The sequence below is a fragment of the Leptolyngbya sp. AN02str genome (genome assembly GCF_050565595.1).
Taxonomy (GTDB): Bacteria; Cyanobacteriota; Cyanobacteriia; order Elainellales; family Elainellaceae; genus Kaiparowitsia.
In genome coordinates this window covers 173,014-230,684 of record NZ_JBNXVR010000004.1, presented here as the reverse complement: position 1 = coordinate 230,684, position 57,671 = coordinate 173,014, and the positions used below count along the sequence as shown (strand labels likewise).

The following is a 57,671-nucleotide window of genomic DNA, read 5'->3' as shown; positions in this document are numbered from 1 at the left end:
TTCCCGAGAAACTTTGAATGCGCCACCGTAAGGAGACTTTACATCTTCGCCCACAAACAGCATTTTGGACTGCTGGCCCATCAATCCCTTGAACATCTCATTGAGGGCCTGAACGACTCGCCGTTTTGTGACCTTAAACTCAGTCCACTCAACCTGCTGGAGGTTTGGAACTAAAGGCTCAATGGTGCTGTGGGGAGATGCTTCTGCCTCTGCCACTGCTGCGTCCACAATTTGATTGATCTCATCCAGCAAAGCGGAAAATGCTGGCGTGGGCGCTTCCAACATTTGATTGAGCGGGTCGCATTGCTCAAAGGGCTCAACCTCAGAGCGGGGACGATTATCATCTCCTTTGGAGTGAGCCTTTAGTCTAAAGGTATCAATGCGCAAAAAGGCGGGCTTGGACTGACTCCTGACGTAGTCCACCACTTCTGCTGCTGTGCTGTATAAACCCTCCCAATTCCAGGTGTCCGCTGTGGCAGTGCGGATACCGAAGGCGGCAGCTCGAGCGCAAATGTCTCCTGCTAGGGTTTCCTGTTGGTTGGTGGATTGCGCATATCCGTTATTTTCAAGGATCACCAAAAGCGGCAGTTCCCACTTGGAGGCGATATTAAATGCTTCATAAATAGCTCCTTCTCCTAAGGTGCCATCCCCAATAAATGCAACCGAAATCTTGCCGTCCTGATTGAGCTTTCTCGCTAATGCTAAGCCAGCTGAAACAGGAACTATTCCGCCTTGAATGCCGTTGGAGTAGAAGCCGTCTTTACATAAATGTTGACTACCACCTCGTCCACCACAAACTCCACTTTGGTTCCCCATGATTTCTGCAATTAAACCTTGCACATCGTAGGTAAACGAGAGGAAATGCCCATGGCAGCGATGATTCGAAAAGATAGAGTCTCCAGGTTGAAAAAATTCGGTTAATACGGCACCAGAAAATTCTTCGCCAATACAAGTATGAACGGTGCCGAACAACTTGCCCTGGCTAAATAATTCTAAAAGCCTTTCTTCTACTTTGCGTGACAGCAAAGCCTTGCGGATGATCCGCTGCCTAACCTCAGTAGGAAGTATGGCGTCTTCGTTCAGCTTTAAGGATTCGGGACTATTCACTGTTGCCATTTCGTAGACCATACTCAAAGATTTCAGTTAGGGAAGGGGGAATGGACTGCTATCCGCAACTTGAATGATTGATGCTTGTAAAAATCGCCAAGTTGGTTTTTATTGGATGAATTTAGAGCTTGATGACAGATGCGATCGCCGAAATACCGCTGAGCATTAGCCCGATGCCAACCCATTGTGTTGTTGCCACTTTTTCACCTAGGAACGATGCTCCGACTAAAGTTGTTGACAAGATGGTTAACCCAATGATGATGGGATAAGCAACAGAAAGGTTGAACTTACCCAACACAGCGATGTAGAACAACGTGCTTAAGCCATACATACAAACTCCACCAAATAAATACAAATTCAGTGGACTTTGTCCAGAGCCAAGCTTGAGGAGAGCTTGAGCCAAGGTGTTCAACCCGACCGTGCTAAGGATGAGCAGAGCTGAGAGCAGATAAGACGGCATAGCATTAAGGATTTCGATAGTGGGCCGACGGTTGAAAGTTCCAGAGCGAGCGTTCCATCGGATAAGGAGTTTGAACATATTTGCCGAGCAGTGTTTCCCACCAACGGGGAGGATGGGGCAAAGAGGCCACTTGAATACAAGGGCATCCCACGATCCACGCACCCAGCACATCGGTATGACGGCTATCCCCAATCACCACAACCTGCTCAGGCTGAAGCTCCATATGCTGCAAGGCTTTGCGAAATGCAGTTGGGAAAGGCTTCTTAGCCGGATTGATCGCTGGTACTTCCAGATAGTTAGACCAATATTCAACCCGGTAGCGACGTTTTCCATTCGATAGAATAAACAGCTTGAGTCCCAAACTTTTGGCTCGTTTGATCCAATCCACAGCCTCCGGAGAAATATAGCGATCGTCTTCAGACACGATGGTGTTATCTAGGTCTAGAATGATGCCCCCAATGCGAGTTGTCATCAAATGATTCAGGTCTATTTCAGCAAGCGTATCAGCTTGATTTGCAAATGGCTGAGTGTTGGCTTTTTTGAGCGATCGCTCAACCAGATGAACTAGCCCAGAGAGCAAAGGGATTTTGCGGAAAATAGGAGTAATCTGATTTAGCATCGCTACGTAGAAAATAAACGAAGTTACCGGGTATATACGTAATTTGCTCGACAATTCAGCCAAGCTTCATACTCAAATCTTTGGACTTGAAAGTCTTGTAAAATTTTTGACCCTGATGAATTTACCTTCTCCCCGGTGTCATGCATATACGGTTTGGTAGTAAGCCTGGTATTCTTCGGATAGCAAAGGTTGCCACCAGTCTGGATTGGTGAGATACCACCGAACTGTGTGTCGTAGGCCTTCGGCTACGGTAACTGATGGTTTCCACCCAAGTTTCATTTGTAGTTTGGTCGAGTCAATTGCATAGCGGCGATCGTGGCCAGGGCGGTCTTTGACAAAGGTAATCAACTGTTTAGATGGGCGAACAGGTAGGTTTGGAGCCAGTTCATCCATCAGGCCACAAAGCATATGAACCAAATCGATGTTTTTCACTTCATTGTTGCCGCCGATATTGTAGGTCTCACCAGGAGCGCTATAGCGCAAAACGCAATCCAATGCGCTGCAATGATCTTCTACATACAGCCAATCGCGAATATTTTGACCATCGCCGTAAACGGGCAACGGTTTTCCCATCAAAATGTTGATGCACATCAAAGGAATTAACTTTTCAGGGAAATGGTAGGGGCCGTAATTGTTAGAACAGTTGGTCATGAGCGTTGGCATTCCATAGGTGTGAAAGTAGGCACGGACCAGGTGGTCGCTGCCTGCCTTGGATGCTGAGTAAGGGCTGTTGGGCGTGTAGGGAGTCGTTTCAGTGAAGGATGGATCGTTTGCCCCCAGGCTGCCGTAGACCTCGTCGGTTGATACATGGAGAAAGCGATCGCCTGTTGGCTTTCCTCGCTCCATCCAGTGATACCGGAAGCTTTCCAATAGGGTAAATGTGCCCACCACGTTGGTTAACACAAATGCATCTGGCCCCAGAATTGAGCGATCCACATGAGATTCGGCTGCAAAATGAGCTACCGTATCGATCGCCTCTTCAGCCAAGAGCTGGCTCACCAACATGCGATCGCAGATGTCACCTTGAACAAATCTAAAATTGGGATGGCTGTCTAGATCGGCCAAGCTCTTGAGGTTTCCAGCATAGGTGAGCGCATCTAACACCACAACGCGATCGCTCGGATAATGCTTGCACCAATGATGGACAAAATTAGAGCCAATAAATCCGGCTCCTCCTGTAATCAAAATATTGCGAGATCGCTCAGTCGAGGTCATCGTCCTTAATCCTTGTAAAACTTGAGCACTTAAGTCTTTCGTGGGAGTTCAACCCCAAAAAATAGTCGGAAAACTTTAGACGCTCCGCGACGGGCCAGTCTTGCTCAATTGGCTTTAAGTGAGTTCAATCTGGCTATCATCCCCAATCATGAATCGCAGGGCCTTGGGCCGCCTTGGTGCAGCTTTAATATGTGCTCGCTGCCCAATTAGGCTATCTACAATTCGTTGATGAACCCCCGTCACCGTTGCACCTTGCAGTAAAACACTGTGTTCCAAATCAGCGTTGATCAACGTTGCCCCATCAGCAATGCTGCTATAAGGCCCAATAAAGCAATTTTCGATGTGGCAGTTTTCACCAATCACCACAGGGCCACGAATGGTGGAGTTTATCACTCGCGTGTTCTGGCCAATTTGTACCCGACCAATGACTTGGCTTTGATTGTCGACATCGCCGTAGGTAGATGCTGTCAAGCAGGTATCTAGAATCACTCGGTTTGCTTCTAGTAAGTCGTCTTTCTTGCCAGTATCAAGCCACCAGCCCTGAATCTGTCGGGCTTCTACTTTTCGCTGCTGGTCGATTAAATATTGAATTGCATCGGTAATTTCCAATTCGCCCCGCGCAGAAGGCTGAATATTGGCGATCGCCTCATGCACAGTGCGATTGAACAGATAAACTCCAACCAATGCCAGATTTGACGGAGGCTTCTTGGGTTTTTCAACTAATTGCAACACTCGCCCCTTCTCATCGACTTTGGCAACTCCAAAAGCGGTAGGATTTGGCACGGAACACAATAGGGTCAAGGCATCAAGTTGCTGAGACTTAAACTCATTCAAAAAAATGCTCAGATCGCTCTGCACCAGGTTATCGCCCAAGTACATAATGAACGGTGAATCTTTGAGAAAGGGTTGAGCCACCTTCACCGCATGCGCCAAGCCTGCGGGTTCCTCCTGCAAAATATAGGAAATGTTTGCTCCAAATTGTTCGCCGTTGCCTGTTTTTGCCTGTACTTCTGGCCCTGTTTCGGGACTAATGATAATTCCAATATCGATGATGCCTGCCGCAACCAAATCTTCAATGCCATACCAGAGAATCGGTTTATTTGCGACTGGAACTAGCTGTTTCGCACCTGTGTAAGTTAGAGGACGCAGACGAGTTCCTTTTCCACCAGACAGAATAATTGCTTTCATAATGGTGTCAGAGATATTCCAATGGGAACATCGGCGCAATTGGATAGCAGCGAAGTCAATCTCAATTCAAATGTGACTCAATTCAGTTTTTAGCGATATGGATAAAATCCATATCGCTAAAAACGTCCGTTGATTAAATCACGCCCTGCTGATTTACTAGCAAAATCGTAAATGTGACAACTAGCCAGGTAAGGACATTCAGCAATAGCGGCTTATCTCCTAGGAGAATTTCCTCAGGCCGCTCAGTCTTACCACCCTGCTCAGCTCCCAAATTCCGTCGGGCAATTTCCTCAGGATCACTCAACAACTGGTAGCGAAACACGCCGTAAAGCACAAAGGGAAGGGTCAGCAGCATCCATGAGGTAGACGCTCCATCTACCAAAGGCCCAGAACTCCAGAGCGCATAGGTAAGTAGAGTGCCATTGGTAACAATGCTCTCCATGCGGTTCAACAAGGGTAAGGAGTATCGTTCTAATACTCGTCGCGATTTGCTGCCTTTAATTTCCGACAGGCGCAACTCTGCCTTTCTCTTTTCTACCCCCAAAAATAGGGCCAACATTGCGGTACACAGCAAGAACCAAGGCGATAACATGATGCCGGTTGCTGCTGCACCACCACAAGCTCGCAGAATGAACCCCGTGGCGATCGCAACAATATCCACGATAACCTTGTGCTTTAGAACCAGGTTGTAGGCAATTTGCAGCAAGGCATACGCCAGAATCGTCATCCCTAACAAGGGGGTATGGGACCAACCGATAAACAGTGAGCCGAACAGCAATAAAAACGCCATCGCGATCGCAACAGGGATACTGATCAAGCCTGCTGCGATCGGCCGCTTACACTTAACGGGGTGTCGGCGATCTGACTCAACATCAATAATGTCATTGATGAGATAGAAACTACTGGAAGTAAAGCAAAACAAAATAAACGCCAACAGGCTGCCAACCAAAGTTTCAGGTGCAAACTTGAAGGCAAATAGTGGTGCAGCAAACACAATTAAGTTCTTGGTCCACTGCCGAACCCGGACTGCGCGTAGAAACACCTTCAGTGTTTGCTTCTCGTTCCGTGGCAGCAGAGCCACAGAATGCAATCTTTTATTTTGTGATTTCAATGGATTCATGGCTTTATCCAGCTGTTTTACCGAAGCAATTCACTGAGTTGCGTTTGCAAATAATCATTCAACAGACTCTTCACCGTTTGTATTTCACCGTTTGTATTTCACCTATTTCCCGCATGGAACAGAGGTGATTGAATCAATTGCCAGTATGGTGAGACACAAGATGCCCGCTAGTGTGAGCATTCGGGTTCTGGTGGTGAACAATCCCTCTGTAAGCTCTAATAACTACGGATTCGGAACTTGACTAGATGACCTAAGCTTGGCTAGCAAAAACACCAATTTGGCCTAGAAAAATTACTCTGATACACACAAAATACAAGGTGGTTTAGGTAATAGCCTATTTTTATTTCTCGACTTTATTTTCTTAACATATATGCTTTATAGAGGCTTAACATGCTCAGCTTTGCTGGCTAAACGACAGTCCTCAATCCATGAATTCAGGAGGTATAGGGCTATTCCTTCGCTCAGTAAATCTAGTTCTCTTGGAGCGGAAACTGATTAGAGTATGTATTTCAATTTTCGTAGGGATGGATGGTGTAGAAGATTTGGTGAAAGGTTATGTGTTGTCATGCAGGATGAACTGACAAATTCATGTAGTTTATGTAGAACTACGGGTTTGTTTGTGTAGTTTATGTGTAGTTTATGCAGACTCACAAACTTAGCTAACACTCTGACAACGGACCTATGTTATATATCCCTTGACGGATAATAATCATGTGTCGGTTTAGGTATCGCTCAATTGCCCAATGGGCTAGTTCATCAGGTTTGCATCGTGCCGTGCGCTCAAAACAAAGGGTTGCTTGTACTGTCTGCCGTATTTTATGTGGCAAGCGACGAAACGCGACCCCTGACGCAATCAGGACTGCTTAGTCAATATTCGGGAACATCGGTTTTTGATGGCTCTCGATATTTAGTCTTCCAAAATTTGAATACGTTAAAGGAACCAAAATGGCAGAGAACAAGCGTGCGTTGATTACAGGCATTACAGGACAAGACGGGTCATATTTGAGCGAACTTTTATTGGAAAAGGGATACGAAGTACACGGAATTATTCGTCGAACTTCTACGTTCAATACAGATCGCATTGATCATATTTATGAAGATCCCCACAACGAGCAGGCATCACTGTTTCTGCACTATGGAGATCTGACAGATGGCACAACCTTGCGGCGCATTCTCGAAGAAGTTGAACCGCATGAAATCTATAACCTGGGTGCTCAATCTCATGTGCGCGTTAGCTTTGATGCACCAGAATACACTGTTGATACGGTCGGTACTGGCACACTGCGGCTGCTAGAGGCCATTCGCGACTATCGCCACCGGACTGAAATTGATGTTCGCTTTTACCAGGCGGGATCATCCGAAATGTATGGAAAGGTGCAAGAAGTTCCTCAGCGTGAGACGACTCCTTTTTATCCGCGCAGTCCTTATGCATGTGCCAAGGTATATGCTCATTGGCAAACTGTTAACTACCGCGAATCCTATGGTCTGTTTGCTTGCAATGGCATTTTGTTTAACCACGAGTCGCCACGGCGGGGTGAAACGTTTGTAACGCGAAAGATTACGCGGGCGATCGCGCGTATTGTTGCAGGGCAGCAGAAAAAGCTCTACATGGGCAACCTCGATGCCAAACGCGACTGGGGGTATGCTAAAGACTATGTCAAGGCAATGTGGCTGATGCTACAACAAGAAGAACCCGATGACTATGTCATTGCTACGGGTGAAACGCACTCAGTCGAAGAGTTTTTGGAACTTGCCTTTGGTCATGTAAACCTGCGGTGGCAAGATTATGTGGCGTTCGACGAGCGGTATTTGCGCCCTGCCGAAGTTGATTTGTTAATTGGAGATCCCTCCAAATCGAAAGAAAAGTTGGGTTGGGAACCTAGTGTATCTTTTGAGGAACTCGTAAAACTCATGGTTGAAGCCGATCTAAAAGCGCTGGGGTTAGTTCCGTTGAGAGGGCATGCTCAGCAGCCCGTGTTAGACCACGCGACGATTCGTAGCGTGATCGGTACGGTGGTTTCCTAAGGACAAAAATCATGAGCAAATCCTCCCTTTCTCTCACCAATCAGCGAATTTTGGTTACCGGCGGAGCTGGATTTTTAGGTAAGCAGGTTGTGCATCAGCTTGTTCAGGCGGGGGCGAACCCCGACAAGATTACCGTCGTACGATCGCACGACTGCGATCTGCGTCGGCTTGAACACTGCCAACGAGCAGTCGATCAACAAGATATTGTCATTCACTTAGCTGCTCATGTTGGTGGCATTGGTTTGAACCGCGAAAAGCCTGCCGAGTTGTTCTACGACAACTTGATGATGGGCACGCAGCTCATTCATAGTGCTTACGAAGCTGGTGTGCAAAAATTTGTTTGTGTTGGCACTATTTGCGCCTACCCTAAATTCACCCCAGTTCCCTTTAAAGAGGATGACATTTGGGATGGCTACCCCGAAGAAACAAACGCTCCCTATGGAATCGCCAAGAAAGCACTGCTGGTGCAACTGCAAGCGTATCGACAACAGTACGGGTTCAACGGTATTTACCTGCTGCCGGTGAACCTGTATGGTCCTGAGGATAACTTTGACCCGCGCAGTTCTCATGTGATTCCCGCATTGATTCGTAAGGTCCATGAGGCTCAACAACGGGGCGATCGCACAATTTCAGTCTGGGGAGATGGCTCACCCACCCGAGAATTTCTCTATTCTACCGATGCCGCTCGAGGCATTGTCATGGGAACCCAGTTCTACAGCGAACCCGATCCGGTGAACTTAGGAACCGGCTATGAAATTTCTATCAAAGATTTGATTGAGTCAATCTGCGAGTTGATGGAGTACGACGGTGAACTTGTATGGGAAACGGACAAACCGAACGGACAACCCCGTCGCTGCCTCGATACCCAGCGGGCCAAAGAAAAATTTGGCTTTGTTGCCGAAGTTAGCTTTCGTCAAGGACTCATGAATACCATCAACTGGTACCGCCAGCACAGCGCTGAGAACGAGCCCTGACACAACGCGCTTTTTGATGAGTAGGGGATCAAATTGAAACTCTAAGGAATCACCCTGCGGAGTAACATCAACTTTATAACTGGGCCTTCTGTGGTTCTTGGGAACAAGAACCACAGAAGGCCCAGTTTTGTGTATACATTTTTCGATCCCGCCTCTAAAGGACGTTTGCCATCCGCGGGTAATATAAGCTAAGTTAGAACCACTTTTTTTGCTTCATAAATGCCAGGAAGCAACCCCTACTCCTGGATTAGCTTTAGATTGAAGCGTATGGCAGGATAAGCTTGGTCGTCTGCGTCGGTCTTTACACACTATAGAGGTATCACATGATGCTGGGACAACACAAAATCACGCTGCGCCAAAACATTGTGACGTGGGTCGGTAGCCTGGGCCGTTCCTCCAGAACGGCTGCCAAGACGCATGATTACACCCACCATCAACCAGATCTTGACTATGTGATCGAGCCTATAGAGCATCCCAACCAATACCATATGACCGGACAGGGAAAAGGGGTAAAACTTGGCGATCGCATCATGCTGCAGCACCAAGGACAGACCCAAACTTACACCGTCAAAAAAATTGATTATTATACCGATCCATCCGGTATGTGGATTGCCTTATTGGAGGAAAACTACAGTTAATGAAAGCGTTTCTGAACTGTATTCCATAGCTCTTTCATCCGCTTTGGAGCGGTAAATATCGGCGCAGTCAACGGTGCCATGGCTGCTTCAATCCCATCCTGTTCGCCGTAGGACTGGTAATACGCATAGGAGGGGAATGAGGTCTGCTCCGATGCATTCACGAGTGAGCCTAGCATTGGAACCCTTGCCAAACGCAGTTCTTCCATTGTTTGTTCCAGCAGCGACTGCTTTAAGTGATTCAGGCGCACAACCAGCAGCAATCCATCCGTTTCAGCTGCAAACAAATACACATCTGCAAAGCCTAACAATGGTGGTGTATCGTAAATCACCAAATCAAACTCATCTTTCAGCGCTTGCATGAGCTCACGCATCGCGCGCGAGGCCAAAATCCGAGTTGGATCAGGCGGAGTCATTCCACTCGACAGTACAAATGCGTTCGGCTCCCATGGAAGTGGTTGAATTGCATCGCGCCAGTCTACGCTACCGGAAACGACATCTGTCAAGCCAACCTCATTCTTTAAACCCAATTGATGATGCAAACGGGAGCGCCGTAAATCCGTATCAACAACAAGTACCCGTTGCCCCATTGCCGCAGCCGTCAATGCCAAATGAGCAGAAACCGTAGTTTTGCCATTGCCAGGGGTCGCAGAGCAAATCGTCATCGAGCGCACTGGTTCATCAGGATTCAGCAACCGAATGTTTGCGTTGAGCGATCGAAACGCTTCTTGAAACGGGGTGTTGTGCCTTAATTGAGGGGATTCTCGTAAAAAGCTTAATTCCCCCTGTGCCGACTGGAATAACTGCACAGCGACATGCATGGAGTCAAAGTTATCCAGATCTCGGCTGACTGGAATCGCACCAAGCATTGGCAGTCTGGTGATACTTCTAACTTGTTTTGTCGTGGCAATTATGTTACTGATCCGGTCCAGAAGTAGAGCAGCCCCGACTCCAAGTAAGCTACCCAACACAACCCCTAGGATCAAACTCCGCTTCAAACTGGCTGCACTTGGAACGGGATCCCCTGGAGGAGTCAGCAGCTGCCACGGTACCTGCCGCTGTGCTGCATCAATTCGCAACCCCTCTCGTTTCGCCAAAAATTGATTGAGATTATTTGTTGCAATTTCTACTCCTCTTTGAAGGTCGTTATATCGACGGGTAATCGTGGATAGATTCTTGATTTGCTGGTTAACATCGGCGATCGCCTGAGCCAAAGCTTGACTTTTGCTCTCCAATTCACGGATGCCGCTAGCGACGGATCGTTCGACACGCAGCCCCTCCCGACGCAGTAGCGGTTCTAAATTTTGGCGCTGCTCTTGCAGCACTTGAATTTCAGGGCTGGAATCTAAGTACAGAGCTGACTCCTGCGCTAGCTGGCTATCAATAGCCAGCAGCTGATCCAATAATTTCTGGTAGCGTGGACTTTGGATCAAAGCAGACGAAGCCGCAAATTCTGCAGACTGACCCGTCAATTCTGCTTGAATTTGGCTGTATAGTGAGCGGGCTTGTTCAAGCTGCGCTTGTGTATCAAGCTGTTGCTGGGCTAGAGTGCCCGATTGCCCTGCCAAGATTTGGGCTGCAGACTGGGGATCAATTAAATTAAACTGCTGTCGAAACCGTTCTAGCTGCTCTTGCTCTCTAGCAACCCTTGCTTCTAGATCTGGAAGCTGCTCCTCAACAAACTTGATTCCCTGCCGAATATCCTTCTGCCGTTCCTCCAAGCTGTACTCCAAATATCTCGCTGACACAGATGCCAAAACATCTTCTACCAGTTGAGCATCTTCACTCGTAAATGAAACAGTCAGAATCGTCTCGCCATTCGGGGCAATCTTCAAATTCGCAACAATTGCTTCGTAGCTGATGTCTGGATGGCGCGCCTTCAACTCCTCCACAACGGGGTAGAGTAAATTTGGACTTTGCAAAACTCGAATTTTAGTTGCGTCTAGGGTTTCAGCCGGTGCTGCGCCTTGCTGTCGATTGCTAAGCGTTTGAGGTAGAGAAGAAAGCAACTCCGATTCGGCCGTTACAGATTTAGTTAGAATTTCAAATCCAGATGTATAAACAGGTTTATCGGTCAAGGCTCGTAGCTGGGCTAGGGAAGCAACCACGATCGTTACCCCTGCTACCAAAAAAGCCTTACGGCGGACAGCAGCGACTAGCTGCCCAAGTGCCAATCCACCCTCTTCATCAGATGTTGAAGGCAAAGCAGCTTGAGGACCTACGATAGAGGATTGATGTGCCTTCATAATGGCTTTTCTTCAATCGAGTTGCTGCTATTCTATCTAAGGGAATAGAAATAAAGGGTAAATGTCCGATAAAGAATTTAATAGCAATACCGCAATTTGATGAATTCAATTGCGATTTATTGGATGACAGGGTGTTTCATTGAACTCCCTATACCGATCATAGGAGTTCAATGAAGCCTGGTTTAGAGCAAGAATGATTGTGAAAATTACCAGCAGCGACTCACCCAAGACATTTGATAACGCTTAAAAAAGACGGAAGAGATTTAACGGTAATGAGAACAGCGTAAAGAATCGAGCAATCGGATTTGTGACTGCTTCGAGAGCATCTGTTGTACTCGCAAACCCAGATCGCCGCACAATAATCACATCATTGTTGCGCAAAGCGGGATTACTGCCTTCATTGATGCCCTGAGCAAAGTCAATCGGCAATTCTTGTCGAGCAACGCTTCCGTTGCCATTTAAGCGAATCAATTCAACCTCGCGACGGGCTGCGCGATTGGTAAACCCACCTGCAGATAGCAGGGCCTGGTTCAAAGGCGTATTTGGAGGAACTTCAACCACGCCGGGACGAACTACCTCTCCAACCACATTCACCCGAATCGTATTCGGGGAGAAACTGGCTGAGGCGATTTGGTTTGCCTCGGTTGGATCTAGTGCAGTTGCCAGTGGAACAACTACCGTGTCCCCCTCCTGCAAAATGACATCCTGGTTCAAGTCTCCTGCCTTCAACAATTCCCACAGGCTAACTGTAAGGACTTGCTCCGTTCCAGCGCGAGTGGTTCGACGAATCTGGACCTGGCGGATATCGGCATCTGGCATGATTCCTCCAGCAACTTGAATCGCACGAGTCACCGTAGGAGCGAGCCCTCCTCCCTGATCTAACCCACCAGGTACTCCAGCTTGCGCTGTGCGTGCATTGCCTGAAACCGTATATGTGCCAGGTCGAAAGACTTGTCCGACGATCGCAATATTAATTGGGGCACCTGCAGGGGCAAAGCTGGTGGATGCGATTTGTGCTGCTTCTGCTAGGTTGATTGTTTCGGCAGGTGGAACAACCACCGTATCTCCATCGCGTAAACTAAAGTTGTGTTGCAGGTCTCCTGTGCGTAAAAACTGCCACAGATCGACAGCAATGATAGTTTCTACACCAGGGCGTTGCGGTCGCCTGACTTGAATACGGCGCAGATCGGCAGATTGCCTTACCCCTCCTGCCGTTTCCAGCAGCTGGGTAATACTGGGAAACTGAGCCCCATCTCGATTTACGGTGTAAGCACCAGGACGATTTACCTCGCCGACTACTCCAATTTCGATGGGTCTCGGTGTGATTAAGCTTACAGTCACAAGCGGACGACGGAGGATTTGCGCATAACGCCCTGAGATCGCATCTGCAGCTTGGGCTAATGTCATACCCTCAACATCTACACTGCCAACAACCGGTAGGTTGAGGCTACCATCCACCATCACTGAGTTTTCGCCACTGTACTGAGGCATGCGAAACACCTCAATTCGAACGCGATCGCCCGCGCCTAGGGTGTAAGCAGCATCCACAGGTGTTGACGAGTCACGCTGCTGAAGCTGAGTCCCTCCCTCAGCAGCGCCAACTCGTTCTGCCCCTACTGACAGATCCGCCAGCAATCCAACAAAGATTGCTAGCAATACCATTCGTTTCATAATTGCATCAGTACCTGACAAGTGCCAACCAACCTTAACTCCTGTGATCAAGCATTGCTGCGCAGAGAATAATTTTTATCCAACAGCGTGGTACTTTTCGCGCTGAGGAGTTGCTTTAGCGCCAGCCAGATGAATACAGGAATTGTAGTGCCATACCGACCTGCTAAACGCTTGGGTTCCTGTAGCAATCGATATAACCATTCGAACCCAGATAGCCGAACAAATCGAGGAGCCCGCCGATGAATGCCAGCATAGAGCGGAAAAACAGCACCCAGTCCCAACATCACCATGTGTACCTTGTCTTTATGTTCCGCCATCCACTTTTCTTGCTTTGGACATCCCAAGGAAAGAAACAAAAGACCAGCACCACTCTGATTCAATTTTTCAATGATTGCTGCATCTTCTTCTGGGGTCAACGGACGAAATGGGAGAGGTTCCATCCCAGCGACCTTGAGATCTGGAAATTCTCGCTTGAGTCGTGCTTGCATCTTCTCTAAAATTGAAGCCTGGGACCCTAGGAAAAACACACTTTCCCCAGCAGCCGAAGCTTGCTTACACAAAGACAGCATGACATCCAAGCCTGCAACTCGATCTTGATTATGCACTCCTTGCAATTTCAACATCCAAACTAGAGGCATCCCATCTGGCGTTAACAAATCGGCCTGCAATAAAATATCCGAGAACTGCTTATTTTGATAAGCTTCAACCAACATGTGAACATTGGCGATGCACACCACTTTACTGACCTTTTCCTTTGCCCACTGCATCATTAGTGAGATTTGCTCCTGAAATGTCAATGCAGCAACAGGATAGCCAATCACACTCTGAACAGGAAGATTCTCCTCCAACACAAGCATTTCACAATCCTCAATTTCTTTCACTTAGCAGTTTTTAAGACCGTTCAAATCGCGCACATCAACTAGCAGCCCTTCTCCAGCTCGCGAAGAGCAATCTGGCTCAACATATGCAGTTCACAGAAGCAAGGAGCAAGAACTCAAACGAATAAACCTAAAACGTACCGCCGATAACTTTTATCGTTTGTAGTACCAATTAGCCCAAACAGAGAACCTGAGCTGTCACTGTTCTATGTAGCAGGTGAACCGCATCATGGTCAGTTCAGCCGGATCGCTGTAGTTTTTCTCCAATTGGCACAATAAACCCAAAATATAGAGAAATCACCAGAAAAGGCTATATTCTCCTCCCAAAATTCACAGTGCTGTCATATGCGCTTCATACGGGATTAACACATGATACGGGATCACTGAGATAAGTATCGCTATCGGACTTCAATACATACGGTATGAATAATTACTAGGCTGATATTTCTAATTGAGTGTGCCAGTTATAGCTATTTGGCCCTCCAGCCGATGAAAGAGAAGGAATGTAGGCTAGGAATCTCCCTTACGCTTAAGGGACACGGAAACATGAAAACTTTATACTATGTGCTATTTATTGCAATATGGGTTGAGATACGTACGCAGCAGGTGACTGCTGTCCCCTTGTAGTATTTGCGACACTGTCATGGTCGGAGCGATCGCCATTTCTCGTAGATGGAATCACGCCTGCCTGAGCAAAGAGAAGTATGAAAACTAGGTTTATCCTTTTGTAAAAGTTTTCTATAGCAAGGACTCAATTTGTTGTGTTTCTCCCTTATCCGTCTTAATAATTAGCGTTAATTACTCAATTTTGGATGAGGCTTGTATGAACTTCCTCATTGGGCTCGCTGCCCTCTGGGTATTTTGGCTCTTACTGCCAAAGCGATCGCAAAACCGCTTACGCTTGTTGTTCCTTGCCATCATCATTACAGTTATTTGGTTTTCTCCTTTAGGGCTCTCGTTCATCACGTGGGGGCTCACAACTTGGCTACCTCCAGATTCTGGCGAACCCGTAGATGCGATCGTCATTCTTGGACGTGGTGCCCACTTGCGCGACCTGCGCGTTGCTGAGACTCGCCAGCTCTGGGATGCCAACCGAGCCCCTACCATTTTTATCAGCGGCATGCTAGATGCCCGGTTTATGGTCAAAATGTTAGAAGAAACTGGAGTGCCATCTCAGTCTCTCAGCGGCGAAGAATGTTCCCAATCAACAGCGGAAAATGCCCTCTTTTCTGCCACGATCCTCTACCCTAAGGGTGTCCGTAAGCTCCTCTTAGTAACAGATACTCCCCACATGCTGCGCGCACTCCTCTCGTTTCGCCGCTTTGGGTTTCAAGCAATTCCTTATCCAATACCACTTTCCAGTTCTAAATCTTCCATCGAACGCACTCTTATCTTGCTACGAGAATATGCTGGACTCATAATGTATGCGATTTCCGGCCAGTTTGCTCCAGTTTCAACTCAAGCCTCACAGTTCCCCCCGCAGCCAGTCACCACCAAAATTGACGACTGGAATTGCTACGTCAGCCGTTCCTAGTTGCTACTTCTAAGCCTGTTTTCCGTCTTCCGCTCGTCCTTTTTTACTAACGGTTTCATGCTTATGATGAGTCGTTACCGCATTAACAAAGAGCTGGGGCATAACCATTCTGGCGGGCGTGTCACGTTTCTCGCTACCGATACCGTCACGGATCAACCTGTGGTGATTAAGCAATTCCAGTTTGCTCGCTCTGCGAACTCCTGGGTTGATTTTGATGCTCATCAGCGTGAACTTCAGCTTCTGCAAACCCTTGAACATTCCGGCATTCCTCGTTATTTGACCTCCTTTGAAACCGAAGATGGGTTTTGCTTAGTTCAAGAGTATAAAGATGCCCTCCCGCTTTCATCCTCTCGGACATTCAGTGCAGAGGAGATACGCAATGTTGCCGTATCAGCTCTGCATATTCTCAATTACCTTCAAAATCGCATTCCTCCAGTCATTCACCGGGATGTCAAACCCGATAATATTTTGCTTGACGCAAATGGCAACGTCTTTCTTGTTGACTTTGGCTTTGCTCATGTTGGAGAAGGCTCGGTTGGCGTCAGCAGTGTAGTAAAAGGTACGCTCGGCTTTATGCCGCCAGAGCAACTTTTCCATCGTCAGTTGACTGAAGCGTCTGATTTATACGGCCTGGGGATGACTCTTATCTGTCTCCTCACAGGTACTCCGGCTGACCAAATTGGAGACTTGGTCGATATCAGCTACCGCGTTAGCTTCAAACACTTGGTTCCTAAGCTAAGCATACACTGGGTTCGCTGGCTTGAGAAAATGGTCGAACCCAGGCTTTCGGAACGCTTTCCTAATGCGGCGTCGGCTCTAACGGCTATGCCATCTGCGCCGCTATGCCCGCCTCAAGCGACCCTATCTCAATCTAAGCTCTCATTTCAGGCTACGCTTCCGGCACAATCTCTTTCGAAGGCTATTACCATTTCCAATTCGATCCCCAATACAAACCTCCAGGGACGTTGGGAACTGCTTCCCCATCCCCACGATCCCAGTCCCGATGTCTACCAATGGATTTCTGTTTTCCCTGCCACGTTTGAATCCAATCTGATTTCTTGCCAAATTGCTGTGAATACTCACTACTTAATTCCAGGCAAGACTTATTTTCGGACTCTTAAACTCCATACCAATTCACTTTCACCTTCTCTCTCGCTTGAGGTTTCGGTTGAAACGGCTCCCCAAAAGCATGGTTCTATCCCTGTCCCCAACCTTGCACTCTCGCTTCTGTGGGGGTTTTTAGTCTGTCTTGCCTGGTTTGTTGCCGCAATAACCATCATGCTAAATCAGTTGGCTGGCGCTGTTGGCTCTGCCACACTCGGCATCTCAATTGGCTGTGCGGTTGGGCTAGAAGTAACGTCTTGGGTGTTGCGCAGTGCTGGTTGGCGCCTTGGTGCGATCGCGAGTACTCTGCTTGCAGCTATATTTGCGCTCTCAATTGTGATTCTTTCTCTAACCGGCTTCATTCATGGAGGACCTCTTGTTCCGCTTGCTGCCGCTATTGGTGTGATTTTTGGTGCGATCGCAGCTGCTGCAATTGGCCTAGCGCTCCAACTGCTTCCTCTCTCTCCTTCCAAACTTCCAGCGATTCCCTTAACACTCTTTACTGTCGTTTTTGCTGCTTCCTTCGGCCTGTCTCTTGCAACTCAGTTTCAATTCCATCTCATCTCTGGCATCTTGTCTCTGTCTGTGCTCCCATTAATTGGAATTTCTGTTCGCTCAATATTGCTCTCTGCAAACTCTTACATCTCATTCCAGAAACAGCACAGGCACCTAATTCAGCCTTAAATTGATTGCAACGTAATCAATGCTCTGTTTCGTTTGAACCGAAGTAGCTTTGCACTGAGGTCTTTCCCACAGATTCAAGTGCAGAATATTAACGCCGCTAGCTCTGAATATAATCCTGCGATTGCTTTTCCCTAAGCGTTTGCTGTAACTCGTAAAAGCTTATACAGCCTGCCTGATAATTAGTTCACAGTATACAAAACTGCATTGTTTTATCGTATCCACACGTTGGCATCAGATTTTGTTGATCGAATCTCTGTAATAGATAGCTACTAAAAAGCTTGCGTTACATTCGCATAAACAAAAGACGCAATACAAAATGAATATCCGAGCTTAACCACCTATTGATAGTTAATTTAGAACTAGACGAATTGATAAAGATATTTCCTAAAAATTATCCCATGTATTAATCGCGACATTTATCGCTTTGGCCAGCGAAACTTATTAATGCTAAGGTTCTCGTCTCTTCTTGTGTATGAAATAGCTTCACGGCAATTTCATTGAATAAAGAAAATTACGTGAATATGCGTAAGTATCTGTGTAAATTAAATTGCCTCTCCTTGTATTCTATTTCTTAAGCACTTTTACGTTGCTATGTTATCTGCACGCTGGTTTAGCTCCGAGTGTCTGGAAGTGCAAATCTTTGGACTTTGTGATTTATGGTTGACATCAATGCCGCCCTACGTAACAGCCCCACCGATTTAGGCTTTGTTTCATCAAGTTCGGTTAGCACTCACACAATTCATCGTTCCGCCACCAGTAAAACAAAACGATTCATTGATTTAATTGGGGCCTTAATTGGACTCATGATCGTTTTGGTGTTATGGATTCCGATTGCGATCGCCATTTCATTAGATGACGCAGGTCCCATTTTGTACAAACAATTAAGATGTGGGCTCAACGGCAAAACTTTTTACATTTGGAAGTTTCGCTCCATGGTTGTTGAAGCTGAGCAACTTAAGAACTTAGTCAAAAATGAAGCACAGGGGTTTATTTTTAAAAATCGAAACGATCCGCGAGTAACTCGCGTTGGTCGCTTCTTGAGACAAACCAGTCTGGATGAATTGCCTCAATTTTGGAATGTATTACGAGGTGAGATGAGTTTGGTTGGTACTCGGCCTCCCACCCCTGAAGAGGTCAGCAATTACGAACCTCATCACTTCCAAAGGCTGTATGTTATTCCCGGCATGACTGGAGAATGGCAAGTCAACGGCAGATCCCATATCAGCAGTTTTGAAGACATTGTAAAGATGGATCTGGCGTATCAGGAAAAGTGGTCGATACGATACGACATCAAGCTCATTCTTCAAACTCTAATAACTGTCTTTAAAAGAAAAGGAGCCTATTAAGAGCGATTCATATAAGTGAAGGAGCATGGTGAAGATCACCGCTGAAGAGATAAGCCATCGGTTTTGCCTCAAGTGCTGACTTATCTGGAGCTGAATAAATTGACTTTACTTTCACAAATTAGTCGCAAGGTGTAATGTCGGCAATCCTATTTTTTTGCTGATGTTGCCGATAACAGCTGTCTATCAGAACCCCACTGTTTCCTGTTTGTGATTGTCGGTCTCATCGATTTTGAATCCCTCTCACTCAATCGACTCAAGAGGGATAAATACGGCAAGACTTACCTGATCTTGAGCTTTTAATTCTTTCATTAAAGGTTTGCTAAAGCTTTTAGTCTCAGCGGTCATATTTCGCTTGAAGACGTGCATGATAATTGAACAGAAGCGAATGCAATCAAAATGAGCTTAAGTATTTACAACTTATCAGGTTTGATCATCCTCACTGTGTTCAGTATCTGGATATTTAGGAAACTGTCTACGTGGACTTTTCTAGATAGGTGTTTAGCCTCTACATTGCCGCTGTTATTTTTAGTTTCAGTCAACGTAGTTCTCATAAACATTCTGCAATGTCCTTTTGATGAATGGTGCCACAATCGTCTTGCGCCAACGTTCGCACTTGCTCATGGATATCGCTTCTTTAATGACCTAAACAGTGGGCCTGTCCTCACCTGGATGTATGGGCCAATGACTGCGATCGCTTATCTTCCTGCGACCCTTTTGCATTCTCCAACTAGTGCGATCGCATTATCTATTTTTCTCAGTGCTCTTTTCTTTTTTGTCCCAGTTCTGCTGCTTTCTAGAGTTTGTTCCAGTGGCAACAACCCCATGGGCTCTAAAGAAATCGTCTACTCCCTGCTTATCTTTTTTGGTTCTATTTTTCTGATAGCAACCCAGTTTGACAATTTAGCTGCCGCGGCTTTCATGATTCATGCAGATGCCCCTTCTCTGGGTCTTGCAGGTGGGGCTTGTACAATTCTTTATTTCAGAAGAACGAGTAGTAATTGGGGGTGGTTACTTCTATCAGCGAGTTTAGCAATTTTATCAATTTGGACTAAACAAAACTTGCTCCCCCTGCCTTTTGCTCTGTTGACTTATGTTCTTATCGCAGATGGGTACAAGGCATTCAAACGCTACCTAGTTTGCTACTTCCTGGTGACAGTTATCATATCCATCGGGTTTATTCTTGCTTTTGATTCTCAGTATCTTTACTTCACGATGTTGAAATGGCCTGCCAGTTGGCCCTGGTCCTTAGACTCATATGGTCGCATACCTGGAAAATATGAGAGTTGGCCTGAAAGAACTGCTGTCCTTGGTTCTGCTGCTTATGAACTCCTGAAGTATTCACTGCCCTTATTGATAGTGATTTTGTATCAATTTGGCTGCCAGTTCAAGCAAATCAAGTTTGTTGGATTAAGCAAATATTTGCATGATAATCGGTGGTTTATCTTCGTAATCGCTAGCGTTTATATGTTTCCGATTGCCATTTTGAGTCGAGTCAAACTGGGTGGTGGAACGTACTCGTTAGCTGTATCGCTATATTTTCTCCTATGTGCTGTTGTTGCGATCGCTTCCTCTGTTGCAACATCAACAGCAAACATGCGACCTCAACCGAAAAAAACGAAAGCAATCAAGCTGTTGGTCTTGCTAGCAATTGCCGTATTGACGCTCAAGAACTTAAGGACAGAAGATAGCCTAACAGGTGTCCCAAATTTAACAGAGTTTTTTGTCAACCCTGTTGAGCAAGCGTATCAATATAACAAAGAACATCCTGGCAAAGTTTATTTTCCCGATTTCCCTTTAGTAGCAATCATGGCAGAAGGAAAACTTTACCATTCTGCTTTAGGTTTATTTGATAGAAGGTTTTATGAGTCTGTTAATTACAATTTGCCCTCAGATGTAATAAAGATAGGTTTATTGGAAAGATTTGAAGTTGAAAACCAGCGCTTTAGACAACATATCCCATCTGAACTCGAATTTATTGCTTTTCCAAATGAGCGAAAAATGAATAGATTAACGATGAATTATCTGCCCGAGTTTTCTAAGAAAGTAGAACTTGATAGTTTATCTGGATGGGTTGTTTATGCAAAATGATATCTACTTCCTATAAATATTGTTTCTGCGATATGAGCTTCAACTATCCCATAGTAGGAAGATAAAGTATGACCACTCTGCAAAATAGTTTTATCAAAACTAGTAAGAAACAGCAAAGACTTCTTGTAGGTATTCTATGCTTATTTTTTGTCATGCTCAGTTTAGCCAGCTTGCTTCTTCCACTTAAAGAATCTCTAACCTACGACGAAGATTATTATTATGCTAGCGGCGAAGCTATCCTTTCTGGGCAACCCTCTAAACGAGGAGAGACGGACATTGGGGAGCGTAACATTATGCCATCTAATGCCTTGAATCCTCTCATCAGTAGATCTATTACAGCTTTTAAGCCTGGACCGATGAAAAGATCAAGAGCGATCTTTATAGGGAAACTAGCAACTATATTGATATCTGTACTTTTAGCAATTTATGTATTTATTTGGTCTCGCCAACTCTATGGAGTCGGTTCTGGCTTCTTAGCCTTAGCTTTATACATACTTGATCCCAATATCATAGCCCACTCTCGAATAGTTCACCAAGATATCTATGGAGCTTTTGGGATATTTGTTGCAACTTACTATTTCTGGCAACTCCTAAAGTTTGGGGGATATAAAAATACGGTATTAAGCATAGTTTCGTTTGGAATTGCTCAAATTTCGCGTTTTACATCAATCTACTTAATACCGATTTATCTGATTTTAGCAATTGGGTTCTATCACTCAGCAATTCTAAAAGCACTTAAGCTCGGAAATTTTAAGGTCGTCTGGCTGGGAATTAAGCGAGCTTGTATCTACATATGCCTACTTGTATTGACAACTGTCTTAATTATCAATTTAGGCTTCTCTTTTGACAAAACTTTTACAAAATTTGGAGATTACAAGTTTGAAAGCCAATCTCTGAGTTCACTGCAGGCCAAGTCAGCTGTCTTGAGAGCGATGCCTGTTCCAGTCCCTTATGCTTATCTTCGTGGGTTGGACATGGGTAAACAGAAGCAAGAACAAGCTTTTGGAAATACTCCTGCATACCTTATGGGAAAACTGGGCTTAGAGGATGGAAAAAAAAGAGGATTTAAAGAGTATTTTATTGTTGCTTTTCTGTACAAAGTGCCCATTGCAACGCAAATTATTCTACTTATGGCGGTTGTTAGTTTGTTTCGGTTCAGAAGGCAAATTTGCTTCTGGCAGAATGAAGCTTTTCTAATAGTCCCTTCTCTATTCTGTGTGACCACTTTAAGTTTCAGCAATGCTCAGATTGGCATTCGATACATCCTCATGATTTTTCCGTTCCTCTTTGTTCTCTCGAGTCGAGCGGCATTATCTTGGGATATCTTGAAGGCTCGATACCGCCTTTTTGTAATTGGCCTTGTTGCTTACTTATTGGTTTCTAATTTGTCTTATTTTCCGCACTACTTATCGTATTTTAATGAATTATTAGTAGACCGGAGGATGGGTTACACCATCTTAGGCGACTCCAATATAGATTGGGGCCAAAACCAAGCCTATCTACAAAAGTATCTTGAAAAGAATACTAGTGCATTCTATTTGAGATATGAGTATGTAAATGGCGCAATAGTAAACGGGGTAATTCGAGGTGAAGAGAGACTAAAAATTACAAACGCTCAAGGCCAGGAAATTGCTGCGCAAGATCTTCAGTCAGGGTTGTTAATAGTGAGTGTGAATCAACTGCTGGGTATTACAATTAATCCTACTTATTTTGAATGGCTGCGGGAGCTTAAAAAACCAATAGACCACGTGGCTTACAGCTATTTAGTATTCGAAATGGAGCCTCAAGATATACATCACCTCTTGAAAACTAAGGATATCTAGAGTTTGGTGCACGAATGCAGATTGGTTTCCCTGCCTTAAGCAGATTTTTCTTTGACCTGTAAATGTTGATTGATTTGTTTCAATTTTTCGCCCCTAGTAGTTTTTCTGGGAGACAATCCGCAAATGAAAATTAGTAGATATTCGATATTCCCTTTTATTCAAGCAGAGATCTTTCCCAGAAGATGGTTTTTGTTTGTACTAGCTTTGGTGCTAGCACTAGGAGTTTTTTTCCGATTTGCAAATCTTGATGAAAAACCTGTTTGGGGAGATGAAGCTCATACCTTTTCTGTCGTTTCAGGCTATTCTTCGTTTTCGGTGAGTGAAGGTTACGCGATATCAGAGGTTCTGGATGAGCTCCCTACAAATAAAGTTGTTAGTGTAGGTGATTTTCTTAAATATCAGTATCCGAATTCCGAAAGGCATGTGGGTTATACGCTACAAAAACTCTACACGGATGTCCACCCACCGCTTTATTTTTTGACGGTTCGCTTTTGGGTTAAGACGTTTGGACATTCTGTCTCAGTACTCAGGAGTATTTCTGCCGTTTATAGCCTTCTTTCAGTGCTCTGTATTTACTGGCTCTGTTTGGAGTTATTCAAAAATCCGCTACCGGGTATTGTTGGATCAGTACTGCTTTTGACCTCTCCCATTCAAGTGATCTATGCCCAAGAGGCGAGGCCTTATAGCTTACTCACCCTGACTATATTATTCTCTGGAGCATCTTTACTGTGGGCGCTACGAACTCAACACAAGGCTGCGTGGTTTACCTATGCGTGCTCCGCAGTTTTAGGAATATATTCTCAGTATTTTTTTGTGCTTGTTTTGCTTGGTTATGCAGTTTATGTAGTTTTGATCGAAGGGTTGAAACTGACTGCTCGATCGCGCTCTTTTCTACTAGCTACGTTTGCAAGCTTGCTCACTTTTCTGCCGTGGGCAATCCTAGTTCTTCAGCATTTGTCCGATTTCAAAGGTTCATCCGCCTGGATGAACCAGCATACGCTGTCCCTGCTGGGGGCTGTGAGGCTATGGTCTGAAAACATTAGCTTTTCTTTTGTTGATCCGAGAACGAGCGAGTATTTAGGGCTTGGAAAGTATAGTTTCTATTTCTTGATTCCGCTGATTCTTGCTTTAGTTGCTTACTCTATCTATTGTTTGGTTATTAAGACACCTAAACAGGTGTATTTGTTTGTGTTTACTTTAATTGGATCAACGGCACTACCGTTGATCGCAATCGACGTCTTGGTCGGCGGAAATCGTCAGATTTGGCCTCGGTATATTATCCCTTGTCTGCTGGGGCTACAAATTTCTGTAGCTTACTTGCTTACTTCTAAGTCTCTATCTTCGTTTACATTAAAAGGTTGGCAGAGAAAAGTCTGGCCAGCTATAACAACGACGTTAATCACGTTAGGAATCATTTTCTGTTCGATCATGACGAGTGCAGACACGTGGTGGAATAAATACGCTGGCGAGCAGACAAATCTAGTTTCCGGTATTGTCCATCAAGCTCAGAACCCTCTGATTGTCATCAATCGACAACGCCCAGGGACTGTTTTTTTCTATAACCTGGATCCCACTGTGAAGCTGCTTTTTATCAAGGATGAGAGGCTGATAGCTTCTAACTTTGATACAGGTAGTGGAGATATTTTTTTGCTAAATCCGACTCAAAAGATGAAAGCAGAGTTAGAACAGCAGGAATATCGTCTGAGTATGCTAGCCGAATTTCCAGATCCGAGTCCGGTCCCAGCGGAGCCAACAGAATTCTGGCGGATTACTAGACCTCAGTAATTTGATGCTACGGAGACATAACGAGTTGAAAGACGCCTTAAGGAGCTAATCAGTATGAGAGAACACAAGCGACTGGGTGGTGTTGATTTGTTTCGAGGCTTAGCAATTTATGGTGTCATTGTGGTTCATGTTGATGAGGCGGTAAATGTTTTACCGCTGGCTTGGTCACGAATCCATACGTTTGCTCTGTTTGCAGTTCCATTTTTCCTGGCTACTGCGTTCTATCTAGCGATTAGCAAACTTTATACTTCCCCAAAAAACTACTCTTTGAGTGTGAGGTTTTTTCGTCTCTTAATTCCCTATACAGTCTGGTCTGTTTTTTATTTAGCCTTTAAAGCCGCTAAATCTCTTGCAGCGGGTGAGCCTAGCCAGGTGTTGTCCTTACTGAAGGATCCGCTTTCGTTAATTTTCTTGGGTGGGGCAGCTTACCATTTGTATTTTCTGCCGTTGCTCGCAGCAGGAACATTGCTGGTTAAACTGGCTGAAGTCTTAATTGCTAAAAAAACCTCTTTACGAGGTTTACTTTTGATTACGCTTACTAGCATTTTGCTTTATCAGATTGTCTTAGTAACTGGCAATGGCCTAGATTCCTCCAATCATACTGCCTTTAATTCGCTCTGGTCTGCCCTGTCTCTAGAAGGTAATTCTAATCCTCTCTTACGATGTATTTCAGTTATTTTTGTATGGATTGTGCAGTGCTTTCCTTATGTGATGATTGCGATGCTTCTATCCTACCCACCAATCCACCAACGTGGATTAAAGATGTTTAACAGGTCTCCCTTGTTGTGGGTAAGTGTCTTTATCATCGTCAATGCCTATGGCTCTCTTGTATTGCCAGTAGCGCTTTATGAGCTTGCTCGTGGCTATACTGCTTTAATCGCAGCGATCGCCACTTCAAACTGGATCAAGGAAGATACTTTCCTGCGAAAGATAGGGTATTACTCCTTTGGAATTTATCTAATCCATTTATGTTTAATTAAAATCTTTCAATCAGTTGCCGTTCGTCTAACTCCAAATTATGTGAACGACGTTAGTTCGATTACTCTCCTGCTGGTATCGGTCCTCGTTCTTCTGATGAGCTGGGGAATTACGGCATTACTGATGAAACAAAAAACGCTGTCTAAGATCTTATTTGGTTTTTGATTCAAGGTTTCTCAATTTCAACGGTTTCACTTTACATCGCAACAAGAATTTAGAAAGCAAAATGAACAGCTTACACTCTCTGCGGAAACAGATTCATCAACATCGCATAGATCTTTTGATGATTCTGATTCTCGCTACTGCGATCGCGCTCTCCACTTATTTAGAAACCTATCAAATCCCAGATCCGATCTTCACAGATTTCTATGCTCAAGATGTTTGGTTTGGTAGCGATATCCCAACGGTGTTTGGCAATGTCACGAGCTTTAAGAGTGATTTCGGCCGGAATAACAAGCATCCGTTGTTCCCGCTCTTTGTGTTTCCCCTTGTTTATATTCCTAGCCAGCTGCTGAATCTTGAACCGATCACCGCAGTTCGACTCCTAATTGTCGTTACCTCCATGGTTTGGATTGGCCTCCTCTATCTTCTGTTCCGACTCATGGGTTGTCGTCGTTTGGATGCTGCGTTATTGAGCGTTCTAGGTGCAGCCAGCGCTGCTTCCATGTTCTGGCTTACCGTCTTTGAATCATTTCCCCTAGGTTCCGTCACCATCATCCTTGGCCTGATTTTTGCCGTTCTTGCGCAGTACCGTAAATTCCCTTTCATTTGGTATGTTGCACTTAATGTAGTAACTGTCAGCATTACGATTACCAATGCCATGGTGGGAATCTTTACCACCATGGTTAACCAAAGCTGGAAGCGAATTATTCAAATTGGTATTGTATCGTTGCTTGTCTCTACGGGCTTGTGGATGGCACAGCGCATTGTCTTTACCAATTCGGGATTTCCATTTCAGCCTGGTACGTTCATTGGCGAAAAGAAGTTCATGTCTGCACCAGAGCATAGCAGCGTTCTGGCATCCATGAGTTCCTTTTTCTATCAGACCATGATTATGCCAGCCGTTGAGTTTGCCAGCTCTTCACCTCGACCGGATTGGATTAAGCTGGATGTCGATACCTTGGCTCTAGCTTCGGGGAGTCGGCTCGGAGCGATCGCCGCTCTGGCATGGACAGGATTGCTTCTGCTAGGACTTTGGGGGTTCTTTTCTACTAAAAAGCATCCCAAATTGCGCATTGTGCTGGGTTTAACCTTGGCCGCCCAAATGGCAATGCACAGCATTTATGGGGCGGAAGAAACATTTATCTACTCGCTACACTTTGCTCCCCTACTCCTAACTTTGGCCTCGTTCAGCTTATTCACCCGCTGTCGCCTAGTCAGTCTTGGCTTAATCGTAATACTCATTGTGAGTGCAGGAGTGACGAATCGGGCTCAATTTAACCATGTGACAGCAATGCTGCTGAATTACGGAACCTCACGTCAGCAGGTTGAGGCTCAAATGAAACTTCGCCCCTCTGATCCCTGGATGCGAAATGAGGGGCATGTTGTCCTAGCCGCAACAGGAAGCCTTGAAGAGAACAAAGCCTTTCATGAACCAGGCGGAAGTTTTAGTCCTCAACCAGGAAGCTTTGGGATATCGATTTGGGTGGTTAACTCGCAGGGAAATTTACAAGCGACTAGTGACAATATTCCATTGAGTGAGATTCAGCAGCAGTTCATTGACAATGTCGAGGTTCAAATTCCTGGCATTGATACAAAAACTCCTTACTATCATTCATCTTGGCTTGCAACCCAGTCAGGTGGATGGCAATTAAACCTAGAACAAACCTCGACGGCTGATACAAAACTGGCAGTTGTCATCCGAAGTGTGGGGCCTGCGGGTGGAGCGATTAGTGCATTGCAGTGGAATGGTCAACAACTGTTGATCAACAATCGCTGGGTTGTCAAAAACATACCAGCCCAAACGACGGTTTACTTGGGCAGTGAGCGATCGCCGAACTGGACTCGCTCAACATCAACCGCAACAGAATGGCAGGATGAATATGGATGGGGCTTTGCCCGTTTAGAGGTGAATGGTACTGGGCCTTGGCAATTAGACATTGAAGACTTGAACCCAGAACCAGGAATAGAGTTAGCGATCGCCAACTCTGGAACAGAGCCCGTGCTTCAGTTGCCTGATTCTAAGTTTGTCAATAGCTTCAAAGCTCAATTGGCCCACCTTAAAATGGGCATAGTCGGCAGTCAAACCCGTCCTGGCGATCCACTTGACTATCCCTTACCTCGCTTCCGCGATGGAGCTTATCAGCTTGTTGCATTGGCTCGCGCAGGGCAGCTTGAGCTCGCCAAGCAACTGTTACCTTACTTTGCCACAACCGATTTTCTGAACGGAATACAGCCTGCGGTAGACATTCCTGCCTATGGAATTTGGGCGTTGACCACGGTCGCCGAGGCGGTCAATCAGGCGGAGTACGACCAAACCTTATGGCCGGACATTCGTCGCAAAGCAGAATTGATTGTTGAACTGATAACGAGCAACCGTCCTGGTTATCCTATGGTTAGCTCATCTCAAATGCCCTTCTCAGAGCATCCCGATTTTGCCAGAGTCGAGCTGACGGCAGGTAGAATGAATGCCACGCCTGGATTAATTGCCCTCGATCCAGCCGCGAACTTTATGAGTTACCGTGCATTGATGGATGCGGCCAAAGTTGCTGAGCGAATGCAGCAATCCCAACTTACAACACGGTGGCGATCGCAAGCCAGTCAACTTCAAACAGCATGGCAAGAAAACTTTGATCTGCAGTTTGCAGAAATAGATGCAACCTATGCCACAGGTTTATGGCCCAGCGGCTTAGCCTTCTCTCAGCAACAGCTCTTCAAGCAAGGTCTAGAAGATCGTTGGCAGGCTAAATATCAGGGTACGGATGTGCCAAGCGTTGTACCAGACAATCCCCTCTTAACCCTGGCTGAAGCTCATCAATGGCTATACTTGGGCGACTTAAGCCGCGTTTGGGCAACAATGCAGCAATTTTGGAATCACCAAACATCTCCAGGTTTATACACCTGGTGGAATCCCCAAGAAGCCAATATTCCTAGCAGTCTCTCTCGATGGCAGCGAATTCGGGGTTGGGTAAATACGTCTCAGTTGACTCCACACCATTGGACTACGGCAGAAATGCTGCTGTTACAGCTAGACATGTTAGCTTACTTGAATCCAAGCGTCAGCACTCCAACGGTTGTGATCGGAGCGGGAATTCCGCAGGACTGGACTCAACAACCCCTCAGCGCAAAAGGTTTACGTGTTGGAGGTAACGTGGTGGATTGGGAATGGGATGGTCAACAGATGAATGTTCAACTTCAGGGGCAGCCGATGAATGTTCAATTAGGAGACTCATTCCCATCCAATACTGCGGTAAATGTAGCGTTGGCTAGCCCGAGCTAGGGCCAGTTGAGCCCTTGTGTTGTTTCAAAATGATTCGGTGCCAATCGTCTAAAGCGTTGCTCACGTCGTTGGTTTTTGTCGTTAGATGAGCTTTGGAATTCATGTAACTGAAGAAAAGCTGGAATACGAAGCCTTGAATAACATCTGAACAACATCAACAAAGCATTTGGTGCTCTCCTATGAAAGACAATTCAACTGAAAATGGGCTTTGCTCCGTTTTACAACACCATGATCTACAACTTAGCGATCGCCCCCCAGTTACAAAGTTGCCGATCAATGAAATTGAAGGCTTTCACTTTTTGCGCAGCATTTTTTCAATTCTCATTGTGGCGATTAAAACAAACTTAATGTTAATCGCAGAAATACTTGTTTCTAGTTCTTTTGCCCTCATTTTGACAGCTAATGTTGCTTATCTTGCAGTTCCGGTCTTTTTCCAAATATCCTTGTTTCTGTTTTATCTCAAGAGTGAAAGTAAAGGACTTTTATACTTTGTTCAAAAACGACTGCCAAAACTCACGTTACTCTATCTTTTTTGGGTAGGGCTAAAAGTTCTATTCGATATCTTGATCAAAGGAGAGTTTGAAACGTTGAGAGAGGCTGCACTATCAGCCAGAACATTAATAGAATTTATTGTGAGTGGTGGGCAATCAATCTTTTTCTTTCTCTTTTCGCTGCTCATACTGAACCTTATGGCGGCCTTCCTAATGACCCACTTCAAGAAGGTGAAGCAACCGCAAGGCAAAACCTTGATTGCCTATGGGTTCCTGTTTGCTTCTTGCAGTTTTGTTTTCTTATGCAAAATTGCTGAGACAATAGCAACCCATGTTACCGATGATCCGATGAAAACACCCACAGTTCTTGCCAACGTTGCATTTTGGGACTTTAACCCACTGAATTTTTTGCCCTACCTGTTCACAGCTTTGATTACATTTCAAGAACTTAAACAGGGAACGATGCGGGTTTGGTCAACAAGACTTAAACTGAAATCCTGTATCTTGTTTACTTTATTTTTAGGGTTTACCCTGATAGAGTGGCAGCTGTTTGACAAACAGCTCCATTATGCTCGATTATCCCTAATCTTTGGTTCTTGGTTGCTGCTTGATCTTGCCATCATGTCACGTCTTAAAGTACCCGCAGTTATCAAATTTTTCTCAGCGTTTTCTCTAGGAATTTACGGATATCATATTTTTGTCGCAGAATCTTTGACGTTGAGCAGTTCGAATATTTTGGCAGGTGTCTTGAACACCTATCCAGGCTTAGAAGTTCTATTTGTGTTTCTAGCATCTTTGCTAGGGGCAATAGCGCTCACCATAGTTTCTAAAAGAGTGAAGTATTTGAAGAATTTTGTTTGAAGAAGATGATGAAAAGGAGGCATTGGAATGCGTGTTCGGTTTTTTAGAGTCACAGTCTGTACATTCTTCTTGCTTGGAACAACGTTTGCAACAGTAGCTCAAGCTAGTGGAAGCGAAGGAGGAGGAAATGCTCAATCTCCTGTACAGGTACTTGTACAGATTTTTGCGGCTGGAGTCATCTTGAGGCTCCTTCAATACTTTGACCTACCTTAAAGCATTCCAAATCTATGGCTTGCCATCCTAAACGTTGCTGAACTGATTCTGCTGCCCTTTGCGTAGCGCACCGTTCGGTAACGATCAGCTATCTACTTGTTGCACTGACTAAGCTGGTTTCCTCGGCCAAACTATGCAAATAGCTAAAGCTATGCTTATCCGGCTGACTCTTCTATCTAGTCTTCTCCTTGATTTTTTGGTCTTGCCATCCTAGCCCAATCATACTCGCAACAAAGAGGGTGTAGCCAGGTTCTTCGAGCTGGGAAAAGACGAGCCCAAATGAAAACACAGTCAACATCAAGTATTTAGACAAATCACTGATACAAACATAGCGCCACACTAAAAAGGCCATGTAGAAATACGCCCCCAACCCTAAAAACCCTAAATCGCCCCAAATACCCGCCCAGCCAAAGAGAGGGGAAAAAAGGCTAGATTGATCCCCCAACCAACTGCTTGCAACAGCCATCCACACTTCGCCGCTGACAGGATGCATGGTTGCCCCTAAAGGCCCTAATAAGTTCCAGTAAGACGCTAACATCCAACCGCCGAGTCGTCCGACCGTGTGGCCGGGGCCAAGCCCCAAAAGCCAATTTAGCGATGAGGTGTAGTGTTGAGGCACAAGCCGGAATGCTGCAAACTTGAGCCGTGTTGCTTCACCATCTGGTCCGTAAATTTCTGGTCGAATCCAAGTTGTAAAAGGCCGAAGAGCTGGAATATTATAAATAGCCCAATAGAAAATGATGAGAAATATTGCTCCTAGCATCAAGTAGAGAATTGTTTTCTTGATGTCTTTGATATTGATCAAATACAGTAAAACATACCCCAGAATGAACGAAAGCAGAACTTGCTTGGTATCCGATATGACGATGTGGTTAAAACAGGCAAACAGGATTAAAAGACGAAACCAGAGGGGTTTGTTTTTGGCGGTTATCAAATAATAAACTGCAAATGTAGTTGAAACTGAACCTCCTAGAACATGTCCAGCTCCTTGCCCAATAAAAATACCTTTAACGTTATCTTCCAAGCCAAACAGCTTATCCATATTGAAAACATATTTCTGCACATAGGCAAAAATAAGGTTGATCAAAGCTGCTCGCAAAATCCAACTTCGAAAGGTTTGGTAGGTGTCTGTTGATAAGGGAAGAGCAACAATTGTCAAAATTAGAATAAAAGGTTCTGCCAACAGCAAGTAATCCAAAATAGCATTGGGAACCCCTGCATTATTGAGAAAAGCACTAGCAAAGACGACAACTAGGAAAAGATATAAACCCGTCAAGAGGCTTTTGGAGATCGCAATTTGCTGTGGATCTTTGCTGCGTGCATTCCAGAGTACGGAGCCACAGGCGAATGGAACGACAACAAAGTGAAGGAAGTTGATGGGAGAGGGTATTTTAAGAGCTGTGAGAATTCTGGGAAACAGGGCAGTACCAAGCCCTATTAAAGTTAGGGTGGAGTTGGAGATATATCCTTCTTTCTTTGATTTGGGTTCTAATACGGTACTCATGCAAAACGCTACGCTGAATTAAGGAGATTATGGCTTTGTTTAATTTGTTCTAATGGCTGACATATAGTGAGATGCTTCTTCCTCTTCCTGAATAGTTGAGTTGGGCACTATTTGTCTGCTCGCGTGTCACACGTTCATAAATTCTCGCATAAAGGGGGTGTAGAGCGGGGTGCCGTAATTAACCTCTACAATCCGAATGGACACGAACGAGCCATTGTTGACGCACGCAGGCTCGTTCTGCCTCCCGCTGGTGGTTTTCATGGTTGGGGAAGCAATCTCCCTAACATCCTTGTCTTTCTGCTACTGCGTGTATCAATCAGCGTAGTGCTTCGCTCGTTTGACCATGCTTGTATTTGAGTAGCCACAGCAAAAAATAGAAGCAAAGGCTCATTTATATCATTGTTTTTTCTTCCTTAATAGGTTGCCAACTCTACAGACTAATCTTTACTATTTCTTGATGAAATGGAGAGCGATCGCTGTTTGTGCAATAGAGTAAATTGGCTTTACCAAAACTATGAAAGTAAATCGGGTTGGTGTGTGGTTCCGCCGTTATGCAGCGAAGTTGTTGAGGCTGGTTTGGCCGTATCGTCGTTTGAATCAAGAGTTAAATCAACTTCAGCTTATCCTCAGCGATTGGGCCCAACTCAGGGTCTATCAGGCGTGCAACGCAGTATTACCCCCACCTGCTGTGCATGAAGACCGAGTTGTTTTCTTTGGAGATTCGATTACTCAATTTTGGCCGCTTGGTGGTAGCTTTCCCGGAAAGCCTTATCTCAATCGGGGGATCTCTGGACAGACGACAGGCCAAATGTTGATCCGATTTTGGCCTGATGTGGTTGCGCTTCGCCCCAAAGTGGTGCTGCTATTGGCTGGAACAAATGATATTGCGGGTAATACTGGCCCGATGACGCTAGACATGATTAAACACAATCTGACAGCGATCGCCCAACTGGCCCAAGTCAACCGCATTCAAGTGATTATGGCTTCTGTTTTGCCGATCCACGATTATGGGTCGGTGCCGCAATCACAGCAACGTCCACCTATCCAGATCGAAGCATTGAATGACTGGTTGAAACAATACTGTGATCAGCAGGGACATGTTTATGTTGATTATTACAGTCATATGGTTGATCATTACAGGATGCTTCGGGCAGATCTGGCGGATGATGGCATTCATCCGAATGGAAAAGGTTATAGCGTGATGGCTCCCTTAGCAGAGATAGCCATTCAACAATCGCTTCAGAACCTCACTCAGATCTGGCCCGAAGACGAGTACGAGCGGTGACTTGGCTTCTATCCGCCCACTGCTCTATTCATCTCATACTGCTAGACGGATGGCTTGCTGTATTGACTTTATCAGCTTGGCGATCGCTACACCTATGGACTACTGTATAGCGATTATGCATGCCGACTGCTGCCAGGGTTATTGGCTACGGGCTAAGTCATAGATCTCGATTAACTTGTGATAGTTTGCCTGAGCTGTATATTTCGCTTCGAACTCTGCGCGGGCTTCGTGTCCCATAGCCGTTAGCTGCTCAGGATGATTCAATGCCCAATCAACTTGGCGTGCTAGGTCTGCTGAGTCACCGGGGTGAAAGTGGAATCCTGTACGCCCATGATCAACAATTTCTGCGATCGCCCCCAATTTAGAGGCAATGACTGGCGTTCCCTTCGCAAATGCCTCTACCGCAACTCGGCCAAACGTTTCGTACCATTTAGAAGGGAAGATCAGAACTTTTGCTTTACCGATCAGGTCATACACTTCATTCAACGGTTTACGGCCTAACCACTCAATTGAAGAGGATGAGTGTTGAGAGGCTTGAATCACCTGATCTTCCAAGGGGCCTTCACCAACAATCTTGAGGGAAATTCGTTTACCCAACTGTTGCCAAGCTTGGATTAAAGTATCAATTCCCTTCTCTACCGATAATCGACCCACAAATATCGCAAAATCCTCTTTCTCTACTTCCTGACCAGGATCGGGATCAACGAAGTTAGGTTTTACAACAATCTTATCTTGAGGAATTCCACCTTCAATGAACTTTTTGCAAGCAAAATGAGTTAACGCAACATAAACATCGACCATTTCGGTCCATGTGCGCATTGCCCGATGTACCGTTAGCATCGTGGCAACGACTCCACTGGCTGAAAAGCTCTCTTTGTAGCAGGAATTGATCACTCCAGGCCAAGGGATGGATTTCCCCATGCAGTCCTCACAAACTTGCCCATCTCTAAAAAATAATGCGTTGGGACATAGCAGACGGTAATTTCGTAGCGTTTGAACGACCGGAACTTTCTTTTTCTGGGCGGCGTAGTAAATCGATGGAGAAATGAGCGGGAAAAAGTTTTGTACATGAACAATATCATGAGCCTGCTCCGTTAGCTGATGCATCAAGACTTGATAAGCCTTAGTTGACCAAACTGTTCGAGCCGCCACATCTAGAGGATTCAGTTTGTCGATTTGATGGTTGCTTTCCTCGTATCGACTGACTTGATGCCCCATCTTTTTCAAAAGACGTACTTCCGCCTCGCAAGATGCATCCTCACCGCCACGAATTTTATAGCTGTTGTGGACACTTAAAATCTGCATTCTAGTCGCTCCCAGTTGCACTAAATATTCAACGGTGTACTTAAAACGCTTTGATAAAGTCCTTCCAAAATTCGCGTTTGCCTAAATAAATCAAAATGGGTTCGCATCCGCTCTTGGCCGTTTTGGCTAAAGCGTTGCCAAAGGTCTTCATTTTCTAATATGTGCAAAATATACGTTGCCAGATTTTGCCAATCTCTCTCAGCAGCCAAAAATCCCGTTTCGCCATGGATTACGGCTTCTGGAATGCCAGCATGGAGGGTGGCAATCACTGGGAGTCCCATGGACTGTGCTTCAACAATAACGGTGGGTAATCCTTCAGTGTCTCCATTGGAGGCGGTGATGCTTGGGGCTGCAAACAAGCACGCCCGATTCATCCATTCTTTAACAATTTCTGGCGGTTGCAACCCTAGAAACTTGTAGCGGTAGAGCTGCTTGGCTGCTAATTCTTCCAGCTCAGATCTTAAGACCCCATCACCAATGATAACCAATTCAACATCAGGATGGATTTTTTGAATATCGGCCATTGCACGAATTAAATATTCACATCCCTTCTTTTCGGTTAGACGGCCTACAAATAGGACAACTGGCTCACGTGAGATTGCGGGATCAGGCTGAAATAGCTGAGTGTTGACGCCGTAGTAATGGGCAATGACGCGGTCAGCAGGAAATCCTTGGCTTAACAGCTTTTGCTTAATAAACTCAGAAACTCCAATGAACAGATTGGCTTCTTGCTTCAAGCGGGCTCGGCGGCGAAAATAAACCCGATTGGTCAAGGATCTTTGATTTGAAGCCTCCTCTGTTAAGACAGCGTCTAAGCCATAGAAGGTGACAACCATCGGTAACTTGAGTCGTTTTACAACGGGCAGAGCCAGGGTTCCGCAAACCCCAAAGTGAGCATGAACCAGTGAGGGCTTTAGCTGCTCGATTTTACGGTATAGGGTTGGGGCAAACCCAGTGAGCTTAAAGGTCGCTTCTTGAGCTGCTCCGAGTTTTCCGCCATGGTTGAGCACAAAGCTGCGATCGCTCGGAAGGGATAGGCCCGGCACAAAGCGAGAACCCACATAGTAAGGTCGAAACTGCTGCAGGGATTCCCCTTGAGCACGAATGAATGTTTCTGAGGGAGGTAAGAGTAACCCACTAAAAAAGATGACGGAGGGGAGCATGTTAGTCGCAGGGCATGGTGAAGATACTGCTGTTCAGATCGTTGATGAAAACGGGTTGTTTAGTTGAATTCACAAATCTAACCAAGCACTTGTGTGGATTGAACTAAGTGATGAAATATTTTCTGTTTTGATTGACAGGAAAGTTGCTCAAAACGATAGTGCTAACTTGCTGATTAAATTTCCTAATGTTAATAAGACAAAAGTAGAGCACATGTACTTGATGCGTATACAAGGTGAATACCACAGAATATGTAGCCCTTGCAACCAGTCAAACGATTTGCTGATTGAGAAGTCCCTGACGTATTTGGCCTTTGGTAATGGCAGCTTGATATATCTCTGTAAGACGTTGGTAGTTGTCATCTGCGGTGTACTTTGCTTCAAATTCGGTTCTGGCGTTATGCCGCATTTGTGTGAGCTCCTGGGGATGGGCGATCGCCCACTCAACTTTTGCGGCCAAATCTTGAGCGTCGCTTGCCTTAAAGTGAAGCCCGGTTTTGTACGGGGTTACAAGTTCTGTGATGGCTCCAATGTCGGCTGCAATGACTGGTGTTCCACAGGCAAAGGCTTCAATTGCAACTCGGCCAAAGGTTTCATACCACTCTGAGGGAAATACCAAAAAGGAAGCATTGCCCATCAGTTCGTAGACTTCTAGCAAAGACTTACGCCCGAGCCATTCAATGTCGGGCACGCGCTCGGCGACATCACGAACGAGGTGGGCCATAGGGCCATCTCCTACAACTTTGAGCGGAATTGGGTGATTTAGGCGCTCCCACGCGTTTAGCAGGACCCCCAGCCCTTTTTCGACAGATAGCCGTCCAACAAAGAGGGCATATCCTCCTTTCCCTGCTCCAATGCCGGGATCAGGATGTAAAAAGTTGGTTTTAAACATGAACTTATTAGCAGGCAACCCCCCTTCAACAAATTTATCAAGAGCAAATTGGCTATAGGCAATAAATACCTCAATATTGTCCAGCCAGGTTCTTAAAAATGAGTGTAACGTTAGCATTGTGGCAACGCCGAGCGTTTCGGTGCGGCTGTTGCGATAGCAGTTGTGAATAATGCTAGATAGCGGGATCAGTTGTTGTACGCAGTCTTCGCAAACTTTCCCATCTCGGAAAAATAGGCCGTTCGGGCATAAAAGGCGGTAGTTATGCAGGGTTTGCACGACTGGAACACCCTCTGCTTTGGCTGCGTAGTAAGCTGATGGAGAGATAATCGGGAATGTGTTGTGAAAATGCGCAACGTCAGGCTTGAATTCTCGCATGACTTGCTTCAATTCCTGATAAATTTTGGAGTTCCAAAGTGTGTTACTGGCAAGGGTGAGCGGGTGGGTATCTCTGATTTGGTCGTTATGGATTGTATACCGATAGACGGTATGTCCACGGGACTCTAGCAGGTGATTTTCTGTTTGAAAGATCTGGTCTTCACCACCAAACTGTTGGTAGTAGTTGTGGATAGTTAACACTTTCATAAGCAGGTATGCTCCCTACATGAGTGCTGATGGATTAGCGTTTCATACAGGTGACTGATCTGTTTACCTTTGCTTTCCCAGTTGTACTGCTCCTGAACCCGTTGCCGACCAGCACGACCCATGTGCGATCGCAATTCTGGCTCTTGAGCGAGCTTCACCATGGCCTGGGCGATGCCTTGTATCGCTTGATTGGGAGTATCGGCAGCGACTTTAAAGCCTGTTTCGGGCGTAACTTGTACAGCAGGGCCTCCTAAATCTAAGCAAATCACGGGCCGCCCCAGTGCCATCGCCTCCAAACAAACAAAGCCTCCTGATTCGTGCAAACTGGGATGAACCAATGCAAGGCATGTGCCTAGTTTTTGGAGTAACTCCTTGCGAGGCATTTCTGGTAGAAACTTGACTTGAAGCGCAATTCCCAATTCTTCTGCAAGCCTTTGTAGCCTAGGTTGCTCTGGACCTTTTCCAATGATCCAGTATTCTGCATCTTGGGGTAAGCTTGCTTGAGCAAAGGCTTGCAATCCCAAATGATAGCCTTTCCAATGGAGCAGCCGACCAACGCTGATAAATCGAATGGGCGATCGCTCTGGTATCGGGAACGTTGCTAAATAGGCGACCTCTTCTGCTAAAAGGCCAACCTGAGAGAGCACCTCTACCCGCTGAGCACCCATGCTTCTCAGACGCTTAGCTGTATCTTCAGTCGTTGCCCAAGAGAGGATGCTGCGTCGAACTGTCATGCGGCTAAATGGATCGCGTTCTCCGATCTGCCGAGCCAGATTGCGCAGCAGCTCGTAAACTTTGCCTCTCAGGCTAAAGTCTTGCCAAAAGGCTTTTGGGGAAGACTCTCCGCCACCCACGGGCCCAAAGATGAATGGAATCGGTAAGAGCGAAAGAAAGCTAGGCGTCGAATATTTGACAAACGTGATGTGGTGAGCCAAGTCAAACTTTAAAGTGCGGTGTAGCTTTCGTGCCACAAAATAAGCCTGGATTTGCCACAGATAGTAATGGATTTGGAATGCACCTTGTCCCCATTTCCAGCCCCCTCCCCAAATGGGGAGTGTAAAGTAGACAAAGTGCAAATTGGGAGAAGGATTGCAGGCTAACTCTGCTTCGATCGCTTCTCGACCATCATCGGGACGCGTGAGTACCCAAACTTCGTGATACTTGGCCAATGCCCAAGCCGTGTTCCAACCTACCGCGAGTTCAGTTCCCCGTCCTGGCTCACACGCATAAGCTGACAGCAATACCTTCATAAATTATCAAAGTTGCTTTAAAAATGAGAGCCACTGTTGAGCGATGTTCTCGGAACTAAAGGCCTGACACCGTTGCTTTCCTGCTGCAATCAGGCGATCGCGTAGTTCAGAAGACCATAGAACTTTATCGATGGCATCAACTAGAGCACCAAAATCGTGATTTGGGACTAAAAGCCCATATTCACTGTTACCCAAAATTGTTTTTGGCCCACCTGCAATGGCATCAGTTGCAACAACTGGTAAACCACAGATCATGGCCTCAACCAGAACTAAACCAAACGCCTCTTCTTCAGAAGGTAGAACAAACACATCGGCCCGTGCCATACTGCTCCAAGGATTCTCTGAGGCACCCGGAAGGCTAACCTCTTCGTCTAATCCAAGGATATGAACTAGGCGCTCCAAGGTTTCTCGTTCTTGCCCCTCGCCGATAATAACCAATCGAACGTCATGCCGCTTTCGAAGTTCAGCAAAAGCATGCAACAGCAAAGGAAAGTTTTTTTGTTTTGCCAATCTAGCAACACTAAGGATGACAGGTTTCTCCTTGTGCTGTAGCCACGGGTGCATTGATTCCGCTTTTGACTGCTGAGCAATGCGTTCGTGATCAACCAGGTTGGGAATAACAGCAGTACGCGCTGGAGGAATGGATACCCCAACATCTTGAGTCAGCTCTTTCAGTAAAGGTTGGGTCGTTGTCACTAAACCCGTTGCCTTGGAGTAAAGATGCCGAGCCATCCACAGCTGCATCTGCATGATCAGGTCCCCTTTGTGCTCAACTTGGGCTTTGTAAACCAGCGTATTCTGTTGGCTAATCACGAGCTTTGTCGAATTTTGAGCGCTGAGTATCCAACCCAGAATTGCTGGAATATTGAGAAACGCAAGGGAAATGAGAAAGGTCGGCTTGACTGTTTTCAAGAAATTGGCAATTGGCAAAGGAGCTTGCCTAGCACGATGAACGCCTAAATGGACAAACTCCACTCCCTTCGGAAAACTAATATTTTCTTCAGGCTCTCCATTGAGATAAAGGACATAAATTTTAGAAATTCTCGCTTTATAAAAACCTTGAGCTAAGGCAGAAGCGATATTCGTAATTGCATCACTAGACAAGCCCCAAACAAAGAGAGCGATCGAGACTTCTGTCATAGCTCAAGTCCCACATAGGGATTCCACAAGCTCAGCCAAACTATTGGACGCCGCTGCGGGCGTGTAGCAACTCATTGTCTGCTTTGCTTTTTCACTCATGGCTTTGATCTGATCAGGATGTTGAATCAACGAGCTCATGAGTTGAGCTAACTGCTCAGGGTCCCGTGGGTCAAACACATATCCATTTTCCCCATCAGTAATGAGTTCAGATGAACCAGCCCATTTAGAGCAAAGAATCGGCTTACCAAACAATAGAGCTTCTAACACAACCATGCCCCAAGTGTCTTCTAGGGTTGGCAAAATTAAAGCATCTACGGACTGAAAGTAATCTCCAAGGTGACTATAGTCTAGTTTTCCTAGAAGCTTCACCTGCTCTTCTAAACCCTGATCTTGAATAAATACTTCCGCTTCTTGCCGTTGTTCTCCATCGCCAACCACCAGTAGCGTAAAGTCATGAATGCCCTGGTCACGCACCTTGTGACAGGCTTGCAGCAGCAATAGTAAGCCTTTTCGTTCAACTAAATGCCCAACAAATAGAAAAGTAGGTCGCTGAAATTGGGGGATGTCCACTTGAGCGATCGCATTGCCCAGTAATGCTCGAGCATCAGGCACTTCATAGGGCCGTGCCAACACCAAATCTTCCTTTGCGCCTAATACATCCACCAAGTACGATTTCCCCGCTTGGCTATTGGTCATGTAGGCATCAGCCAGACGAACCATAAATCGGCGTAGAGATAAGCGAAAGGGAGAATTTCGGTAATCTACCGTTGGTGAACTTCCCTCATAGGAGAGAATGACTCGCCAGCGGCAGAACGGCTTAAGCAGCAAAGCAAACAAGCTCCAAATCCGAAATGAATCGGCAAAGATGACATCAGGTCTGTATTGTAATAGCCGAGGAATAATTTTCAGCGAGAGGACGGTGAAGCCTCGATTATAGTTTGCTGTTTCGTGGCTTCTAGAAAGAAACTTGCTCTTTCCAACAACTTCAACTTTGAAGGTGTCTTCATAGCCTTTCGCAAAACCAGGGTATAACCCAGTGAAAACGATCGCCTGAGGAAATCGTTTGGCAAAATGACTCAAAACCGGATGCCAATAAAACCATGCTGTTGGCAACAACCAGGCAACTCGAAGGTTATTCATAGAGATACTCAAAATAACGAATGAGTCATTTCCTAAAAAATGATGCGTTACGGTATAAACCACCAATTAGCCGAAGCTTTGACGATAAATCTCTGCGAAAATCATAAGGTTTTGCCCGAAGTAACTCAAGGTAATGACTGAATCTTCGTCAAAACTTACAAAAGAGATTGAAAAGGGAGTAGGCTTTGCCCACTCCTTGTTTGTTCGTTGCTTGTAAGCTGATCAACTAAGCCAAAATTTGACGAACGGCTGCAATCACATCGTGAACGTCTTCATCTGTCAAACGAGCAGACAGAGGCAGGCTCACTGTTTGGCGCCCAATGTTCATGGCGTGTGGGTAATCTTCAGGTTGCCAGCCAAACGTCTGTTGATAGTAAGGATGCTCTGGAACACTAAGATAATGAACGCCAACTCCAATATTATGAGCCGTCATCGCATCTAAAAATTGGTCTCGACTCATCCCGGTTTTTTCGGCATCGATTAAAATTGTATAAAGATGATAGCCGTGACGAGTATTGGGTTCGGGGTCTGCCGGTAGCGTGATGGGCAAATCGGCAAAAGCTTCATTGTAGACATTCCAGACTTCTTCCCGTTTTTTCCAGTAGGGCTCAATGCGTCTGAGTTGGTGGATTCCGATGGATGCTTGAATATCCATCATGTTGTATTTGAACCCACATTCAACCACTTGGTAATGTCGATACCCCTCATCACCGAAGCGTTTCCAGGCATCTTTACTCATACCGTGCAGTGCGAGGATCTTGAGCCGACTAACATCCTGTTGTGAACGAGCCAACACCATGCCGCCTTCACCAGTCACAATATTCTTGGTGACATAGAAGCTAAAGCAACCAAAGTCGCCAAGAGTGCCTGCTTTTTGTCCTTTGTATTCTGTTTCAATTGCGTGAGCACAGTCTTCAATAACTTTGAGCTGGTAATCTGCCGCAATTTGCATGATTGCATCCATATCACAGGGATGCCCAGCCATATGCATCGGTACGATCGCCCGGGTGCGTGGCGTAATGCGTTTTGCAATCTCGTTAGGATCGATATTTTTTGTAATTGGGTCAACATCAACCAAAACTGGGGTACCGCCAGCATGAATGATCGCGTTGACTGTGGCACAAAAGGTGAGAGGTGTGGTGATAACTTCATCACCCGGCTGAATACCGGCTGCCATCAGGCTCAGATGTAGTGCAGCTGTGCAAGAATTCACTGCGATCGCATTTTGAACATTCTTGTAAGTAGCGAAATCTTGCTCAAAGCGTGCCACTTTCGGCCCTGTTCCTAACCAACCGCTTCTCATGGTGGAAACGACTTCTAGGATCTCTGCTTCTTCAATTGCAGGAGCACCAAAAACCAAGAACCGATCTTTTGAGCGAACGGGTGATAACAGACGAGTAGAGTTAATTTGAGTTGCAGACGCAGAGGGAGTCATAGCTATGTAAACTTCCGTAAATGTCTAGAAAAATAGATTGATGTACAAAATTTGTAGATAGAAGAAACAAACTATCGGACCAATAGTTTCTTCAGTTTTGCTACAGCCTTTTGTTTGAATTGCGATCGCCAATAAAACCCTTGGAGTTTGTGTCTTAACGTTTCTAGCGCAGCCTTGGTTTCTGGCTCCAGAGGAGGCAAGTCTAAAGCTCGCAAAGCAGCTTGGTAGTCCTCTAGACTTTTCCCACCCAGAACAATCGTATGGGTGGTGTCAAAGTCGAGTAGATAGCGTAATGCCAAAGCAACCATCGATGAGCCCTCTGGGATATACTTCTCCAGCACGGAATATTTTTCCGTTCTTAAAGTACTCATCCAGGAGCGGCGAATGTCTTCCTGCGCTAGAGATGGCTTAGTATGAAAGTACTTACCAGATAGCAACCCTCCTTGAAGCGCGCCGCGAACCAATCCTCCCAGGTTGTACTGTTTAATAATATTTAGGACTTCGGGTAAATAAGTGACAAGCGACTGCGAGAACATCACCACATCGACTGAACTGCTTTCTGCCAACTGCCTTAGAATGTTCTCGTCGTTGGTTGAAATGCCGTAAAACCGCAGCTTGCCTTGTTGCTTCAAGTTGTCTAAAACGGCTTTGCTCTCATCTATCAGAAGTTGGTTTGGAGGAGCATGAAACAGATAGATGTCAACATAATCAGTTTGTAGTCGCTTTAGGCTACCCTCCAAGCTGGTTTGAATCGTGTGAGGGCTAACATCAACAATTCGCTCCCCACGAACTCCCTGCCTCAAGCCAAACTTAGAACTAATAATCCATTTCTCTCGTCGGCCCTGTAGCGCTTGACCAGCGCGCCGCTCCCCTTCTCCGGCCCCGTAGATTTCAGCAGCATCAATGAAGTTGATACCCAAATCTTCGCAACCATGAATGAGTCGAATTACCTCATCCTGCCCAACATCTGGAAACCCATCATCTTTGCCATCTAGGGTTAAAGGGCCACTCAGTTGCCAAGCCCCAATACCGATAGCAGAAACTTCAAGGGCTGTTCGCCCTAGCGTTCGATATTCCATGCGACAACGCCCATTGTTAAATAAATTACTGGCTGATGTATGTCTGCTTCTTGAGAACTCGACGGAGCCACCGTTTAATCACTCCATCCATTCTCAAGTTGTACTTCAAGCGGTTCGTGAGTTTTTTCGAGCCCCGATAGGATTCAACAAACTCTGGGCAGGACTTACCATCTTTTGCAATGATGAAGTAAGGAGGCTCTAGGAATGGATCAAAGTGATCCAACGACATATACTCAAGAACATATGCCCAGCGTTGCTTTTGAGTAATATTAGGAGTCGTGCTGTGTAAACAGAAGGACGAAAAGATGATGACATCACCAGGCTTTGCTTCAATCGCAACGGGATTTTCTGGGATACCATCGTAGACCTGTTCGTTGCCTACTTTCTTGTGAGGCAGAATCATTTTATGGCTGCCCGGCTGAAGCCATAGCCCACCATTATCCTGATTCATTTCAGTAAGCGCAATCCAGAATTGGTAATGCCCATCTTTTAGCTTGTTGTAACCGTTATCTTGATGCCATGGGAATGTATCTGCACCAGGTCCTTTCGCAACAGCCTGATCATGACGCATCCAGATATCGGGTCCCGATAGTTCTTTCAGGACATTAACGATTTTCTGTTGTGCTGCAAATGCTTGCATCTCTTTGCTATAGCGGTAAACGTTGCTATAGAAAGTCATGGCTCCTTTCGTCAGACGATCTTTATTTGTAGGATGTGGACAAGTTTGAATGATGTCTAGAAGAGTTTGGGCTTCTTGTTCAGAAAAGAAGCTTCGCAGAATCACAAAACCATCTTGATCAAATTGGTCTTTCAAATTTGGGATCGTCATAGTACTTCAAAGCATTCAATAGTGCGTATAAAACGTCGGTACATCTACGTATTAACCCTAGAATACGAGTGATGGAATTTCCACGGATACTACTTTCCCTTCGCAGAGTCTTCACATTATTCTGCTCGCAGATAAATAGTTCCTGTTCTTAACTTTGCCTACAAGACACGGTGAAACATCGGGTCTTGCACTATCAGGAAAACCTGCCAGAATCTGTGATTATCCGTTGATAAAGTTTCTCTAGGTTTCGTGTTTGATGGGATAAGTCAAACTGCTGCTTAGCTCGCTCTTGACCATTGATACTAAAACGCTGCCAAAGCTCAGAATTATTTAACAGAGTCGAGATTTGATAACCAAGCTTTTGCCAGTCTCGTTCAACCGCTAACAATCCAGTTTCACCGTCAACAATGGCTTCGGGAATGCCTGCATGAATTGATGCAACAACGGGTAGCCCCATGGCTTGAGATTCAATCAAAACAGTTGGTAAGCCTTCAGAGTCACCGTTTGATGCAGTTACGCTGGGAACCACTAATAGCTTGGCTCGATACATCCAGTCCTTACACACTTCTGGAGGCTGAGTTCCTAAAAACTGATAATTCCGAAGTAGGCCGGCTGCCAAACCTTCTAGCGATTCTCTCAACGGCCCATCTCCAATGATGATGAGCTTCACATCAGGACCAGCTTCCTGCACTTGAGCCATCGCTTGAATTAGATATGCGCACCCTTTTTTTTCGACTAGCCGACCGATGAACAGAACGAGAGGCTCTCGAGGAATTTGGGGTTTTGGTTGGAGAGATTGAAGGTCAACTCCGATGTAATTTGAAACAACTTTGTCTTCTGGAAAGCCTTGTTCTAATAGTTTCTTTTTAATGAAATCGGATACTGCAACAAACAGTTTGCATTCCTGCTTGAGGGCAGATTGGCGATGAAGATAAACCCGCTGAGTTAACGATGTTCGCTGAAAGGTTGATTTCTCTAGCGTTGAATCTAAACCGTAAAAGGTTGTGATGAATGGCAATCCCAAGCGTTTTGCAATCGGCATGGCTAAGGTTCCATTCACGCCAAAATGTGCATGAATGAGTGCAGGATTTAAGCGTTGAATCTTTTGTTCAAGCTCTGGAGCAAATCCAGTTAACTTAAAGACAGCTTCTTTAACCGATCCGATGGTTCCACTACTGTTCACCACGAAGGAGCGATCCTCGGGTAAGGACAACCCTTTGACAGCCCGGGAGCCTACGTAATACGGAGTAAACTGCTGAAGCGACGCGCCTTGAGTACGAATGAATGTTTCTGAAGGGGGTAATAAAAGACCAGTGAAAAAGATGACTGGAGAAGACATGAGTACCTCTGCTCAATTACAGTTTTTACTGTTGCATGGCAACGGTTTTTTGATACACCTGGCTCAGCAACAGTGCTTTAGCTTCCCAACGGTAGACATTGTGAACATGGCGTTGAGCGGATTGTCCCATTTGCATTCGAAGGGCTGGGTCGGCTGCCAGTCGAGTCATTGCTTCTGCCATGTCTGCGATTGCCTGCTTGGGGGTGTGGGCTGGAACCTTAAAGCCTGTTTCTGAAGTGACTTGCACAGCGGGTCCTCCCAACTCCAAGCAAATTACGGGTCGCCCTAATGCCATCGCCTCTAAACATACAAAGCCTCCTGATTCGTGTAGGCTAGGATGAACTAATGCGGAGCAGGTGCCTAATTTTTGCATGAGCTCTTCACGTGGCATTTCATCTAAAAAATTGACCTGGTGTGCAAGACCCAAGTCTCCAACAAGCGATCGCAACCGTTCTTGCTCAGGCCCTTTGCCAATGAGCCAATATTCTGCTTCCGGTGGTAGATTGGCTTGGGCAAACGCTTCTAGTCCTAAATGAAACCCTTTCCAATGCAGTAGCCTTCCCACACTGATGAAACGAATTAGGGTTGGATCTGGTTGCTGAACAGTGTCTGGAGCGGAAATCTCATCTGCGAAAAAGCCGACCTGAGATAGAACTTCCACATGATGTGCACCCATGTGTATGAGACGTTTAGCTGTGTCGTCAGTGGTTGCCCAAGACACCATACTGCGTCGGGCCGTCATGCGGGTAAATGGATCGCGTTCTCCAATGTGTCTGCTTAGGTCTCGTAGGAACTCGTAAACCTTGCCCCGCTGATCAAACGCTTGCCAAAAGGCTTTAGGAGCAGATTCCCCTCCGCCGACTGGCCCCCAAATGAATGGAATTGGCAAGAGAGAGAGAAAACTGGGAGATGAGTACCTGACATAGGTGACGTGATGGGCAATGTCAAAATGAATCTTTTGGTGAAGTTGACGGGCAACAAAGTAAGCCTTGATCTGCCAAAGATAGTAGTGAAAATGTACCGCGTATAAGCCGCGTTTCCACCAGCGAACTCCAGGCAAATCGAAGTAAACAAAGCTGAGGCCAGGGATTGGACGTTCTGCTAGTTCTGCCTCAATGGTGGCGCGATTGTCATCTCGTGTCAGCACCCAGATATCGTGATGCTTGGCTAACTCTTTAACAATATTCCACCCAACTCCAGGTTCTGATCCCATTCCTGGTCGACAAGAGTAAGCTGAAATCAAAACCTTTAAGCGTGTCATGGTATCTGGCTCGTTGAATACTGACGGATGCCTGAATGTTGGAGTGCTAGAAGTAAGTAAACTTGCAGCGGTAAGGGTTTGGGGCCTGAGTTATGGTTGTGGATTCGTCTGATGTTTGGACAGCGCTTGCCGCGCTTTCAGGTTAAACCTAGGCTTTTTGGGCTTCTAGCACAATCTCTTGATAGCTACCACTGCGGATAATTCTGCCCTTCTCCATTTCGTAGATGCGATCGCAATGTTCGACTGTTGTTAGACGGTGAGCGATGATGATCATCGTTTTCCGACCACTCAGCTGTTGAATTGCCTGACTGATCAAGTTTTCAGTCTCGTTATCCAATGCGGAAGTCGCCTCATCTAAAACGAGAATTTCGCGTTCATGATACAAGGCTCGGGCAATGCCGATACGCTGCCTTTGGCCTCCTGAGAGGCGAACTCCATGCTCGCCAACGATGGTGTGGACGCCTTCTGGTAGTTGCCCAATCAGTTCAGAAAGTTGAGCAGACTCAATCGCTCGCTGAAGTCTCTGCTGATCGATGTGTTGATCTGGAACACCAAAGGCAATGTTGCGCTCGATTGTGTCGTCAATGAGAAAGATTGTTTGAGGGATATACCCCACTAAGTTTTGCCAAGAGCGTAAATCGCTATAAACGGACAACCCATCTACCTGAATGTCTCCAGATTCAGGAATTAACAACCCTAGCAAAACATCTACCAAAGTTGTTTTTCCCGCCCCTGATTTACCAATTAAGGCAATCGACTCGCCTTTGCGTAGGGTTAGCGAGATATTGCTGAGGGAAGGTGTGGACGAACTAGGGTAAGTATAGTTGATATGACTGAGAGCCAGCCGATTGTTGAACGGAAGTGTAATGTCGGTTATTCCTTCCTGGTAAATATTGGTTGCTTTTAAGGACTGTGGGCTGCGTTGGAATAGGCGGAGATAGCTGATTGCTTCAGGCGATTCAATTTCTTTCAAGTCATAATAGATTTTGTCTAGGGTTGACTTGAAATTTCTAAGTACGCCTAAATTCGACATAAATTGGCTGGCCGAGGGCAGCAGACGGATTGAGGCGATCGCAAAAATACCCAGTACGGAAATCAAATTCTGCGATCGCTGCTCGTAGAATAACGAGATTGAAACCAACCCAACCACGAACATAATGAGGAGCGATTCCAACACGATGCGGGGCAGGAGCTGAAAAACGTGGAAGTTGGTTGCCACTTTGGCAAAGTTGTTAACCTGGGTACTCAACTGTTTTTCGAAATAGCTTTCGCACCCAATGACTCGGGTTTCTTTCAATCCGCCAACGGCATGGTTGACGATACGCAGCATCTCCGTGTTGGCATCAACCCCGGCTTTACCCCAAGCAACAAGCTTGTGTCTAAAGTAGTGGAATGGAACGAAGGCAACCAAAAGTAGCCCAAGAATACTCACCGTTGTAAATAGATCTGTTCTCGCCAGAAGTAGGATGAGAACCAGTAGCACAAACATGTTTGCAACAGAATTTAAGAGCGGAATGGCAATTGAATAGGTAAACTGTTCGCTCTCCTTAATGATCGTTTGAATTAGATGGGCGGAGTTTGTTTTGAGATGAAACGTGTAAGGCAACGCTAAGTAGGTGCGCAGTAGTCTCAAGCGCAGTTTTACCTGCTGGGTAAAGCAGAACTTATAAACATAATTTTGAATTTGATAATAGAGGAATGACTTAAAGAAAAAAACAATAATAATAAAGAGACCCAATGCGGCAATGAATTGATTAGAGTTATCCAGGCCGCTATAGTCATACAGTCTGGACAGCAAAGCGTTTTTCTGAACCATGCCTGGATTGACGGCTAGTCCAATAAACGGGCCAACCAGGCCGATCCCCACCGCATCCAAAACAGAAATGACCAGAAACGAGATGAGCAGCAGAAAAAGCTCAATTTTTTTGGCGGAGATGACGTATAGAAATCGCGATACATAATTCATTTGTAAGGGTCGTTTGCGTCTCAGTTTCTTTAAAAACATATATTTCTGCTTCCATCACGGAGGTTGTATCAAATCAGCTGATGTCAGTTTAAGAGCTGCTGATATAACGACAAATATCGAGCTGCTTGAACGTTCAAAGCAAACTCTTGCAACGCTTTCTTTCTTGCTTGAGTCTGAAGCTTTTGGTACCGCTCTTGATCTTCTAGAACCCAAGCGATTCCCTTGGCCAAATCTTCTGTTTCAAATGGAGTGGCCAAGTAACCCGTTTGTTGGTGCTCCACGACATCTTTTAATCCAGTTGCATTGAACGCAACGACTGGGGTGCCGCATGAGATGGCTTCGGATGCCGTTTGGCCAAAAGCTTCCTGGACGGAAGGAACAATCATGACATCGGCTGCTGAATAGACTAGTGCAAGGGATAAATCATCATTCAACCGCCCCACGTAGTGAGTTTTGAACCCTAAATCAATTGGTTCTTCGGGCTGGGAAGCACCGAAAATGACAAGTTCAAGCTGATCTTGCCAACCTGATGTACTCAGTCTTTGCAAGGCGGGCTGTAAAAGATGAAATCCTTTGCGGCGATCGCTCGTTCCGTTCATCGCACCGAACAAGATTAGCGCCTTATCCTGGGGTAGGTTAAATGCTTCACGAGCGAAGTACCGATTATGGGGCCTATATTTTTCGGTATCTAACCCAAGCGGAATGACTTCAATCCGGCTACTTCGAAACAATGCGCTAGACCGGGCGCAGTCTGCAAGCCAGGACGTGGTTGCGACTAATGTTAGGTTCAAACCGTTCCACGCTTTGGCTTTACGCCGCCAAACCCAGCGAGACAAATCGGATGGGCGATCGCTCCCAAGCTGTGGGCAAGAACCGCATGATACCTTGTAGTTCTCACAGCATTCGTTGTAGTGGCACCCACCCGTAAATGGCCACATATCGTGTAGTGTCCATACCAATGGTTGGCAAAATCGTGTCAATGTCTCAATTTGCAGGTACCCGTTGCAGATCCAGTGCAAGTTGATGATATCAGCCGGGGATTGCTTGACCCGAGAAGCAAAACTATCTGGAAACCACTGGGGGGAAAACATGGCCCCTGAGCGCTTCGAATACAGTTTTAGGGGTAGACCCGATGCGGGGGGACCTAACCTAGTTCTTAATGACCGATCAGGAATGACCGTTTTATCGTTACTAAATTTTGCTCGAACCAGCATTTGGGAGTTGCAGTCGAGCGATCGCAATCCCTGATGCAAGCGATAAGCCGCTCGTGCTCCTCCATTGTCAATATCCGACTCGCACAGATGTAAAACATTCATGCCTGTCGCTTAGCCCCGTTTTGACAGTAATAAGCCCGTCCGCTCCATTTCCTTAAAGGAAGCCTGAAGGACTTCTGCACTCAGCGGTTTTTGCCTCAAGTACCAATCCAAATACTGTGCTAAGCCTGATTTCAAGGAAGTTGGAGACCACGTCCCCAACACACTTTCGTAGTGGCTCATATTGGCAATGGCATGGCGAACGTCGCCAACCCGAAAGCGACCAGAAACACGATAGTTTGCCGGTCTACCCACTAGTTCAGCGATCGTTTCAACGACCTCGATCAAGGTTGTTGCTCGTCCTGTACCAATGTTGATAGTGGATGATAGCAGAGAGTCATGCAGGGCACATTTCACGACTGCATCTGCAACATCGCCAACAAATACAAAGTCTCGGGTGACCAAACCATCTTCAAACAGTTCCAGTGGGTTACCCTGGGCGATCGCATTGGTGAAAATTCCGATAATACCGGTGTAAGGGTTGCCCAACTCTTGTTTGGGGCCATACACGTTTTGAAAGCGCAGAGTGACACAGTCAATGTTTTGGCTCTCGCAGTAGTTTTGCATCAACTGCTCTTGCCATAACTTGGTTAACCCATAAACCGATGTCGGTTTTGTCAAATGGCTTTCGTGCATTGGCAAAGACTTGAGCGGCTTACCCTCATCGCTGAGCACCTCCCAAATCCCCTGTTGCAAATCTTCAATACGACGCCCTCTGGAGTAGTAGATGTGTTGACCATCCGTATAGGCTCCATCACCATATACAGCGCGGCTGGACGATAGAATCACACGACGCGGCTTGTGCTCTAACCTTGAAATCAACTCCAGTAATGTTGCAGTACCATTGGCATTTTGCTGGACGTAGCGGCTGATCTCATACATCGATTGCCCGGTTCCAGTTTGGGATGCCAGGTGGATTACCACATCGGTTCCTTCGATTACCGCTTGGTACTCATCAATGGTTTGTACATCGGCCTTGATACATGTTGCGCGAGCTTTCAATTCGGGAGCGAAGTCGTCGGAGGTACGATGAACCTGCGCATCTAATGAATCAATTACAACAACATCCGCACCCATAGGAAGTTGTTGAACCAGCCATTTACCAATGAAACCAGCGCCACCTGTAATTAAAAACTTCATAGATGTGTCTTCCTAAGATACTTCCTGATTGGAATCAATAGTTTCTAACTGCAAAGCTGCTCATGCCCAACTCCGTGAGCTGGTTGTGTTTGATTCTAAGGAAAACTTTTCGTAGGAAATAGTAGGGAAAGAACATCGCAATTTTTGCTTGCTCAACCAAAAATGGAACGGCCTGTTCCTGATCTGCTGGATCTGCTGGTTGAATCGAAAAATTATCCAAAATTTTATCGTTTGGGACTCGAAAACCACGCCGATATACATTCATATAATTGGAGCCGTGGACAACCTCAATCCAGGCAGGCTTGCAGAAGATTTTTTTTGCTGACTTGCAAACTTCATATAGTTCTTTGTGAGGTCTACAAAGGCAGGTATTGAATGACTCTGGATTGTATTTCTCAACTAAGCTGATAAAGTGGTTGGCTAACTCAAAGTCAAAGTACAGCTTGCCGTTTGCAAGCTGATAACCAAAGAAAAAGTTAATCGTTTCGCTTTCCTGCTGGTTGAAGTTGTCCTGAATCATTTGGACATAATCTTTGTGAATCGCGTCGTCGTTGTCCAGCCAGGTTGTAATCAAGTATTGGCAACTTTCGGGAATGTGTTGTCGAACAACTTTTCGCACCTCATCTGGAAACTCCCCATAGGGCAAGGGACAATCCAGATAAACAGGAACAAAGTTGCTCCACTGCTGAGCGTAAACCGCAATCTTTTGCTTAAAAGCTTCAGGAGTATCAATATCAAAGAAAACCAACCACTTGAAGTTTTGATTTGACTGTTTGGAAACGGAGGGAAAACAGAATTGGTCAAATAAATCAAATCGCTTCTCTAACCAAGCTGGCTCACATCCAGGTTTCAGATCTGGAAAGCTTCTGACGTTGAACTTCGTTAAAAAAAAGTGTTGGAACTGCGTCACACTTCACCTCAATATTTATGCAGCTAGATTGATGCAGCTAAGGGCTCTATTCGAACAAACGCTTCTGTTTTGCAGAAGCTTTTAGCAAGTAACTAAGGCGAGTTGAGACACTCTAAATAATTGGATAAATTGAGCGTAAAATTCTCTACGAAACGAACTTATCATAGTTATCCTCTGCTTGTAGATTGAAGTCTCCGTACTTACCATAATCTTGATGTCCCCTTGATAATTGGTTTACAGAGCTTCAGGGTATTTCCTGATTTGCTCTATTCTCGGCTTGGGTGTTTTGCCTTACACTCGTTTGTGGCTGTCATTCAGCAAGAATGCAGCCGTTGCGTTACCCGCGTTTGCTCAATCGACATGCCAGAGCTGTCTGCGCTTGAGCGATCGCTCTTATCGATGAAATGGATGAGAATTTCTAAACCTTGGCGATCGCTCCTGTGGTCATTTTCTCCTGCATCATCCACTCAATAGAGCGGCGGCACCCTTGGTCAAATGAGACAATGGGTTGATAACCCAGGCGCTGTTCTGCCTTGGCAAGGGGCAGTTTGTATTGCGATTGCTGCAAGATGGCCATCATTTCAGTGACGATGGGTTCTGGATTTACGAGAGTGGTGGATAAAGTTGTGGATGAAGCATGACTCTGTTTTGGAATGAGGCGTTTCATGCTTTGCTTCAAATCGTTTGACAGGAAGGCTAACGATTTCTGCACAATTTCGGACTCTCGGATGGAACGGAGAAACTCTTGCTTTTTGCTGTGGGTAAATATCGGTGGAGGTACTTGAGGAATCGTGTGAGGGTCAACACCTAATGCACGGGCAAAAGGATGGTAAAAGTCAAACCAAGTGACCTGTTCGCGATCGCCAACGAAGAACGCTTCGCCATTTACCCCTTCGGCAAACATGGCCAACCGCATGGCGTGAATTAGGTTATCAACATAGACGGTATTGCAAATTCCGCGGCCATCATGGATGAAATAGGCTGTTCCCTGGAGGAATTGATCCGCCAATTCATTGATCCAGCGCGATCGCGGTCCAAACACAATTCCAGGTCTAAAGATCACAACTTCTACAGAACCTGCTTTTTGCAGCTTTAACAATTTGCGTTCGGCATCAATTTTGGCAATGTGGGTAGGAAACCCCGGCTGATGCTGAATTGGGGGTGTTGCTTCGGTTGTGCCTGGATCCGGAGCCGAGGTGTGAACGATCATTGAACTCAAATAGATAAGGCGACGAACACCTGCATTTTGAGCAGCTCGATAAGCCGGTTCAACACTGCCACGAATTAACCCGGCACTGCCAAGAATAGAGTGGATAACGACATCACAACCACTAAACGCCTGTTCTAATGCTGCCTGGTCAAATGCATTGGCAACATAACCCTGCAAACCCATCTGAGTAAAGTATGGAAGGCTGTCTGCCTGACGGACAATCGGGCAGACCGTCATACCGTCCTCGTGCAGCATCTCGACTGCTCGACGACCCACAAAACCACTGGCCCCTACCACTCCAACTTTGACCATTTTTGTGTTCGTTCCTCTATTTCAGGATGGTGAATGACATAGTCTTTTTCCATGCGGCGAACGCTGGGCGAGAGTCACGATTGGTCATGGGCTGACCTTGTCATGGCTTTATTGGATCAGCGTTTTGATATGGTCGGCTAGGCGAAGTGAGAGTGCAATGATAGTGAGCGTTGGGTTGGAATAACCTGATGTCGGAAAAACAGAGCTTCCAGCAATAAACAAGTTTGAGAGACCATGAACTTGGCAGTTAGCATCAACCACCCCTTGCTTTGGATCGTTGTGCATTCGGGTACTCCCTAAATGGTGGTGCATCGCAGGTTTCTCAAACTTTTGTTCTGCCCAAGTGCGGGCAAATTCCAGTTTGCCGATACCGGCTTTATCCAATTCTTCAGCCCAAATTTCCTGAATACGAATGGCATTGCGACTATCTATGTCGTTGATGCGCCAGTGAATTTCGGTTTTGGGCATGCCCATGCGATCGCGTTCAGCGCTCAATGTGATGCGATTGTTGGGGTCGGGTGCTTGTTCAATTTGGTAAAAGATCTCGAACAACGAGAATCTACGTTTTTCCAAAGGAAGATAAGACCAATCTCCTCGACGAAGGGAAGGAATACTGCGAATCGCTGACCAGAAACTTGCCGTGGCTACGTAGTCGGCACCCTGCAGCAGCATACTCAAACGCTTTGTCAGATCGGGTAGAGGTTTGCCGTTTCGCAGAGCCGTTAACAGATCCCGCAGAGCCAGTGTGGCTTCCCGTTGGTGAGGAAGTGGCCGAGGAAATAACTGTGCGCCGTTGTTCAACAAGCGCTCTTGCCGCATCACCGACTCCGACAATTTAAAGCGCGCCATGATGGGTACGCCTTTGCTGGAGTAGATATCGTATAAGTTGGTTTGCTCAAATATTTTGGGACTATAAGGAATCAAGCTACAGCTCAAGATGGGGCGATCCATGAAATATCGGCCCACAACGTCATGCTGATTGCCTAATCCCGCTGCCTGTTGCCGATTGGACGCTAGCAGGAGTCGAGCATTTTCTAGCCCGCCCGTTGCCAGGATAAAGATGTTTGCTTCTAGCCAAAACTGATTGCCCTGTAAGGTTGCAATGCGTACCCGAGTGACAGAGCAGCCGCTATCGTTCGTTTCAATTTCAACGACGTTGGCATACAGTAAGGTGGTGATGTTGGAAGTTTGCCGAATTGAAGCAGGATATTCGCTTGTAAATGGGTCTCGCAATCCATACTGGCTGATGCTGCTAGTGAGGCGATCGCTCTTAAATACGAGAGGCTGTGCCCGCTGATCCTGCCAGAAGTCAGTATCGTAAGCGTAGGGGCCAATCTGACAAACAGCTTGGGCGCGCTCATAGTAAGGGTCGAGATCGGAGCGGGTAAACGGCCAACCGCTGTACGGCAGCCAGTCGCGCTGCTCAAAGTCAATTGGCTCGAGTGGCAAACATCGCCAACCATACTGCCGATAACCGCTCTGCCCTTCCCAACAGTGAGCGGTTCCTCCCAATTGCCGTCGTCGCGTTTCTCGTACGGTGGGATAGGGATCACCAATTACATTAGCGTCAGTGAGAGATTGGGTATCCTCATCGTATTCAATACCGCCACTTTCAATGATGTGGACTTGAAAATTTTGCTCCGCAAATTCACGGGCGATTGTGAGCCCGGCTGGACCACCACCCACAATGCAAACTTGTGTCTTTAAAACCTGATCTGAAGGAAGCGATCGCGCGTCAAGCATCATGAGAATCTTGGCTACCAAACGACAACTCAAACCACAACTCAGAACCAGCTCACCAGGACGTTTCCTGACTGTGTTGCAAGTTCGTCATCAATACACGCTCTTTATCTAAAGCACCCAATTCAACCGATTAGCTTGATAGAAAATTGATGTTCATTGTTTTTACTAAGGCCAATCTTTGGACAGATGAAGTTGAATACTTTGCAACCCATCTGAAACAAAATAATCTTTGCCTATAGATATTTAGATGAACCGATATTAGTGAGTCTAACTAAACAAATTGGTACCACCGAATCAGCTTCATAATAAATTCACTGGCCAAATAATTTTGTGTAAATACTCGTGCCCATCGCGGCATGGTTCCTGCAGGCTTCAATGAAGCACCGTGAAGGTATATCCGCATGATTTTAAACAGTGGGGTGGGGCAGCAACACTAATTCCGGGTTCGGCAATATAGTCCCGTAACCCAAGTGTTTAGGTGCAATGTTCTGGTGGTGGTGTGTGGAGGGGGGGGGGAGGGCGATCGCCTCTGCCAGCTCTTTCTATCGAAGCGCCAACCTACAAACTCCACTATGATAAAACTCGGACTCGGTTGGCGGAGACGAACCCAATGAAGCTCTACAAATGGCAAGGCTACAATTGTGCATACGATTGCATCACACCTCCAACAGGTGAACCCAGTGGCCCCCCTTTGTTGCTCATTCATCCCATTGGCGTTGGCTTATCCCGTTGGTTTTGGGAGCGCTTTATTAAAGCTTGGTACGAATCGGGGCAGCGGAATGTGATTTATAACCCCGACCTCCTTGGATGTGGAGATAGTGATTTGCCGCGTATTGCGTACCAACCTGACGACTGGGGGCAGCAACTCCAAAAGCTGGTGACCGAAGTGATTCAAGAACCTGTGGTACTGGTGTCGCAGGGAGCGCTGTTTCCAGTGGCGCTATCCTGTGCGAGTTTATTTCCAGATCACGTAAAGGCGATCGCCCTTTCGGGGCCTCCCGCCTGGCGTTTGATGACCAACCCCACACAGCCGCCGCAGCAAAAAGTTGTGTGGAATTTGTTCGATACACCTCTGGGTTCGGCATTTTACCAATATGCTCGGCGACGCAAGTTTCTCGAATCCTTTTCGGAACGGCAGTTATTTGGCAATCCGGTACAAATTGATGAGAATTGGCTGGATCATCTTCAGAAAGATTCAGAAAAAGCGGCGACCCGACATGCGGTTTTTGCGTTTTTGGCCGGATTTTGGCGGCAGGATTATCAGCAAGCGATTGAGTCGCTGATGTGCCCTACGCTGACTGTATTTGGCGAAAAAGCGTCTAGCGTTACCAAAGGCTACAGCGAAAGTGCCGAACAACGCCTTGCCGAGTATCTGGAACACCTGCCTCACGGAGAAGGTTGCCTGATACCAGGGCGCAATGTACTGCCTTACGAATCGACTGAGGCGTTTGTCAATGCCACCCGTTCATTTGTGAATGCATTGTCGTGATAGGCAGCGAGCCCAGCGGTTTGGGCGATCGCCCAAACCGCAAAATCCTCCAATAACCAGGGTTTTTGTGGGCCTGTTCAGGTGCCGGGAAGATGAACGAGAACTTTTGAGAATAAGTCTGAGTATGGCAGACAATCAAGGGTTCTCAGAAGCTCAAATCGTGGCACTTACATAACTTCTCTACGGCATATCCAGAAATTTACTCGATAAATATCGGTCGTATTGCACCTTGCCATAATCTAGTTTGATAATCCGGTCGGCTTGATCAAAGTATTGGTCATCATGGCTAATAACAATGACAGCTTTACCTCGTCGCTTTAATTCCTGTAGGAGTTGTGTGTAAAAAACTTGCTTGAATGCCGGATCCTGATCGGAGGCCCATTCGTCAAATACGAAAATTGATCGGTCTTCTAGATAGGCTGTGAGAAGAGCTAACCGTTTCCGCTGCCCCTGAGAGAGCGCAATGGTAGAAAAGACCCCGTTCGTAATTTTGATCTTATGATCTAGATGAAGTTGTTCTAAATAGGTTTTTGCCTGCTGATCGAGATTCTCGAAGCCCAAAAGCCGATTGAATAGATAAAAGTCTGAAAACACAACAGAGAATTGCTGGCGGTACCAGTTTCGGTTGGCATCGGTAATGGGCTGCCCATCAAACTGAATGCTACCAGTTTCGGAAGTGTATAGTCCAGTTAACAGTTTCACGAGAGTCGATTTACCGCTGCCATTCCCCCCAATAATAAATACAATTTCTCCTGGATAAATTGTCAGATCAATCGGACCCAACATAAAGTGGCTGTCTTCTCTCTCTCCTCTATAAGCATGGGAGATTTGATGGAATTGAAGCGATCGCCAACTATACATTTCTCTCGCCTGGCCACTAGGCCCATTTGAAACTCGGGTGAC

Annotated in this window: 42 protein-coding genes (2 of these 42 only partly in view); 14 read left to right on the top strand and 28 right to left on the bottom strand. The window is 46.0% G+C overall.

Annotated elements, in window-relative coordinates; genetic code table 11:
- The 6 genes from ACQ4M4_RS04985 to ACQ4M4_RS04960 all read right to left on the bottom strand — a co-directional run.
- On the bottom strand, positions 1-1,116 hold the 5' portion of the coding sequence (locus ACQ4M4_RS04985) for a dehydrogenase E1 component subunit alpha/beta (RefSeq protein WP_430683365.1). The gene continues 870 nt to the left of window position 1, outside the view; only the first 1,116 of its 1,986 coding nucleotides appear in the window; it begins with the start codon at positions 1,114-1,116; its stop codon lies off the left edge, out of view.
- Between the two features lie 112 nt (positions 1,117-1,228).
- The gene (locus ACQ4M4_RS04980; protein ID WP_430683364.1) at positions 1,229-1,567 is read right to left on the bottom strand and encodes an SMR family transporter; all 339 of its coding nucleotides are present in this window, start codon (positions 1,565-1,567) and stop codon (positions 1,229-1,231) included.
- 4 nt (positions 1,568-1,571) lie between these two features.
- The gene (locus ACQ4M4_RS04975) at positions 1,572-2,186 is read right to left on the bottom strand and encodes a YqeG family HAD IIIA-type phosphatase (RefSeq protein WP_430683363.1); all 615 of its coding nucleotides are present in this window, start codon (positions 2,184-2,186) and stop codon (positions 1,572-1,574) included.
- Between the two features lie 138 nt (positions 2,187-2,324).
- Complete coding sequence (rfbB, locus tag ACQ4M4_RS04970) at positions 2,325-3,401, bottom strand: dTDP-glucose 4,6-dehydratase (RefSeq protein ID WP_430683362.1); 1,077 nt, start codon at positions 3,399-3,401, stop codon at positions 2,325-2,327.
- 114 nt (positions 3,402-3,515) lie between these two features.
- Positions 3,516-4,589: a glucose-1-phosphate thymidylyltransferase gene (locus tag ACQ4M4_RS04965; RefSeq protein ID WP_430683361.1), complete on the bottom strand. Its 1,074-nt coding sequence runs from the start codon at positions 4,587-4,589 to the stop codon at positions 3,516-3,518.
- A gap of 133 nt (positions 4,590-4,722) precedes the next feature.
- Positions 4,723-5,709 (bottom strand): decaprenyl-phosphate phosphoribosyltransferase, encoded by a 987-nt coding sequence (locus tag ACQ4M4_RS04960; protein WP_430683360.1) that lies wholly within the window; start codon positions 5,707-5,709, stop codon positions 4,723-4,725.
- A 945-nt stretch (positions 5,710-6,654) separates the two neighbouring features.
- Between ACQ4M4_RS04960 and gmd the strand changes: the two genes are divergently transcribed.
- The 3 genes from gmd (at position 6,655) to ACQ4M4_RS04945 (ending at position 9,346) form a co-directional block, all read left to right on the top strand.
- On the top strand, positions 6,655-7,734 hold the full coding sequence (gmd, locus tag ACQ4M4_RS04955) for a GDP-mannose 4,6-dehydratase (RefSeq protein ID WP_430683359.1): 1,080 nt from the start codon (positions 6,655-6,657) through the stop codon (positions 7,732-7,734).
- A gap of 11 nt (positions 7,735-7,745) precedes the next feature.
- Positions 7,746-8,708 (top strand): GDP-L-fucose synthase family protein, encoded by a 963-nt coding sequence (locus ACQ4M4_RS04950; RefSeq protein WP_430683358.1) that lies wholly within the window; start codon positions 7,746-7,748, stop codon positions 8,706-8,708.
- Positions 8,709-9,031: 323 nt separating this feature from the next.
- On the top strand, positions 9,032-9,346 hold the full coding sequence (locus ACQ4M4_RS04945) for a hypothetical protein (RefSeq protein WP_430683357.1): 315 nt from the start codon (positions 9,032-9,034) through the stop codon (positions 9,344-9,346).
- On the opposite strand, the gene ACQ4M4_RS04940 is transcribed toward ACQ4M4_RS04945, so the two are convergent.
- From ACQ4M4_RS04940 to ACQ4M4_RS04930, 3 genes are all read right to left on the bottom strand, one after another.
- Positions 9,343-11,547: a GumC family protein gene (locus ACQ4M4_RS04940; protein ID WP_430683356.1), complete on the bottom strand. Its 2,205-nt coding sequence runs from the start codon at positions 11,545-11,547 to the stop codon at positions 9,343-9,345. The genes ACQ4M4_RS04945 and ACQ4M4_RS04940 overlap by 4 nt on opposite strands.
- A 285-nt stretch (positions 11,548-11,832) precedes the next feature.
- Positions 11,833-13,260 carry a polysaccharide biosynthesis/export family protein gene (locus ACQ4M4_RS04935; RefSeq protein WP_430683355.1) on the bottom strand — a complete coding sequence of 476 codons (1,428 nt, stop codon included), beginning with the start codon at positions 13,258-13,260 and terminating at the stop codon, positions 11,833-11,835.
- A 47-nt stretch (positions 13,261-13,307) separates the two neighbouring features.
- On the bottom strand, positions 13,308-14,141 hold the full coding sequence (locus tag ACQ4M4_RS04930; protein WP_430683354.1) for a WecB/TagA/CpsF family glycosyltransferase: 834 nt from the start codon (positions 14,139-14,141) through the stop codon (positions 13,308-13,310).
- 820 nt (positions 14,142-14,961) lie between these two features.
- Here ACQ4M4_RS04930 and ACQ4M4_RS04925 point away from each other — a divergent pair.
- The 9 genes from ACQ4M4_RS04925 (at position 14,962) to ACQ4M4_RS04885 (ending at position 30,271) form a co-directional block, all read left to right on the top strand.
- Entirely contained in the window at positions 14,962-15,672 is a 711-nt protein-coding gene (locus ACQ4M4_RS04925; protein WP_430683353.1) for a YdcF family protein, read from the top strand.
- Between the two features lie 63 nt (positions 15,673-15,735).
- Positions 15,736-17,460: a protein kinase domain-containing protein gene (locus ACQ4M4_RS04920; RefSeq protein ID WP_430683352.1), complete on the top strand. Its 1,725-nt coding sequence runs from the start codon at positions 15,736-15,738 to the stop codon at positions 17,458-17,460.
- A 656-nt stretch (positions 17,461-18,116) separates the two neighbouring features.
- Positions 18,117-18,806, top strand: a complete 690-nt coding sequence (locus ACQ4M4_RS04915) for a sugar transferase (RefSeq protein WP_430683351.1) — start codon at positions 18,117-18,119, stop codon at positions 18,804-18,806.
- A 510-nt stretch (positions 18,807-19,316) separates the two neighbouring features.
- Positions 19,317-20,894, top strand: coding sequence for a hypothetical protein (locus ACQ4M4_RS04910; protein WP_430683350.1), 1,578 nt, complete (start codon positions 19,317-19,319; stop codon positions 20,892-20,894).
- Positions 20,895-20,962: 68 nt separating this feature from the next.
- Complete coding sequence (locus tag ACQ4M4_RS04905; RefSeq protein WP_430683349.1) at positions 20,963-22,717, top strand: ArnT family glycosyltransferase; 1,755 nt, start codon at positions 20,963-20,965, stop codon at positions 22,715-22,717.
- Positions 22,718-22,840: 123 nt separating this feature from the next.
- A complete protein-coding gene (locus tag ACQ4M4_RS04900) occupies positions 22,841-24,502 on the top strand; it encodes a glycosyltransferase family 39 protein (protein WP_430683348.1) in 1,662 nt (553 codons plus the stop codon).
- Positions 24,503-24,556: 54 nt separating this feature from the next.
- Positions 24,557-25,645 carry an acyltransferase family protein gene (locus tag ACQ4M4_RS04895; protein WP_430683347.1) on the top strand — a complete coding sequence of 363 codons (1,089 nt, stop codon included), beginning with the start codon at positions 24,557-24,559 and terminating at the stop codon, positions 25,643-25,645.
- Positions 25,646-25,763: 118 nt separating this feature from the next.
- Positions 25,764-28,919, top strand: coding sequence for a hypothetical protein (locus ACQ4M4_RS04890; protein ID WP_430683346.1), 3,156 nt, complete (start codon positions 25,764-25,766; stop codon positions 28,917-28,919).
- A gap of 179 nt (positions 28,920-29,098) precedes the next feature.
- Positions 29,099-30,271 (top strand): acyltransferase family protein, encoded by a 1,173-nt coding sequence (locus ACQ4M4_RS04885; RefSeq protein ID WP_430683345.1) that lies wholly within the window; start codon positions 29,099-29,101, stop codon positions 30,269-30,271.
- A gap of 385 nt (positions 30,272-30,656) precedes the next feature.
- On the opposite strand, the gene ACQ4M4_RS04880 is transcribed toward ACQ4M4_RS04885, so the two are convergent.
- Positions 30,657-31,988, bottom strand: a complete 1,332-nt coding sequence (locus ACQ4M4_RS04880) for a hypothetical protein (RefSeq protein ID WP_430683344.1) — start codon at positions 31,986-31,988, stop codon at positions 30,657-30,659.
- Between the two features lie 514 nt (positions 31,989-32,502).
- Between ACQ4M4_RS04880 and ACQ4M4_RS04875 the strand changes: the two genes are divergently transcribed.
- Entirely contained in the window at positions 32,503-33,273 is a 771-nt protein-coding gene (locus ACQ4M4_RS04875) for an SGNH/GDSL hydrolase family protein (RefSeq protein ID WP_430683343.1), read from the top strand.
- A 138-nt stretch (positions 33,274-33,411) separates the two neighbouring features.
- Here ACQ4M4_RS04875 and ACQ4M4_RS04870 read toward each other — a convergent pair whose 3' ends face one another.
- From ACQ4M4_RS04870 to ACQ4M4_RS04790, 17 genes are all read right to left on the bottom strand, one after another.
- Positions 33,412-34,578 carry a glycosyltransferase family 4 protein gene (locus tag ACQ4M4_RS04870; protein ID WP_430683342.1) on the bottom strand — a complete coding sequence of 389 codons (1,167 nt, stop codon included), beginning with the start codon at positions 34,576-34,578 and terminating at the stop codon, positions 33,412-33,414.
- Positions 34,579-34,598: 20 nt separating this feature from the next.
- Entirely contained in the window at positions 34,599-35,741 is a 1,143-nt protein-coding gene (locus tag ACQ4M4_RS04865; RefSeq protein ID WP_430683341.1) for a glycosyltransferase, read from the bottom strand.
- A gap of 268 nt (positions 35,742-36,009) precedes the next feature.
- Positions 36,010-37,212: a glycosyltransferase gene (locus tag ACQ4M4_RS04860; protein ID WP_430683340.1), complete on the bottom strand. Its 1,203-nt coding sequence runs from the start codon at positions 37,210-37,212 to the stop codon at positions 36,010-36,012.
- The gene (locus ACQ4M4_RS04855) at positions 37,209-38,462 is read right to left on the bottom strand and encodes a glycosyltransferase family 4 protein (protein WP_430683339.1); all 1,254 of its coding nucleotides are present in this window, start codon (positions 38,460-38,462) and stop codon (positions 37,209-37,211) included. Before ACQ4M4_RS04855 ends, ACQ4M4_RS04860 begins: the two co-directional genes overlap by 4 nt.
- Before the next feature lie 6 nt (positions 38,463-38,468).
- Positions 38,469-39,602: a glycosyltransferase gene (locus tag ACQ4M4_RS04850; protein ID WP_430683338.1), complete on the bottom strand. Its 1,134-nt coding sequence runs from the start codon at positions 39,600-39,602 to the stop codon at positions 38,469-38,471.
- Positions 39,603-39,605: 3 nt separating this feature from the next.
- Entirely contained in the window at positions 39,606-40,742 is a 1,137-nt protein-coding gene (locus ACQ4M4_RS04845) for a glycosyltransferase family 4 protein (RefSeq protein ID WP_430683337.1), read from the bottom strand.
- A 226-nt stretch (positions 40,743-40,968) separates the two neighbouring features.
- Positions 40,969-42,177, bottom strand: coding sequence for a DegT/DnrJ/EryC1/StrS family aminotransferase (locus tag ACQ4M4_RS04840; RefSeq protein ID WP_430683336.1), 1,209 nt, complete (start codon positions 42,175-42,177; stop codon positions 40,969-40,971).
- Between the two features lie 71 nt (positions 42,178-42,248).
- A complete protein-coding gene (locus ACQ4M4_RS04835) occupies positions 42,249-43,256 on the bottom strand; it encodes an aldo/keto reductase (protein WP_430683335.1) in 1,008 nt (335 codons plus the stop codon).
- 25 nt (positions 43,257-43,281) lie between these two features.
- A complete protein-coding gene (locus tag ACQ4M4_RS04830; protein ID WP_430683334.1) occupies positions 43,282-44,085 on the bottom strand; it encodes a phytanoyl-CoA dioxygenase family protein in 804 nt (267 codons plus the stop codon).
- Between the two features lie 193 nt (positions 44,086-44,278).
- Positions 44,279-45,424 carry a glycosyltransferase gene (locus tag ACQ4M4_RS04825; RefSeq protein WP_430683333.1) on the bottom strand — a complete coding sequence of 382 codons (1,146 nt, stop codon included), beginning with the start codon at positions 45,422-45,424 and terminating at the stop codon, positions 44,279-44,281.
- A 25-nt stretch (positions 45,425-45,449) separates the two neighbouring features.
- Positions 45,450-46,637 (bottom strand): glycosyltransferase family 4 protein, encoded by a 1,188-nt coding sequence (locus ACQ4M4_RS04820; protein WP_430683332.1) that lies wholly within the window; start codon positions 46,635-46,637, stop codon positions 45,450-45,452.
- Positions 46,638-46,833: 196 nt separating this feature from the next.
- A complete protein-coding gene (locus ACQ4M4_RS04815; protein ID WP_430683331.1) occupies positions 46,834-48,690 on the bottom strand; it encodes an ABC transporter ATP-binding protein in 1,857 nt (618 codons plus the stop codon).
- Between the two features lie 44 nt (positions 48,691-48,734).
- Positions 48,735-49,967, bottom strand: coding sequence for a glycosyltransferase family 4 protein (locus ACQ4M4_RS04810; RefSeq protein ID WP_430683330.1), 1,233 nt, complete (start codon positions 49,965-49,967; stop codon positions 48,735-48,737).
- Between the two features lie 9 nt (positions 49,968-49,976).
- The gene (locus tag ACQ4M4_RS04805) at positions 49,977-51,104 is read right to left on the bottom strand and encodes an NAD-dependent epimerase/dehydratase family protein (protein ID WP_430683329.1); all 1,128 of its coding nucleotides are present in this window, start codon (positions 51,102-51,104) and stop codon (positions 49,977-49,979) included.
- Between the two features lie 34 nt (positions 51,105-51,138).
- A complete protein-coding gene (locus tag ACQ4M4_RS04800; protein WP_430683328.1) occupies positions 51,139-52,014 on the bottom strand; it encodes a glycosyltransferase in 876 nt (291 codons plus the stop codon).
- 418 nt (positions 52,015-52,432) lie between these two features.
- Positions 52,433-53,536, bottom strand: coding sequence for an NAD-dependent epimerase/dehydratase family protein (locus tag ACQ4M4_RS04795; RefSeq protein WP_430683327.1), 1,104 nt, complete (start codon positions 53,534-53,536; stop codon positions 52,433-52,435).
- Positions 53,537-53,644: 108 nt separating this feature from the next.
- Entirely contained in the window at positions 53,645-55,282 is a 1,638-nt protein-coding gene (locus ACQ4M4_RS04790; protein WP_430683326.1) for a GMC oxidoreductase, read from the bottom strand.
- Positions 55,283-55,889: 607 nt separating this feature from the next.
- Between ACQ4M4_RS04790 and ACQ4M4_RS04785 the strand changes: the two genes are divergently transcribed.
- Positions 55,890-56,768, top strand: a complete 879-nt coding sequence (locus ACQ4M4_RS04785; protein ID WP_430683325.1) for an alpha/beta fold hydrolase — start codon at positions 55,890-55,892, stop codon at positions 56,766-56,768.
- Positions 56,769-56,948: 180 nt separating this feature from the next.
- On the opposite strand, the gene ACQ4M4_RS04780 is transcribed toward ACQ4M4_RS04785, so the two are convergent.
- Positions 56,949-57,671: the final stretch of a cyclic peptide export ABC transporter gene (locus tag ACQ4M4_RS04780; protein ID WP_430683324.1), read on the bottom strand. It continues 945 nt past the right edge of the window; 723 of the gene's 1,668 nt are visible here — the last part of the coding sequence; the start codon falls outside the window, past its right edge; it ends in the stop codon at positions 56,949-56,951.

Bases quoted from the DNA above. Each gene is read 5' to 3' on its own strand.
- ACQ4M4_RS04850 (WP_430683338.1), bottom strand. From the start codon at position 39,602: ATGACAGAAGTCTCGATCGCTCTCTTTGTTTGGGGCTTGTCTAGTGAT.
- gmd (WP_430683359.1), top strand. From the start codon at position 6,655: ATGGCAGAGAACAAGCGTGCGTTGATTACAGGCATTACAGGACAAGAC.
- ACQ4M4_RS04975 (WP_430683363.1), bottom strand. From the start codon at position 2,186: ATGCTAAATCAGATTACTCCTATTTTCCGCAAAATCCCTTTGCTCTCT.
- ACQ4M4_RS04895 (WP_430683347.1), top strand. From the start codon at position 24,557: ATGAGAGAACACAAGCGACTGGGTGGTGTTGATTTGTTTCGAGGCTTA.
- ACQ4M4_RS04865 (WP_430683341.1), bottom strand. From the start codon at position 35,741: ATGCTCCCCTCCGTCATCTTTTTTAGTGGGTTACTCTTACCTCCCTCA.
- ACQ4M4_RS04860 (WP_430683340.1), bottom strand. From the start codon at position 37,212: ATGAAAGTGTTAACTATCCACAACTACTACCAACAGTTTGGTGGTGAA.
- ACQ4M4_RS04880 (WP_430683344.1), bottom strand. From the start codon at position 31,988: ATGAGTACCGTATTAGAACCCAAATCAAAGAAAGAAGGATATATCTCC.
- ACQ4M4_RS04815 (WP_430683331.1), bottom strand. From the start codon at position 48,690: ATGTTTTTAAAGAAACTGAGACGCAAACGACCCTTACAAATGAATTAT.
- ACQ4M4_RS04835 (WP_430683335.1), bottom strand. From the start codon at position 43,256: ATGGAATATCGAACGCTAGGGCGAACAGCCCTTGAAGTTTCTGCTATC.
- ACQ4M4_RS04870 (WP_430683342.1), bottom strand. From the start codon at position 34,578: ATGCAGATTTTAAGTGTCCACAACAGCTATAAAATTCGTGGCGGTGAG.
- ACQ4M4_RS04875 (WP_430683343.1), top strand. From the start codon at position 32,503: ATGAAAGTAAATCGGGTTGGTGTGTGGTTCCGCCGTTATGCAGCGAAG.
- ACQ4M4_RS04960 (WP_430683360.1), bottom strand. From the start codon at position 5,709: ATGAATCCATTGAAATCACAAAATAAAAGATTGCATTCTGTGGCTCTG.
- ACQ4M4_RS04825 (WP_430683333.1), bottom strand. From the start codon at position 45,424: ATGTCTTCTCCAGTCATCTTTTTCACTGGTCTTTTATTACCCCCTTCA.
- rfbB (WP_430683362.1), bottom strand. From the start codon at position 3,401: ATGACCTCGACTGAGCGATCTCGCAATATTTTGATTACAGGAGGAGCC.
- ACQ4M4_RS04810 (WP_430683330.1), bottom strand. From the start codon at position 49,967: ATGAATGTTTTACATCTGTGCGAGTCGGATATTGACAATGGAGGAGCA.
- ACQ4M4_RS04885 (WP_430683345.1), top strand. From the start codon at position 29,099: ATGAAAGACAATTCAACTGAAAATGGGCTTTGCTCCGTTTTACAACAC.
- ACQ4M4_RS04900 (WP_430683348.1), top strand. From the start codon at position 22,841: ATGAAAATTAGTAGATATTCGATATTCCCTTTTATTCAAGCAGAGATC.
- ACQ4M4_RS04915 (WP_430683351.1), top strand. From the start codon at position 18,117: ATGGTTGACATCAATGCCGCCCTACGTAACAGCCCCACCGATTTAGGC.
- ACQ4M4_RS04845 (WP_430683337.1), bottom strand. From the start codon at position 40,742: ATGAATAACCTTCGAGTTGCCTGGTTGTTGCCAACAGCATGGTTTTAT.
- ACQ4M4_RS04855 (WP_430683339.1), bottom strand. From the start codon at position 38,462: ATGAAGGTATTGCTGTCAGCTTATGCGTGTGAGCCAGGACGGGGAACT.
- ACQ4M4_RS04795 (WP_430683327.1), bottom strand. From the start codon at position 53,536: ATGGTCAAAGTTGGAGTGGTAGGGGCCAGTGGTTTTGTGGGTCGTCGA.
- ACQ4M4_RS04925 (WP_430683353.1), top strand. From the start codon at position 14,962: ATGAACTTCCTCATTGGGCTCGCTGCCCTCTGGGTATTTTGGCTCTTA.
- ACQ4M4_RS04950 (WP_430683358.1), top strand. From the start codon at position 7,746: ATGAGCAAATCCTCCCTTTCTCTCACCAATCAGCGAATTTTGGTTACC.
- ACQ4M4_RS04980 (WP_430683364.1), bottom strand. From the start codon at position 1,567: ATGCCGTCTTATCTGCTCTCAGCTCTGCTCATCCTTAGCACGGTCGGG.
- ACQ4M4_RS04840 (WP_430683336.1), bottom strand. From the start codon at position 42,177: ATGACTCCCTCTGCGTCTGCAACTCAAATTAACTCTACTCGTCTGTTA.
- ACQ4M4_RS04790 (WP_430683326.1), bottom strand. From the start codon at position 55,282: ATGATGCTTGACGCGCGATCGCTTCCTTCAGATCAGGTTTTAAAGACA.
- ACQ4M4_RS04805 (WP_430683329.1), bottom strand. From the start codon at position 51,104: ATGAAGTTTTTAATTACAGGTGGCGCTGGTTTCATTGGTAAATGGCTG.
- ACQ4M4_RS04935 (WP_430683355.1), bottom strand. From the start codon at position 13,260: ATGAAACGAATGGTATTGCTAGCAATCTTTGTTGGATTGCTGGCGGAT.
- ACQ4M4_RS04965 (WP_430683361.1), bottom strand. From the start codon at position 4,589: ATGAAAGCAATTATTCTGTCTGGTGGAAAAGGAACTCGTCTGCGTCCT.
- ACQ4M4_RS04945 (WP_430683357.1), top strand. From the start codon at position 9,032: ATGATGCTGGGACAACACAAAATCACGCTGCGCCAAAACATTGTGACG.
- ACQ4M4_RS04785 (WP_430683325.1), top strand. From the start codon at position 55,890: ATGAAGCTCTACAAATGGCAAGGCTACAATTGTGCATACGATTGCATC.
- ACQ4M4_RS04820 (WP_430683332.1), bottom strand. From the start codon at position 46,637: ATGGGATCAGAACCTGGAGTTGGGTGGAATATTGTTAAAGAGTTAGCC.
- ACQ4M4_RS04905 (WP_430683349.1), top strand. From the start codon at position 20,963: ATGACCACTCTGCAAAATAGTTTTATCAAAACTAGTAAGAAACAGCAA.
- ACQ4M4_RS04890 (WP_430683346.1), top strand. From the start codon at position 25,764: ATGATTCTGATTCTCGCTACTGCGATCGCGCTCTCCACTTATTTAGAA.
- ACQ4M4_RS04830 (WP_430683334.1), bottom strand. From the start codon at position 44,085: ATGACGATCCCAAATTTGAAAGACCAATTTGATCAAGATGGTTTTGTG.
- ACQ4M4_RS04920 (WP_430683352.1), top strand. From the start codon at position 15,736: ATGATGAGTCGTTACCGCATTAACAAAGAGCTGGGGCATAACCATTCT.